Genomic DNA, 54,413 nt, shown 5'->3' with positions numbered 1-54,413 from the left:
GCCACGCAATAGGAGATGCCCCGCTGATCCAGCGCCGCAAGCAGGTCCGCGACACCCGGCACCAAAGGCACACCGGCGCGCAGGCGGTCGTAGGTTTCGGCATAGACCTGATCAATCCAATCTTCGGGCAGGTCTGCGCCCATCGCACGCGCCTTGTCGCACACCCCGACCATGGTTCCGCCCACAAACAGGGACATGCATTCGGGCAAGGTCAGGTGCAGGCCATAGCCCGCCAGATTGTCCGCCAACACCTGGTTCGAGATCACCTCGCTGTCGACCAGAACGCCATCGCAATCGAAAATGACCAGATCATGCACTCTGATCACCGTTCCGCATCAATGAGATATACGTGTCGCCATATTTGCGACTGTCGTGCAACGTGAACCCGGCCGGGGCCTGCATCCGTGAGTTTTCTTCCCAAACCAGCAGCGCATCATCCGCGATCCAGCCATTGGCCAGCGCGGCGATGGCTTTCTGTCCCATGGCCTTGCCATAGGGCGGGTCCAGAAAGATCAGATCGTAGGGCGCGTCCGGATTTTCGCCCAACCGGGTTGCATCGCGGCGGATCAGGTCGGTGCGCCCGGCACTGCGGGTCAGGTCGATATTCTTGCGGATCAAACCCTGGGCCACGCGCCCGTCATCGACGAAGGTGACATGCGCCGCACCGCGTGACAGCGCTTCGAGCCCAAGCGCCCCGGTGCCAGCAAACAGGTCCAGCACGCGCAGGCCGTCGAAATCGATCTGATGGGCCAGCACGTTGAACAGGCTTTCGCGCACCCGGTCGGTGGTCGGGCGCAGATGTGCGCCCGCATCGCCTTTGCCGACGGGGGTCAGGGCGCGACCGCGGAACTCTCCGGCGATGATCCTCATGCCTTGAGCAGCGATTTAAGGTCTGCATCAGGGTCGGCCACGACAGCCGGGTCGGCCGTTTTTCCCATTTCGATCAGGCGTTTGCCGACCATATAGGCGCGCGGATCGTTCATCGCGTCGACCGCAATCAGTTTATCCCCGTTGTAATACCAGAAGGACACGGTCTGCCCGTCGCCCTGCCGGGTCACCACGCGGTCATATCCGGTGTTCAGACCCGCGATCTGAAGCTTGACCTCGTATTGATCCGACCAGAACCACGGGGTTGCCACATAGTCCTTGGCCGCACCCAACATGTTCTGGGCCACGATCTCGGCCTGATCAATGGCATTGGGGACGCTTTCCAGACGGATGCGGCCTTCGCCATGGGGAAAGGAGGCGCAATCGCCAGCCGCCCAGATCGACGGGTCGGACGTGCGGCCATGGGCGTCGGTTCTGATGCCGTTGTCCAGGTCCAGCCCCGCCATCTCGGCCAGTTGGGTTGCGGGTGCAATGCCGACGCCAACCACAACGAAATCAACGTCCAGCTTTGTTCCGTCAGTCAGAACCGCGCCGGTGACCTTGCCGTTTTCGCCGATCAGATGATCCAACCCGACGCCTTCGCGGATGTCTGCGCCGTATGCACTGTGCAACGCGCGGAAATAGTCGCTGGTCTCGGGCGCTGCGACACGTTGCAGGATACGGTCGGCCATCTCGACCAGAGTGACCTTGACGCCGCGCTTGGCACATACGGCGGCAGCTTCGAGGCCGATATACCCGCCGCCCACGATCAGCGCGCGGGCGCCTTCGGTCACTTTGGGCTCCATCTCGTCGATATGGGCCAGATCGCGCACCACATGCACACCGTCCAGATCGCCACCAATCGCTGCGGGCAGGCGGCGCGGGTCAGACCCGGTGGTCAGCGCCAGTTCGTCGTATGAGATAACCTCATCCCCCAGGGTGACCGTTTTGGCCTTGGGGTCGATACCGGTGACGCGCTGACCCAAACGCAGGGTGATGTTGTTTTCCGTGTAAAAACTTTCGGGCCGCAGGAACAGACGCTCAAGCTCCATCTCGCCCAGCAGATAGGCTTTGGACAGGGGTGGGCGTTGATAGGGCAGATGCGGCTCGGCCCCGATCAGAGTGATCTCACCCGCAAACCCGTCCTTGCGCAGACGAGCCACCAAAGAGGCGCCTGCCTGCCCCGCGCCGATCACGACAATATGGTTCATGCTTTGCCTACCCCGTAGTTTTCAAGTGGTCACCGTGTTCAGACCACCTATATTGCGGCTAAGCACATTTCTGCAAATCCAAACGACAGGAGCTGAATAATGATTTCAACAGGAGATACCCTGCCCGAAGCAACGCTGATTCAGATGGGCGCGAACGGGCCGGAAGAGGTGCGGATTTCAGACAAGACCAAAGGCCGCAAGGTGGTGATCTTTGCCGTGCCGGGGGCTTATACCGGCACCTGCACGACCGCCCATGTGCCCAGTTTCATCCGCACGAAGAAACAGTTTGACGCCAAGGGCGTGGACGAGATCCTGTGCCTTTCGGTCAATGATCCGTTTGTGATGCAGGCGTGGGGGCAATCCACGGGCGCGACCGAGGCGGGGCTGACCATGGTGTCGGACGCAGCGGCAGAGTTCACCAAGGCCATCGGCATGGATTTCGACGCGCCGCCCGTGGGGCTTTTCGCGCGGTCCAAGCGGTATGCAATGCTGGTCGAGGATGGCACGGTCACGGTGCTAAATATGGAAGAAAACCCCGGCGCCTGCGAGATTTCCGCCGGTGAAGGCCTGTTGGATGTGATCTGATTTTGATCGGCCCCGGTCCGACCGGGGCCTTTCGCCGCCAAATTAACTTGTAGCACCGCCCCAGAGCGCGAATACTTGGCGTATTCACACGGGGAGTTTTTTCATGAAACTTAACGCGTTCTACATAGTACTGTCCGGCGCGGCCCTTTTGGCGGCCTGTGGACCGGCCCCAACTCCGCAACAGCAAGCTGCACGCCAGCACGAAATCGCCTGTCTGGGCGGAACGTTGGGCGGGGCGCTGATCGGGGGCGCAATCGGCAACCAGTTTGGTGGCGGATCAGGCAAGACGATCCTGACCGCAGCGGGCGCTGCCGCTGGCGGCATCGAAGGTCAGAGATTCGCGTGCTGAGGAGGTCGATATGAAACAGCTAAGCCTAGTGATGTTCATGGTGGCTTTGGCCGGTTCGGGTCACGCCGAAAGCGTGGCTGAACTGCACGAAAACGAGTTGAAGGCCATCGACGCCAACAATGACGGGTTCCTGTCCAAAGACGAGTTCGATGCTTTCTCGGATTACGCCTTTCAGACGATGGACGAAGACAGGAACGGCACTTTGGGTCAGGCCGAGGCCAAACCGTTCATGGACATCAAACTGTTCCGCAGCGCTGACCGAAACGGCGACAACGTGATCTCAAGACCAGAATTTGACACCCAGATGGGCGAGGATTTCCTGTCCGCCGATCAGGATGGGAATGGTCAGCTTGATTAACAGCAGGAGTTTGGGATGAACAAATGGCTTGGGGTGACGGCGCTGGGGCTGGTTGCAGCCTGTGACGTGCCGCAGGCCCCGTTGGTGACAGGCCCGGACGGGCAGGCCCGCATACAGATCAACCTGTCTGGCCTGACCTGTTATGAAAACAAGTGTCTGGATATCAACCCGGCCGCGCGCAGCGTGCGGCAGATCGGAAACAAGACCACGGGTATTCCAAGGGCGATTGATGTCAGCGACGGCACTGTCACGCCTGTCGAGTTCCGGCAGATGGGCACTGCCGCATCGCTGGCTGGCGGTGAAGGGTCAGGCCGCAACGATCGCTAGCACAGACTGTCCATCTTGCGGGCCAGCTTAGCATCCAGCGACGACAGGCCGCCCACATCATGGGTGGACAAGACGACCTCGACCGTGCGGTAGACATTGAACCATTCGGGGTGATGGTTCCACTTCTCGGCCCAGATTGCCACCTGTGTCATCCAGCCGAAGGCGTGGACAAAATTGTCGAAAATGAAGGTCTTGGTGATCGCATCGCGGCCTTCAACCATGGTCCAACCGTTTTTGAACAGCGGATCCAGAAGCGGGCCACGGGTTTCGGTCGACAAGAGTTCGGTCATTGCTGTTCCTCCGGGTTCGATTTCCTGAACGGGCCGTAATCCGCCAGAATCTCGATCTCTTCTTCCACTGCGTGGCCTTCGGCGTCCAGATATTTCTTGACCGCATCGGCAAAACCCGGATCGCCTACCCAATGCAAGCTATGCGTGCGTGTTGGCAGGTACCCTCGCGCCAGCTTGTGTTCGCCCTGTGCACCTGCCTCGACCCGGGTCAGCCCGTGGGCAATGGCAAAGTCGATTGCCCTATAATAGCACAGTTCGAAATGCAGGCAGGCATGATGTTCGATGCAACCCCAATAACGCCCAAAAAGGGTTTCACGGCCGATATAGTTCAACGCACCCGCAATGGGAAATCCATTCCGTTCGGCCAGCACAAGGGCCATGTCATCTGCCATCGTATCCTGTGCAATATCAAAGAACCGCCGCGTCAGGTAGGGTGAGCCCCATTTGCGCGATCCGGTGTCCTGGTAGAACCGCCAGAACGCGTCCCAATGTTCGGGGCGCAGCTGGTCACCGGTCAGAGTGCGGATCTCACCACCAAAACCACAGGCCTGCGCACGTTCTTTCCGGATAGTCTTGCGCTTGCGCGACGACAGCGCGCTCAGAAAGCCGTCGAAATCCGAATAGTTATCGTTCAGCCAGTGAAACTGCTGCGATCGGCGCAGCATCAGACCCATCTGTTCGCCAGCCAATGCTTCATCCTCGGTACAGAAGGTCGCGTGAAGGGACGAAACCCGGTTGTCAGCCGCAAGCTGCACCGCCCCCTGAACCAGCGCCGACATACCGATCCGTTCATAGCCCGGACGCACCAGAAACCGCCGCCCGGTTGCCGGGGTGAACGGCACCGCGACTTGCAGTTTGGGGTAATACCGCCCGCCCGCGCTTTCATAGGCATGGGCCCAGCTGTGATCGAAGATGTATTCGCCCTGGCTGTGCGACTTGGCATACATCGGGGCCGCCGCGATCAGCATCCCGTCATGATAGGCCGTCAGGTATTGCGGCTGCCAGCCGGTGCCACGCCCGACCGAGCCGCTGTCTTCCAGCGCCAGCAAAAAGCGATGTGTGGTAAAGGGATCAAGCGGCCGCCCGCCATCGGCAGCTTCGGGGCAGGCGCAGGCATCCCACTCTGCCGCTGCAATCTGCGACAGAGCGCCCAGTACCTGAACCTCGATCTGTGCCTGATCCATATGTCCTCCGCGCCTGTCCTTTATCTGTGACCGCACGGAGGGGGTTCAAGTCGAATGCGCAGCCAAATAGCCTTCGAAGGTCACATTGTCGGCAACCTTGCGGGCTTCTGCCTCTTGTTCGGGCGACCGGATTGTCCAACACAGGATCGGCACGCCCCGCGCCTTTAGTTCCGCCACGCGGGGGCGCGACAGGTCCGCGGCTTCGTGGCTGATGAAACTGGCGCCGACACGGTCGAAATCCGGGATATCGCGCAGGTGATCGCAGACGCTTTGCGGCAAAAGCTCGACACTGGGCTCATACGCGCAGGTCGTGATCCCGCGCGGCAGATGCGGGGCAAGCCGCGCCAGTTCAGCGACCGAGTTGGGATTGAAGGACATCAAGGCCACCGGGCCTTTGTAGCCCTGCAACGCGCGCGCGGTGTCGCGTTCAAGCGCGCCCACTTTCGTGCCCATCGCCCCGTCCTGATCCTTTAATTCGATCAGCAACGGCACCCGGCCCGCGACAATTTCCAGCACATCATCCAGTGTCGGAATGCCATCATCCCCATGCAGAAGCGGCGTACCAGAGGCGGCCAGTGCCGTGACCTGCTGAATGGGCCCCGACCGCCCGGTCAGGCGGGTCATGTCATAATCGTGAAAGACCATTGCCTGGTCATCCGATGTCAGTTGAAGATCGATCTCGATCCCGTAGCCAGCTTCAATCGCGGCACGAATGGCCGCCCGGCTGTTTTCCGGGCGGTTCTTGGTAATGTCGTGCAGCGCCCGATGCGCAAACGGGGCCTGCAAAAACACATCTGGTAGGGGCGGCGTCATTCGATTTCGAAAATGCCTTCGATCTCGACCGCGACACCCAGCGGAAGCGACGCCGCGCTGACGGCGGAACGCGAATGGCGACCGGCATCGCCCAGCACCTCGACCAGAAAATCGGACGCGCCGTTGATCACCTGCGGCTGTGCCGTGAATTCAGCGGTCGAGTTCACGAATCCGGTCAGCTTGATCACGCGGACCAGCTTTTCGATATCGCCGCCGCAAGCCGCCTTGACCTGTGCCAGCAGGTTGATCGCGCAGACACGCGCCGCCGCAGCCCCGGCTTCGACATCCAAGTCATCGCCCAGTTTTCCGGTGATCAGCTTATCAGTCTTCGAGATCTGGCCAGATACATAAAGGATGTTGCCGACACGCACGAAAGGCACATAGTTGGCCGCAGGCGCGGGCGCGTCTTCCAGCGTTACACCGAGGCTTTCCAGTTTTGCAGCGATGCTCATTGCGAGGGTCCTTCCCTAATTTCAACTCAGCGGGACGCTAACCGGGAAGCACGGATTGGGAAAGACGGAAACCGGCAAATTTCGGCCTTCCTGCGATCTGAGCGTATCTTTACTGAAAACTCACTGTTGATCGACGGTCACTTTACCCCACCGTGATGAACAGGTTACACGCAAGGTGTTTCATTTAAGACTTGAAACGACTATGTGACTGCAACTTGTGCCACCCCGGCACGTGGATTTTGGTGGATTATTGATTGAATGTCCGGCGGGCGCATGTGCCGGGGCCATTTAGGAGAAACAAAGATCGTGTCGAGCAGATTTCGCCTGAAACACCTTGTTTTACTGTCGGTCATGGCCCTTGTGTCCGCTTGCGCAACAACGCCGCCAGAGGGTGCCTTGCGCAGCGACGTGTTTGATCCGTACGAAAATGCGAACCGGGGAATTCACAAGTTTAATCTGGGTGTTGACCGGTTCCTGTTCCGGCCGGCCTCGAAAGGGTATGTCAAAATCGTTCCTGACCCGATGGTCACCAGTTTCAGCACTTTTGCCGAAAACATCTCGCTGCCCGGTCAGGCAGTTGACTACCTGCTTCAGGGCAATCCAAAACAGATGGGCAATGCTCTGCTGCGCTTTGTGATCAACATGACCGTCGGCGGCTTTGGCTTGTCCTCGCCCGCTGATGAGCTGAACCTGCCACCCGTTGACACTGATTTCGGTGAGACCTTGCATGTCTGGGGGGTTGGCGAAGGCGCTTATGTCGAGCTACCGTTCTATGGCCCGTCGACCCAAAGGGATGCGATCGGGGTTGTGGTCAACCTGTTCTCGAATCCGATCAATTTCAGCCCGACCCGCCCCGCCGACAATCTTGGCGTCTACGCCGAAATTGTGCGGCGCATGGGGGATCGGGGTCGGTTCTCGGATACTGTCGATTCCATTCTTTACGAAAGTGCCGACAGCTATGCGCAGGCTCGCCTGATCTATCTGCAAAACCGCCGCTTCGAACTGGCAAGAGATGACGAAGACGCCTATCTGGACTTGTATTCTGACCCCTATGCCGAAACCGGGACGGACCCGGTCAGGGACCCCTATCTTGACCCCTATGAGGACCCCTATGCTGAATAACGCGTTGAACCGTCGCCATTTTATCGCAGCCGGGCTTGCGCTGGCAGTGCTGCCCGTACCTGCCTTTGCCCAGACCGAGGCCGCCGCCAAGGCGCTTGTGACCAACGTGGTTTCCGACATCAACCGGGTGATCGAGTCGGGTAAATCCGAAAAAGCGATGCTGCGCGATTTCGAAAAGATCTTTGTTCAATATGCTGATGTGCCGATCATGGCGCGCTATGCGTTGGGTGCGGACGCCCGCACAGCCAGCCCGACCCAGCTGAAACAGTTCACCGCTGCATTTCAGGGCTATATCTCGCGTAAATACGGTCGCCGTTTTCGTGAATTTATCGGCGGTGAGGTCGATGTTCGCAATGCCCGCAAGATCAAAGCCGGGTACGAGGTTCGCACGTTGGTCAAGCTGCGCGGATCAGCCCCGTTCGACGTAACGTTCCTTGTTTCCGACAAATCAGGTCGGGACAAGTTCTACAACATGTTCATCGAAGGCGTGAATCTGTTGCTGACCGAGCGAACCGAAATCGGCGCGATGCTGGACGCCCGCAAAGGCAATCTGAATCAACTGATCTCGGACCTGAAAAAGACGGGTTAAGCCGTTTCCGGCACAAAAGTGTGCCGGACAGCTCGTGTTTTTGGAAGTTCAAGAGGGTCGGGTCTGCCTGACCCTTTCTCGTGATGCGCGTGCCTGACAGATTTACGGCATGTAGCTGCGAACCAACGCGCCTGCGATCAAAGCCCACCCGTCAGCGATTACGAAAAACGCCAGCTTGAACGGCAAAGACACGATGGCAGGTGGCACCATCATCATGCCCATCGACATCAATACCGCTGCAACCACAAGATCAATGATCAGAAAGGGCAGGAAGATCAGGAACCCGATCTGAAAGGCGCGCGCGATCTCGGACAGCATGAAAGAGGGCATCAACACCGATAACGGGGCCTGAGCTGACAGCTCGATCGCGTCACCGCCGGGGCGCAGGGCCGCCATTGCATAAAACGTATCTGAATCCAGCCGGTTCGCCATGAAGGTGCGAAACGGCTCTAACGCGCGTTCCAGCGCGGGCTCGACCGCCATGGTTTCTTCCATCATCGGGCGTATTCCCGCGGTCCAGGCCTCGGTGAACACAGGGTCCATGATGAAATAAGTCAGAAACAGCGCAAGACTGACCAAAAGCATATTCGGCGGTGATTGCTGAAGGCCAACACCCTGCCGCAGGATCGACAGCACGGTGATCAGAAACGGGAAACAGGTGATCATGATCGCCAGACCCGGAGCAACGCTGAGCACCGTGATCAACAGGATCAGCTGGATGGTGCGGGCCGAGATCGAACCGCCTTCGCCCAGCGACAGGGTCACATCCTGAGCCGCCGCCATCGACGGCAGGGACACCACTACAGCCAGACCCAGCCAGATCACATAGCGCATCAGCCGATTCCGTTTTGCAGATCCGCAATCTCGGTCAGGCGCACGGCCAGCTGCCCCGCCTGATCGCCCTCCATCTCCTCAAGCACCCCGCGCGCCACCAGCTGATCCCCGACATACAGGTCGACCGGGTCTTCGATCCGCTTGTCCAGAGTCAGAACCGCGTTTTCACCCATGTTCAGCAAATCCCGGATCAACGGGCGGGCGCGACCTACCGAAACGGTCACTTCAATCGGAACAGTTTCGAAAGGATTGGGTTTTTCGGTTTTCGGGAACTGGGTGTCATTCATTGGACAAAGCCTTTCTTGCCTCAAAGACGTATGCGTCAAATGCCTGTGCAATGGTGGACAGCAGGGTCGCGCAATCAATCTCGCGCCGGCTTGTGCCGACCTGCAATCGCGCCTGTCCGGGGGCCAGGCCAGGGTCTTCGATGACGCGCGGTGCGGAGTGCAGGGTCTGCGGCAGCAGGGATTGCACCGCTTGCGCGCACCCTTCCGGCACCATGATCTGCATCGGTTGTTCGATTTCCGTGCGCGCCATTTCGCAAAGCTGTTCGACGATCCGGGCGGCCAACCCGCGTTCGACCATGTCAGGCAATACGGTCTGAACCAGGCTTTCGAACATCGGTTCCAGAGACAATGTCATCCGGGTAAGCGCCTCGTGATAGGTGAAGGACATATCCTCGAGCGATCCCGCCAGTTCGGCCGAAACGCGGTCGCGGTTCTGTTCCTGCGCCTGCGCGGCGTCTTCCCAACCGGCGCCGTACCCGTTTTCGAACGCGGCAAGGCGTTGTTCCTCCAGCGTTTCCTCGTCCAGGTAAAGAACGGCTTCGGCGCTGGTCCGAGTGGTGAAATCCTCAAGCAGATGAGCGATGGACATCACACGCGCTCCTCACCTTCTTCAAGCCAGCTGCGCAGGATCTCGACCGTTTCTTCCTGCTTGTCGCCGATCATTGCGCGCAACCGATCAACCGGATCCCCGATGGCACTGACCCCAAGCACGGGAACGGCCCCTTGTTGGGGCAGCGGCGTGAACTCTGCCGTTCCGTCCGCCGCGATTTCACCGGTCAGGACCGACGGGGCCGGTGCCCCTCCCTCCGCGGCCGGCAACAGCGCCGGGACCATCGCGGGTTTCATCAGGATTGGACGGATCACGAACAACGCCAGCACCAGTGACACCAGCGCCAGCGCTGCCATCTGAATCAGTGACATGGCGTCCAGATGGATGTTTTGCCAAAGCGAAGAGGAAACCAGCGTGCCTTGCGGCGTGACCACTGGTAAATCCAATGATTTCAGCGTGATGACGTCCCCGCGCGCGGCGTCAAATCCCACAGCCGAGGCCACCAGTTCCTCAAGTGCGTCGAGTTCTGTTTGCGGCAGCGGCGTGAAGGATTCAGCGCCCGAAGCATCCAGCGCCCGCGTTCCGTTGACCAGAACGGCAACCGTCAGGCGTTTGATCGCACCGGGGGCGGTGTGCACTTCCAGCTCGGTTTCGGAAACCTCGTAATTCACCCGCTCACGTGTCTGGGTCGCGGTCGAATTCGATTCGTCCCCCCCCGCACCATCGCCGTCGGGCAGGTTTGAGGCCACCGTGACATCGGCTGACTGGTTGCGCGCGCTGTCGGAGCGTTCCTCGACATCCGTGCTGATAGCCACCCTGCCCTTGGGGTCAAAGCGCCGCTCACGCAGGGATTCTGTCCTGGTTTCAGTATCGACGCTGACCTCGACTACGGCATTCCCCGTGCCAACTCGCGCCTCGACCAGACGCAGAACCCGTTCCCGCAGCTGCCGCGCCTTGTCATCCGCCGTGTCGGCGGCCACGGCGGTGTCCTGCCCGCCAATCACGGACCCGTTCGAATCGATCACAGTCACACTCTCGGGTGTCAGCCCGCTGACGGCAGAGGCGACAAGAAACCGGATGGCCTTGGCCTGATCGCCTGTGATATCGCCCCCCGAGGGCACCAGATAGACCGAAGCCGTCGGTGCGACGCTGCGCTGAAACGGATTGGCAGAGCCGTTGGCGATATGAACGCGGGCCTGGCTGACATGCGGGCTGCCCACGATCGTGCGCGCCAGTTCCCCCTCTTTCGCGCGCCAGTAGGCAGCATCGAACATTTGGGATGTGGTGCCGAAGCCGTTCAGCGAATCCAGCAGTTCATAGCCCTTGTTGCCGTTGGCAGGCAGTCCTTCGCTGGCCAAAGTCATCCGCAGCTCGTCCCGTTGTGCGCCAGAGACGTAAATTGATCCGCCCCGAATCTCGTAGGTCACGCCACGCTGATCCAGCGCACGCACGATGTCCCCGGCGGCACTGCTTTCCAGACCCGCGTAAAGCAGGGTCATCGACGGTGCCGTCGCAAGGCGCGACATCCCGAGGATCCCCAGAAACACCAGCACAACAGCACCGGCAACGAAGATTTGTTTACGCCTGTCCAAACTTGCCCAGACAGTTCCGATCTGCTGCACGCTCACCTCCGACTCGCCGACATTCTGCCCGGCGCGTCCTCTGTTTGGACGATTGCCCTTAACAATCGGTTAGTCCCTGCAAGGTTATGACTGGGCGGATCACAGGAATGAGGACGTCATGACCGACGCAACGGCTGAACAGGCGGAAACCCCGGAAAAGAAGGGAAAAAAAGGGATCATCGTCGGGGTGATTCTGGCCATCTCCGGTGCCGTCGGTGGGTATTTCCTGACCTCGTCCGGGCTGCTGCCGCTGGGGAACAAGGCCGAGAAGGCGGAAAGCCATGATTTGGAAAAGGAAGAACCGGCCAAGGCATTGGCGGATGTTGCCTTTCTCGATTTGCCGCCGGTGATCGTTTCGGTGAATTCCGGCGGCGCGCGGCATCTGAAGTTTCACGCACAGCTTGAGGTTAACGCCCTGTACATGACTGACGTGGAAAAAATGCGACCGCGAATCATGGATGTCCTGAACGGGTATCTGCGGGCCATCGAATTGAAAGATCTTGAAGATTCACTGGCGTTGATGCGCATCCGGGGCCACCTGCTGCGCCGCATCGAGATTGTCGTTGGCGAAGGTCGCGTGCGCGACGTGCTGGTGATGGAATTTGTTCTGAACTAGGAGGCGAAATTGGAGCTGATTGCGGATATTTTGCTGGTCGCCGGCGCCATGGGTGCGGGTCTGTATTGTTTTGTGCTGTCGCGCCGTCTCAAGCGTTTTGCCGATCTTGAAAAGGGCGTCGGCGGCGCGGTGGCGGTGCTGTCGACCCAAGCGGAAGAGTTGCGGAAATCACTTGATGATGCGCGCAACGCCTCTGACCAGTCGGGCGACCAGCTTAGGGCGCTGACGGGGCGCGCCGAAACGGTGGCACAGCGGCTGGAACTCATGATGGCGTCAATGCACGACGTCGTGCCCGAAAAAGACGCTGATCCCCAACCCGAGGTAGAGGTTTCAGAGACAAGCACCATCACCGAAGTTCCGGAGAGCGTGAAGCACGAAGGCAAACCCGAGCCGCAGGCCAGCGAAGCCGCTGCGCCCCAAGAACTGGCACGACCACCTGAGGGGCTGATGTTCTTCCGGCATGACCGCAGGCAAGGCGAGGCGCAGGCATGAGCCGCGCGCGGACCAACAATCCCAACGCTCGACCCCGCGGAGGTGTACTTGCCGTGATCTCATTGCTGATGATCGGCTCGGCCGCCATTCGCATTGGGCTGGAAGCCGGACCCGCCTTTGCCAAACCCGCCAAACCTGAGGCGGAACACGATGAACCCGCCCCGCCGGACACCCGTGACATGCAGGTTCTGCTGACCGAGCTTCTGCGCCGCGAAGAGCGTGTCAAACAAAAGGAAGACATGCTGCGCGAGCGGGAAAACGCTCTAGAAATCGCGGGTCAGGCTATCGAGATGCGCATGGTCGCGCTTGAGGAGGCCGAGGAGGCGTTGCGAACCACTCTGGCGCTAGCGGACAGGGCGGCGGAAAACGACCTGACGCGCCTGACCGATGTCTATCAGAACATGAAGCCGAAAGACGCGGCCGCGCTGTTCGAAACCATGGACCCGACCTTTGCCGCCGGGTTTTTGTCACGCATGCCACCGGATGCAGCAGCCGGGGTTCTGGCGGGGCTCAGCCCCGAAGCGGCCTATACGATCAGCGTTGTCATGGCGGGCCGAAACGCCTCGGCCCCGCAGGAATAGCCGCCCGTGTCCCCCGCGGTTGCAACACACATAGCCGGAGATCTCAGATGATTGGAATTGTTGGAATTGTCGTCATTTTCGTGATGGTCTTCGGCGGCTATCTGGCCGCTGGCGGCAAGATGACCATCATTCTAAAGTCGCTTCCGTTTGAAATGATGATGATCGGTGGTGCCGCGATTGGTGCCTTTTTGATCAGCAACGACATCGGCGGCGTGAAACACACGATCAAGGACATGGGGAAAGTCTTCAAAGGCCCGAAATGGAAGCCCGAAGATTACCGCGACCTGTTGTGCCTGCTGTTTTCCCTCATTCGCATTGCCCGCGCCAATCCGGTAGAGGTGGAACAGCATATCGAAGACCCCGGCAGCTCTGACCTGTTTTCCTCCTACCCCAGAATTCTAGCCGACAAAGAAGCGGTTGATCTGATTTGCGACACGATGCGATCCGCGGCGATGAATTACGACGATCCGCATCAGGTCGAAGAGGTTCTGGAGAAGCGGATGGAGGCGAATTTCCACCATGCCCTGCATTCGAGCCACGCCTTGCAAACCGTGGCCGATGGCCTGCCCGCGCTTGGAATTGTCGCCGCCGTTCTGGGGGTAATCAAGACAATGGGGTCCATTGATCAGCCACCGGAAGTTCTGGGAAAACTGATCGGCGGCGCCCTTGTGGGTACGTTTCTGGGCGTCTTTCTGGCCTACGGACTGGTTGGTCCCTTTGCGGCCAAGCTGAAATCCGTGGTCGAGGAAGACAACCACTTCTATCAGCTGATCAAGGAAGTTCTGGTTGCAAACCTGCACAACCACAATGCCGCAATGTGCATTGAGGTGGGACGCCAGAACACACCAACGCATAACCGCCCCGGTTTCTCCGAGCTTGAGGATGCGTTGAAAGAGCTTAAACGGGCAGCGGCATGAGGCAAATCGGGATACTGTTAGCAGCGTTGATCACGCTTGCAACGGCCGCAACCTCTGAAGAGGTGATTGTGCGGTCCGGTGAACATGACGGCTACACCCGGCTGGTTTTCAACGTTCCACCGGATACGGGCTGGGTTCTGAGCCAGCGTAAGAACGGTGCCAAGCTGGCAATTGACCTGAAGGGTGTCACATTTCGGACGGGTTCGGTGTTTGCGCGGTTGACATCAGATCGGCTGGCCGCGCTGTCGCAGGCGCAACCCGGTGGCGCGCTTGAGCTGGAATTCGGGTGCGATTGCACGGCGTCGGCGTTCCTGTTTCGAAACTCGATGATCGTTCTGGACATTGCACCAGCAATAGCCCTGCCGCCCCTACTTGCAGATATCCCTCCGCCGACCCGAATAAATCGGGATGCTCTGAAACCTCAGCCCCCGGAACAAAAGCTTCCTTCCCAGCTCGACCTGCCGCTTCTGACCGGGCAGCCGCAATGGATCTGGGATCAATTGTCGACCCGTCTGGTGCAAGGGGCGGATCGTGAGCTGCTTGACCTGAATCTGGCACCTGTCGGACCGCGCCGTTCTGCCTCGTCCGAGGCCGTGACGCTGTTACCCGGATTGACATCGAACATCCGCGTGACCTCGGTTCTGGATGATCTGCAGGACATTCTGAACTCTGGTTTGCAGCAGATCGACGACAACCCGGTTTGTATCTCAACGGCTGAACTGGGGTTCACGACATGGTCCGGGACGCGCCCGTTTCCAGAGCAGGTGTCCGCCTTGCGCACCGCCCTATACAAAGAGTTCGACCGTCTTGACGCGGAAAGTGCGCTGAGCCTGGCAAAGCTCTATGCCTATCACGGCTTTGGGGCCGAGGCGCAAAAGGTTTTGCAGTTATTGAACACCCCATCGGATGAGGCTGGACATGTTGAAGGGATTGCACGGCTGGTGGATGAGCGGCCAGCACAGGTGCCAAATCCATTCAGGGGCCAGCAACGGTGTAACGGCGACGTCGCACTTTGGGCCGTGCTGTCCGAAGGTCAGCTGGCATCCGACGCACATCTTGAAGCCATCGAACACAGCTTTGCAAAGCTGCCAGAGCATCTTCGCCGCCATCTTGGCGCGCGGCTTTCGGATATCCTGACAGACACGCACGAACTGGAGGCCGCGCGCAGGATCATGCGTTCGGTCGACCGGGTTGAACAGAACCCGTCCCCGAACGCCACGCTGGCCCGGGCTGGCGTCGCCGAAGCCGAAGGCAACAGCGCCCTTGAAGAGGCCCTGCTGACCGAGGTCGCGACCTTAGCCGGGACCAAGACCGAAGCGCCTTTGGCTTTGGCCCGGTTGGTGAAAAAGCGATGGTCCGACCGCAAGGCCGTGTCTTCAAGGGAACTTGAACTGGCCGCGTCTTACGCGATCGAATTCCGGCGATCCGAACTGGGCCCGATGATGAACCGCGCCCATGCGATTGCCCTGGGTCTGAGTCAGGATTTCGACAGCGCATTCGATGTGATCCAGTCTTTGCCAGACGGCCCGGACAGCAACAGCGCTTTCAACCGTCACCTGCAATTGCTGGCAGAGCGATCAGACGACCTTACCTTTTTGCGTCAGGTTACGCTGGTGCAGCAGTCGGATCGCATGGCGGCGCTGTCCACGGATACCGCGATTGCACTGGCCGAACGCTTGGCCGTGCTTGGCTTTGCCGATCAGGCCGTTGCGCTGACAAACAGGCCTGAAGATCAGGCCCGGCGATCAGAGCGCGCCCGTTTGCGCGCCCGTGCGGCGTTGTTGTCGGACCGCCCGCAACAGGCCATGCTTGAGCTGGCCAATGATACCTCGGATGAGGCGCTCGTCCTGCGGGCGCAGGCGTTGGACAAGGTGCAGGACTACGCCGCAGTGGCCGAACTCATGCAGAGCCGCGGGCAACAGGACGAGGCGAACCGATACCTATGGCTGGCCGGGTTGCCGGGGAAAAGATCGGGGCCATCTGACGGAAAATACGCAAGCCTCAACCAAACTGCGGAGGCCCTTTTGGCCCCGCCGGTTCGCGTGTCAGGCATGCCGCTGGCTGATGCGGGAAGCCTACTGGAGGACAGTCAGGCAACGCGGCAGAGGATCGTCGAAATGCTGAACACGGTCAGGGTGGAGTGAGGTTTCCCAACCGACCGGACCAATTGCCCGGATCGATGCAGGCAGGACGGGGCGCGGTTCACGGTTCTGGCGGATCAAAAATCAGCGGTGTCAGGTCTGCATACCGCACGCTTTTGTCCGGCCAGCCAAGTATTACACGACGGATGCGGTCGGCACGTACTTCCCCAAGCACAGGGGCTGCAAACTGCATGTATTTGGCGATGACGTCGTCCCGTGTCATGGGGGCCTCGGGGCCGCCGCGGGCATGAATATCCCCGGATTTCAGAACACGGCCATCCGTTGTTGTGATCGTGACATCTGCCCAGCGCCCTTCAGGAAACCGGACGCTGTGGTGTTCGCTTTCCGCGACCGTGATGCGGGACATCAGATTGGCGACCGCGGGATCAGACAGGCCAGACCTTGAGATATGTTCAACGCCGATGCGCCCGTAAACGGCCTGAACTGCCACGGCAAATGGCAGGGAATACTGCGCTTGCGAAGTTGTTTCGGGCAGCCCCGCAAAAAGACAGGCCGCCTGATGAAAGCTGTTGATATGCACTGTTTCGATCTGCGCGCTGGTCAGGTCATGCGCGATCATGACAGCGCGCACGCCATCAATCGCGGCATGGGCCCAGCGACAGATCGGATAGGGTTTTACATATTGATGTTCGACCTGCCAGAAGGTGCCCAGATCATCCCAGTAGGGTTTGACCTCTTCCGCCTCGATGGTGATGGCGGGCGCGCCGGTAAAGCCGCGTTCAGCCAGAACAGCGGCGGAAAGCCCCACCATCGCGCCCCAGCCCGACCCGTCATGCAGCATTGTCGGGTTGGCAATCTCGCGCATCATCTGGCTGCGTGGCCCGTGATATTCGGCGATCCCCATCGCCTGCCGCATCTGGTCGGCAGACAATCCGCGCAGGCGCGCCGCCATCGCGACCACGCCCAGCGCGTTCCAGGCACCGGATGTGTGGTAGTCGCTGACACTGGCGTGCAGTGACAGGCCCGCGCGCCCGGCCACCTCGTACCCGGTGACGACCGCTGCCAAAGCCTCGGGTCCGGTCAGGTTCGGGCAATGTTCGGCCAGTGCGGACAGCGCTGGCAATACGACCACCCCGATATGGCCCTTGGTGGGGTTATATCCGTCGTGACCATCCAGATTGTCGGTTTGCGTAGCGGCGGCATAGGCAGCACCTGCCATGCTGACGGTACGACCATCGAACAGCATCCGTGCGCCATAAGCAGGATCGGAGCTGGCATAAAGCAACGCTGCCGTGTCCCGAGCGATCACACCTGCCTGCATCGGGCCGGATGCGATCAGGATCCCCATCGTGTCGAGCATCATCAGCGCCGCGGCCTCTAGTGCGCTTTCGGGCATGTCCGAGGCCGCGCGGGTCAGCGTGAAATCGGCAACCCTGGAAAATGTATTTGTCTGCGGGTTATGCGTCATGAGAGCTCTCCTGTCGGGCGGGGCCGGTACAGGAAAGTCAGCCACAGGTAAGGGCGGGCTTGTACTCTGTTCCCGACGCCAAATGTCGGGAACAGAGGAAAACGTATGAAGAAGAGACACTAGTAAGGGGCTTCGACGCCGTTCATGGACACGTAGACTGTTTTCATTTCCGAAAAATGGTTGATCGCAAGCTTCGAATTCTCGCGTCCGACACCCGACATTTTCGATCCCCCGAACGGGGCCTCGACCGGGGCAAGGTTATAGGTGTTGATATAACAGGTCCCCGCCTCGAACCCGGCCACAACACGGTGCGCGCGGGTCAGGTCATTGGTGAAGACGCCTGCAGCCAGACCAAATTCGGTGTCATTGGCACGGGCCATGACCTCGGATTCCGTGTCGAAATCCAGCACCGACATGACGGGGCCAAAGATTTCCTCGCGCGCGATGGTCATGTCATCGTTCACATCCGCAAAAACGGTTGGTTGCATGTAGAAACCGTCGCCTTCGATCCGGTTGCCGCCGAACACCAGCCTTGCGCCCTCGGCCCTGGCTTTGTCGACATAGCTCAGCGCGATGTTCAACTGGTTTTCGCTGACCATCGGGCCAAAGCTGACGTCCTCGTCCATCGGATCGCCGATTTTGGCATTGGCCAGACGTTCGGACAGGCGTTTCAGGAAGGCATCCTTGATCCCTTTTTGCACAAAGACGCGGGTACCGTTGGAGCAGACCTGGCCCGATGAATAGAAGTTGCCAAGGATCGCGCCGGACACCGCGTTTTCGATGTCGGCATCCTCAAAGACGATCATCGGAGATTTGCCGCCCAGCTCCATGGTGACGTGCTTCATGCCGTCAGCTGCCGCGGCATAGACCTTGCGGCCTATCGGCACCGATCCGGTCAGCGAGACCTTGGCTACACGCGGATCGGTGACCAGTGCGGCCCCCACGTCGCCATAGCCCTGAATCACGTTGTAGACACCCTTGGGTGCGCCGGCTTCGACCAGAATTTCGGCCACTTTCAATGCCGAAAGGGGCGTGGTTTCCGAAGGCTTGAAGACCATTGTGTTGCCGCAGGCCAGCGCCGGGGCACCTTTCCAGCAGGCAATCTGCGTGGGATAGTTCCACGCACCAATGCCCACGCAAACGCCCAGCGCCTGACGGATGGTGTAGACGAAATCTCCACCGCCCAGCGGAATATGCTCGCCGGTCAGAGAGGCGGCCAACCCGCCGAAATATTCCAGCGCATCTGCACCCGATGTGGCATCTGCCACCGTGGTTTCCTGAATCGGTTTGCCGGTGTCATGGGTTTCCAGAACCGACAGGTCGTAGTTGCGGTCGCGCATAATGTCGGCCGCGCGGCGCAGAATGCGGCCGCGTTCTGTTCCGGTCAGTGCGGCCCAAGCTGCCTGAGCGGTTTTCGCGCTGTTCAGAGCCTTTTCTACAATCGCCGGTGTCGCCGAATGCAGACGGGCAATCACCTCGCCGGTAGCGGGGTAGATCACGTCAATGGCCGCGCCATCGGTATCCTCGACATAGGTGCCGTCGATGAAATGGCTGGCCTTGGGCTGAAACTTCATACCGTGTCCTTTTCGCTCGACCCCGTCCGGGCGGGGCATTTGGTCATTTTGAATCGGCCCTAATGGTTATTGACTGGCCAGTCAATAAAATCATCCAAGCGGCAAGGTCACGCCTGCCACCGCGCACAAATCTTGAAATTCTTTGGTTAATGTTCTATATATGTTCCACACAGTCAGAGGACAAACCGATGACCCAGCACATGCGCCACGCGGCCCTGAACGGGCCAAACAATGACTACCACCTGCTTCCGGTAACAGACCGGCAGATGCGATATGCGCGCGCCATTGCCGAGAAATCAGCGCTTGAGATCCCGGTCGAAGTTCAACGTGACAGGCGATTGTTGTCCGACTGGATTTCGGCCCACAAATCATGTGGCACCTCGCAATTCGACAATTACCCGACGGGCAAGCAGGTGGCGTTCGCTGAACGGATTTCACGCAGCAAGCGTCGCCCGATCCCGTCCGAGTGTTTTCGAGACAAGAAAATGATGTCCCGCTGGATTGACCACAACAGATAACCCTTATTTAGGGTCTTCTGGCGCATGATTGCGGGTATATAGCGCAACCGCAGCCGCAACAAACATTCCCAGCAGAATGTAACCGGTCACAGCCTCGGACACGGCAAGCCCGCGGCACAGGCCGGTCGGGGACATGTCGCCATACCCGACCGTGGTGAAGGTGACATATGAGAAATACAGGACATCCCCCGGACCCTGCGCCCCGACCACACAATTATCGTTGTACCCAAAAGCTCCGTAGACGGCGGCGAACAGGAACGGGACGACCTGGATGAATGACACACCCATCAGGAACAAAAGCCGTCGCGGCGATGTAACCTGGGTCATGTAATACCAGGATTGCGACACCAGCCAGATCAGCAGGCCAACCGACGCGATTGTTCCGATCATGTCACCCGCAGCGGTTTCGTTAAGACGCGATAGCCCGAACCAGGCAAGAAAACTTGTCAGAACCAGCCCCAATGCAGCAATCAGGGTCGATTTCCATTCTTCCAGAGTTGTGGGTTTGCGGTGCATGAACGCCCTCTCAGCCTAGTCTGACGGTGATCATCCGACCTAAAGCAAGGGCCTGCAACCCGCTTTCAGTCCTGCCGCAAATGCGGCTCGCCCCGCTTGCGCGCAAGCACTATCTGCTTTTGCCGTTCACGAAAGCGCATCTTGTCAGCCTCGGAGGTCTGGTCGATGCATTGGTGACAGGACACGCCATGTTCATATTCGGGGCGTTTCATATCCTCGGGCAGGATCGGGCGACGGCAGCCATGGCACAGCTTGTGCGGCCCTTCAACAAGGCCGTGGCCAACCGAGACGCGGTTGTCGAACACAAAGCAGTCACCCTGCCACGAGCTGTCTTCGAATGGCATCTCTTCAAGATAGCGCAGGATACCACCTTTGAGGTGATAGACATCCTCGACCCCCTGCCCCAGCAGGTAATTGGTGGACTTCTCGCACCGGATACCGCCGGTGCAGAACATGGCAACGCGCTTGTTGTGAAAGCGATCTTTGTTCGCCTCCCACCAGGCCGGAAATTCGCGGAAACTGGCTGTTTCAGGGTCTATTGCGCCTTCAAACGTGCCGATCGCCACTTCGTAGTCATTGCGGGTGTCGATCACCACGACATCGTCCGAACGGATCAGATCGTTCCAGTCCTGCGGATCGACATAGTTGCCGACACGGGCGCGCGGATCGACATCCGGCTGACCCATGGTCACAATCTCTTTCTTCAGCCGCACTTTCATCTTGCCGAAAGGCGGATGGTCCGAGGACGCCTCTTTCCACTCCAGATCCGAGCAACCGGGCAGAGCCCGGATATGCGCAAGAACCGCATCGATCCCGGCGCGTGGGCCTGCGATGGTGCCATTGATGCCTTCTTGCGCCAGCAACAGCGTTCCCGTGACGGACTGCGCGCGGCACAGATCAAGCAACGGTTCGCGCAGCGCGACAGGGTCCGGGAATCGGGTAAAGTGATAGAGGGCAGCGATCGTGTACATATGCGCGATCTACCCTCGCAAACCCGGAGTCGCAAGGGATTGCATTGACGCCCCGCGCCCAGCCCCCTACCGATAAGGCAGTTATACGGAGGCCGCCATGACCCATGCCCTGCTTGTCATTGATGTCCAGAACGACTTTTGCCCCGGCGGTGCCTTGGCAGTGGCCGGAGGAGATGAAATCGTCGCGCCGATCAACGCCATGATGGAGGAGTTTGACACCGTGATCCTGACGCAGGACTGGCATCCGGCGGGGCATTCTTCGTTCGCCAGCACGCACAATGGCAAAAGCCCGTTGGAGTTGATCGACATGCCCTATGGCCCGCAGGTGCTGTGGCCGGACCATTGCGTTCAGGGCTCAAAAGGTGCCGCGTTTCACCCCGAGTTGCGCACCGATGGCGATTTGATCCTGCGCAAGGGGTTTCGCAGTGGCATCGACAGCTACTCGGCGTTTTTCGAAAACGACCATCAGACGCCAACAGGCCTGAAAGGCTATCTTGAAACCCGAGGCATCACCCGTTTGACACTGGTTGGATTGGCGACCGATTTCTGCGTTCACTATTCGGCTGTAGACGCTGCCCGGTTGGGATTTGATATTACAGTCCGGATGGATGCCTGCCGCGCGATTGACATGGACGGATCGCTGGCTGCCGCAAAACAGGCCATGCGCGATGCCGGTGTTACGCTGGCCTAAGGTGTCGCCCCGGCAGCTGCCAGCAGCTTGATCGTCACAAACAGAATAACGGCCAGCCCGAACGCCAGCCCGATACGCCCCGAAATAGAACGCCGACGTGCCGAAACGGGCTGCTGTGGCGGTGGCGGCGGTTTGCGCACCTGACGCGTACGCACGATCCCGGCCATGGGCTGTGCCATCCGTATGTAATGCAGAAAGTCCCACAGGTTGAACTCGCCGCAATACTCCCCCTGAACGCCGCGCGATTTTATGTTCTCAAACAGAGAACGCAGAATCCTGACCCGGTCCACCTGATCTTCGGCCGGAAACACACCGGGCACGATGCCGCTGTTCCGCGACTCGAGGCTGAACCCCGCATCCAGGAAAATCTTGCGGATTTTCGGCGATGTTCCCCGTAGCGCATCGGCTGTTCTGATGTCGCGAAACACCGCACACACCTGGCGTTCCACATCAGAGGCTGACCCCAGCTTTTCGGGGTCGAAATCGTTCAGTGCTACATTAACAATGTCAAAATCGTACTCGAGACCCATTCACAAACTCAGTTTCGTCTTACCATCCCCTTTTCTCACTAACCGGCGAAGACACTGCACAATAAGCCCGTAATGTGACGTCATGCTGGCATTGTCACCAAATCAGCGACTCTTGCCATTCCCGAAATCGATTGATCTAACTACGGAAATCGCAGGAGTTCCCCATGGTCGACATCGCGACCCGTGTCTACAATCATAAATGGAAGATTGACCCGATTGTCCGGTCTTTAATCGACACAGACTTCTACAAACTGCTGATGTGCCAGTCAGTGTTTCGAAACAAGCCCCAAACAAACGTGGTGTTTTCCCTGATCAACCGGTCGAATCACGTGCCTTTGGCCCGTTTGATTGATGAAGGCGAGTTGCGGGAACAGCTGGATCATATCCGCTCGCTTAATCTCAGCCGGGGGGAAAGCACCTGGCTGCGGGGCAACATGTTCTATGGAAAGCGCCAGATGTTCCGTTCCGATTTCATGGAATGGTTCGAGAATATGCGCCTGCCGCCTTACCACCTTGAATGCAAAGGCGATCAGTACGAACTGACCTTCGAAGGCAAATGGCACGAGGTCATGTTGTGGGAAATTCCGGCGCTGGCGGTATTGATGGAATTGCGGTCGCGCGCGGTGCTGAACGACATGCGCCGGTTTGCGCTACAGGTGCTTTATGCCCGCGCGATGACCCGCGTGTGGGAAAAGATCGAGAAGCTGAGTACGATCAACGGTTTGGGCATCGCGGATTTTGGCACGCGGCGACGGCATTCCTTCCTGTGGCAGGACTGGTGTGTGCAGGCGATGATAGAAGGGCTCGGCCCCGCGTTTACTGGGACATCGAACTGCCTGATCGCGATGCGGCGTGAGGTTGAGGCCATCGGCACCAACGCGCATGAGCTGCCGATGGTCTATTCCGCGTTGGCCGACACCGATGCCGAACTGGCGCAGGCCCCTTATGACGTTCTCAGCGATTGGCACGACGAACATGACGGCAATCTGCGCATCATCCTGCCCGATACCTACGGCACCAAGGGCTTTCTGGACAACGCGCCCGACTGGCTGGCGGGCTGGACCGGTATTCGTATCGACAGCGGCGACCCGGCTACCGCCGCCGAGGTGGCCATCGACTGGTGGAAAGCGCGCGGAGAGGACCCGACCCAAAAACGGATCATTTTCTCGGACGGGTTGGACGTAGGCAGTATTCAGGAATTGCATGCACAGTTTGCGGACCGCACCAAAGTATCTTTCGGCTGGGGTACCTTGCTGACCAACGATTTCCGCGGACTGGTCCCTCATGACGCGCTGGCACCGTTCTCACTGGTCTGCAAAGCCGTATCCGCAAACGGACGCCCGACGGTAAAGCTGTCGGACAATCCGGAAAAGGCAATGGGCCCTGCGGATCAGATCGAGCGATACAAACGGGTGTTCGGCGTGGGCGCACAGGAAGCGATCAAAGTGATTGTCTGAGCTAAGGCACAATACCAAACACTTACCCTCAATTCATATAATGTTAGGACTGAACGACCACCGACTGGCGTCGGTAGGATCGGCGATATGGTTTTCGAGGTATTGCAGCACGATGTCTTCGGTGATGGCACCGTTGGTGGTTGAGAAATACCTCCTGCCCCAGAACCGGCGACCCCAGTAGCGGCTGCGCAGGGCGGGAAGTTCCCGTTGCACCTTGTGAGACGAACGGCCCTTCATCTTGCGCACCGGACCCGAGATGGCAATCTTCGGCGGCACCGACACGAACAAATGCACGGGATTGCTCGACAACACCCCGCGCAAGATGTCGACCTCGTTCTCGTGGCAGACCCAACGGATGATGGCGCGCACCCGCAAGCGCACCGCACCGGTCAGCACCTAGTAGCGATACTTGGTCGACCAGACGATATGGTAGCAGTGATAGAAAACACAGTGCTTGCCAGTGTCATACTACATGACCTTACCCTCTGGAAAATGAGCCTTCGAACCGGCTGCGGCTCATTTTCCAGAGGGTAAGATCATAACACGATTCTCCGCGCTGAAGCAGGTCCGACTGGAGGTCGGAGGGTTTACTCCAATGAGTGGATACTGAAACTTGTGGTGCCGCTGAAGGGACTCGAACCCCCGACCCCATCATTACGAATGACGTGCTCTACCAGCTGAGCTACAGCGGCGCCTTGAGTCATCCGGAACTGGCCTCTACCGGATGAGATGGCCCATTTAAACTGTCAGCCTAAAGCCTGCAAGACCAGTTATGTCCGTTCGGGCCTTTCCCCCCTTTTCACCAGAGGTTGTCGTCGACGTATTGGGCCAATGATCAATCCAATGGGGCGAGCTTCCAGTTTGTGAAATTTTTGTAACGACGCATGAGTAGTTTTGACTCTAAGTTTATTATTCTATATTTCATGAAATATGATGGAAGAGATAACCGACCAGCTGGCCATCCTTGGCCACCCGCAACGTATCACCGTATTTCGCATGTTGATGCGACGGTATCCTGACACTGTTCCAGCGGGGGAACTGGCGTCGGAACTGGGGATCAAGTCCAGCACCTTGTCGAACTATCTCAACGCGTTGCAGCGATCCGGGCTGGTCAAGCAGGAACGATCCGGGACGTCACTGCTCTATTCGATTGAGATGAAGAACGTGCAGCACATGTTCGATTTCCTGCTCGTGGATTGCTGCCGTGGCCGACCCGATCTTTGCATGCCCTTGGCCAAAGGGCGCGAAACCATGGCTGACCGAAAGTTCAATGTGTTGTTCATTTGCGTGGGTAATTCTGCCCGGTCGATCTTTGCCGAATCCCTTTTGCGAGATATCGGCGGGGATCGGTTCAATGTGTATTCGGCCGGCATACGACCGTTTTCCGAACTCAACCCGTTTGCAATTCGGGTCCTTCAAGACAAGGGGCACGATACGTCGGCGCTCCGCTCGAAGAATGTATCCGAGTTCTCGGGGCCGGGCGCACCTGAAATGGATTTCGTCTTTACGGTCTGCAATCAGGCTGCGAACGAAGAATGCCCCGCCTGGGAAGGCCAGCCGATCAGCGGTCACTGGGGCATGGCGGATCCGGTCAAGGCAGAAGGCACCGATGCCGAGAAAAGCCTGGCCTTTCAAAACGCGTACGGCGCGCTGAAGCGTCGGGTTCAAGCCTTTACATCGCTGCCGGTTGAAAGCCTGGACCGGATCGCACTGCAATCCGCCGTTGATGAAATCGCGCGGTCGCCACTTGAGGATGCGCCATGACGACTTACGCTGTGAACGGCCTTGGCCGAATGGGGAAACTGGCCCTGAAGCCCTTATTGGAACGGGGCGCAAAGATTGCCTGGATCAACGATGCCGTCGGCGACCCCCAGATGCACGCGCATCTGTTGGAGTTCGACACGGTACACGGGCGTTGGGATGCAGAATTCAGCTTTGATGCCGACAGCATCACTGTGAATGGAGCCCACCTGCCGTTCATCGGCACGAAAGACCTGAACACCCTGCCGCTGGATGGCGTTGATGTCGTGATCGACTGTACGGGCGTGTTCAAGACCGAGGCTAAGCTGGCCCCATATTTTGATGCCGGGGTAAAGAAAGTCGTCGTCTCTGCCCCGGTCAAAGACGGCCCGACGGCAAATATCGTTGTTGGAGTGAATGAAAGCACATATGACCCCGCGACCCATAAAATTGTGACAGCGGCCTCTTGCACAACGAATTGCCTGGCGCCGGTGGTCAAGGTGATCCACGAGAATCTGGGTATCCGCCACGGGTCGATGACTACGATCCATGACGTGACCAACACGCAAACAATCGTTGATCGGCCCGCAAAGGACTTGCGGCGCGCACGGTCGGCCCTCAACTCACTGATCCCGACGACCACCGGTTCGGCCACCGCCATCACACTGATCTATCCGGAACTCAAAGGGCGTCTGAACGGTCACGCCGTCAGGGTGCCGCTTTTGAACGCCTCGCTGACCGATTGCGTATTCGAAGTTGAGCGGGCCACCACGGTTGACGAGGTCAACGCCCTCTTAAAAGCGGCGGCTGAGGGTGACCTGAAGGATATTCTGGGTTATGAAACCCGCCCTCTGGTATCTACCGATTACACCAATGACAAACGCTCCTCGATTGTCGATGCGCCCTCGACCATGGTGACAAACGGGACACAGGTGAAAGTCTATGCGTGGTACGACAATGAGATGGGCTATGCGCACCGCTTGGTGGATGTGGCGCTGATGGTCGGGTCCTCGCTGTGACCCAGCGGCCCGAAGGACTGTCGGCTTATGTCGCGGTCACGGCGGCTTATTGGGCCTTCATGCTGACTGACGGGGCGCTCAGGATGTTGGTGCTGCTGCACTTTCACACCATGGGATTCTCACCGGTTCAGCTGGCCTATCTGTTTGTGCTTTATGAGATTGCTGGGATCGTCACCAACCTGGCCGCAGGCTGGATTGCCGCCCGGTTCGGGTTGACGTCCACCCTTTATGCAGGATTGGGGCTGCAGGTGGTGGCGTTGCTTGCCATGACACAGCTTGATCCGCACTGGACCGTTACCGCCTCGGTCAGCTTTGTGATGATGGTACAGGGGGCAAGCGGAGTGGCCAAGGATCTGGCCAAGATGTCGTCGAAATCATCAGTCAAATTACTGGCCCCGGCCGAGGGCGGAGGGTTGTTTCGGTGGGTCGCTGCGCTGACCGGATCAAAAAATGCCGTCAAAGGGCTGGGTTTCCTGTTGGGCGCGGCCATGCTGGCCACGTTGGGATTCATGGCGGCAATCCTGGTCATGGCGGCGGTTCTGGCACTGATCCTGTTCGCAGTTATCCTGTTCATGCCAGCGGGCCTGCCGAAGGGGCGAAAAGGGGCGAAATTCTCGGAAGTATTGTCAAAATCCGCCAATGTGAACTGGCTGTCCGCGGCGCGGGTCTTTCTGTTCGGTGCGCGCGATGTCTGGTTCGTGGTCGGCATCCCGATCTATTTCTACGCCGTCCTGTCGGATGGCACCGAGGACGGCAACCGTTCCGCGTTCTTCATGATCGGAACATTCATGGCGGTGTGGGTCATCCTCTATGGCGCAGTGCAGGCCTACGCGCCAAAGATCCTTCGTGCGGCGGATCGAACCGAAGGCGATTTGATCCGCGCGGCGCGCAGTTGGGCGAGTGCCCTTTTCTGCGTTCCTGCGACTCTAACATTGGCCGTTTCGCTGTCACATGGGCCTGAAACCTGGCTGACCATAACGCTTGTAGCTGGGCTGCTGATCTTCGGAGCAATCTTTGCGGTGAATTCATCGCTGCATTCCTATCTGATCCTGGCTTTCACCCGGTCCGAACGTGTGACAATGGATGTCGGATTTTATTACATGGCAAATGCAATAGGCCGGCTGATCGGCACGGTTCTGTCCGGCCTGACCTACCAGATCGGAGGATTGCCACTGGTCCTCGGGACCGCGACCGTGATGGTGGCCCTTGCTGCGTTGACTTCAGGCAAACTGACGGATCAAACCTCCGAAGCACTGACGTGACCATTTCGAACGATATCTCACGGACTGGATCGCTCTTGCCATGATCGGTGGCGTTCTGATCAGAGGGGCTGCGCAAGGTTATTGAAGAACGATTAGCGAGAATTTTATATGTTTCGGCATATGACCTCGCAAAGCTTAGCAAATCATGACGGCGCCACTGGCCGCGGAAACCCGGTATCTGTTAAACAATACGGTATTTTTGGTGACCCCGGCAGGATTCGAACCTGCAACCTGCCCCTTAGGAGGGGGCTGCTCTATCCAGTTGAGCCACGGGGCCGTGCCAGGCTCTCTGTAACCGGGATTTTCCGGGTTGTCATCGCCTTTGCACAATTGTTGTACACGCCGACCTGTTCACGCTACCATCGGACAAAACAACAACGCAGGTGCCTCCCGTGAACAGTGAAACCAAACGCCCGCTTACCCTTCGTGATGTGTCCGAGGCTTCCGGAGTATCCGAGATGACGGTAAGCCGGGTTCTGCGTAACCGGGGGGATGTGTCTGACGCCACCCGCACCCGCGTTCTGGCCGCCGCCAAGGAGCTTGGCTATGTCCCCAACAAGATCGCGGGCGCATTGGCGTCCAGCCGGGTTAATCTGATCGCGGTGATCATCCCTTCGCTTTCGAATATGGTCTTCCCCGAGGTGATGACAGGAATCAATCAGGTGTTGGAAGACACCGAATTGCAACCGGTGGTCGGGGTAACCGATTATCTGCCCGAAAAAGAGGAGAAAGTGCTGTACGAGATGCTCTCGTGGCGGCCTTCCGGCGTGATCATTGCGGGGCTTGAACATACCGAGGCCGCGCGAGCCATGCTAGATTCGGCAGGTATTCCGGTGGTCGAGATCATGGACACGGATGGCAAGCCGGTGGATGCGATGGTGGGGATCTCACACCGCCGCGCGGGGCGCGAAATGGCACAGGCAATCCTGAAGGCCGGGTATCAGCATATCGGTTTCATGGGCACCAAGATGCCGCTGGATCACCGCGCACGGAAGCGGTTCGAGGGCTTTACCGAAGTTCTTGGCAAGCACGGGATCGAGATCGAGGATCGCGAGTTCTATTCCGGTGGATCGGCCCTGGCCAAAGGGCGCGAGATGACCCAGGCCATGCTGGAACGCTCACCCGAGCTGGATTTCCTGTATTACTCGAACGATATGATCGGGGCCGGTGGCCTGCTGTACCTGCTGGAACAGGGTATCGATATTCCGGGACAGATCGGCTTGGCCGGGTTCAACAATGTCGAGCTTTTGCAGGGCTTGCCGCGAAAACTCGCGACGATGGACGCCTGTCGTCTGGAAATCGGCCGCCAAGCTGCCCAGATTATCGCCGAACGTCTGGAAAATCCTGATACTGAGATCGAGACACGCGTTACTCTGACCCCCACGATCAGTTATGGTGACACGCTGAAACGGCGATGAACACATCCCTGAAAAGGCTCGACAACCGGACGGCCCGGGCGATCTTCATGGACCGGCACGTATTGGGTGAACAACCCTCAGGCTCGGCCAAAGGTTCCGCGCTTCTGGATCTGATCCACCGGCTTGGATTTGTTCAGCTTGATAGCATCAACACCGTTGCCCGTGCCCATGACATGATCCTGTTCTCGCGCAGGCCCGCCTATCGCGGCGCCGACCTAAAAAGGCTCTATGAAAGGGATAACGCGCTTTTCGAGCATTGGACGCACGATGCGGCGGTGATTCCGATGAAATTCTATCAGCATTGGCATCTGCGCTTTCAGCGGGATGCGGATATGTTGAAGGCGCGGTGGAAGAACTGGCGGCGGGATGGGTTCGAACAGCAGTTTGACACAGTCCTGCAACACATCCGCGACCATGGGGCGGTGTCGTCCTCGGATGTTGGCAAGGATGAAAAGAAGGGCTCGGGCGGGTGGTGGGACTGGCACCCATCGAAAACCGCGTTGGAGTATCTGTGGCGCTCGGGTGCCCTGACCGTCGTCGGTCGGGATGGGTTCCAGAAACGCTATGATCTGACAGAGCGCGTGATTGAAACACAGCTCTGCCCCGGAAACACGCCCTGTGATGCCGAAGCGACCGTGGATTGGCTGTGCAACGCCGCATTGGACCGGCTTGGATTTGCAACATCCGGAGAGTTGGCGGCTTTCTGGGACACCGTCAGCGCGGCTGAGGCAAAAGACTGGTGCGCGGCGTCGCTGGAAAGTGGCGATATTGAAGAAATCGAGGTCAACTGTGCCGATGGGCGCTTGCGCAAGGCATTCGCACGCCCAAATCTGACGACCGAAGTACCGCAGCCGCCAGGCCGCATTCGCGTGCTCAGCCCGTTTGACCCCATGCTGCGCGACCGCCGCCGGGCCGAGCGGCTGTTCGGCTTTCACTACCGCATCGAGGTTTTCGTCCCCGAGGCCAAACGAACCTATGGATACTACGTTTTTCCTTTGCTCGAGGGCGACCGTATGATTGGCCGTATCGATATGAAAGCCCACCGCGATCGTGACCTGCTGCATGTCAAAGCGCTCTGGCCCGAGCGCGGGGTGCGCTGGTCAGATGCCCGTACCCGACGCCTGAACGCCGAGCTGGACCGGGTGCGGCGACTGGCCGGTGTGGAACATGTGACTTTCGCCAAGGACTGGCTGAAAGACCCTAAATAGGGTCTATTCTGCGTCTGACAGGGACAATTTGATCGGTTCCAGCCCATCAATCTTACCCGTCAGAACATCCCCCGCAACAACTGGACCAACGCCAGCCGGCGTACCGGTCAGGATTAGGTCACCGGGGCGCAGGTGGTAAAAGCCGGACAGGTGCATGACAATCTCGTCGATCTTCCAAATCAGCTCCTCCAGGGTCGCGTTCTGGCGCAGCTCTCCGTTTACGCTTAGCTGAATGCGTTTGTCATCCTCCGGGGTCCAGTCGGCAGCTGGTGTCAACGGCGCAAAGACCGCTCCGTTTTCGACGTCCTTTCCCAGATCCCAGGGCCGCTGCTTGTTGCGCTCGCGGATTTGCAGATCACGGCGCGTCATATCCAGGGCGCAGCCATAGGCAAAAATGGCATCCCACGCCTGCGCACTGGTGGCGCGAAACACGGGTTTTCCAATGGCCAATGCCAATTCCATCTCATGGTGGTAATTCTCGGTCCCGGCAGGATAAGGAACCGTCGCACCTGAGAGTACGGCGTTCGGGGCGGATTTAGTGAAATAGAAAGGTGCCTCGCGATCCACCTCATTCCCCATTTCTGCGGCATGGGCAGCATAATTTCGACCGACACAGAAGATCCGTCCAATGGGATATCCGGCCGCCGCGCCGACAACGGGGATGGTGTTCGGGTCCGGAAGCGAAAACAGGCTGTTTGGCATGATAATCCCTGAAGGTTGCGTAACTTCCATATTACGTCTGCCAAACCCGCCAGCAAGCCCGGAAAACACGCTGTATTTCGCCAATCTCGAGGAGGTGTTTCAGCGTGAAACGGCTCAATTCTGACCTGAATGACTGACGCCGTGTCAAAAATTGGTTTCATCAGTTTTTATGGTCTCACCAGTACACAAACAGATCGAAACAACTCTTGGCTCAGTCAAAAGCCGGGCTAAATCCTCAGGTAGTCAGGCCCGTGCCGATTTCGGTGCGGCGTCAAAATTCAGAACAGCAGCTTTGGTAAAGCATTCCACCAAAGTGACGTCGACAAACCATACGCTGACCCATTTACCGATCGGCAACTGCCTAAACCAGTTTCGGAGAGTATAGGTGCTAGGCCCCTCCCCCATGGGCCAAAAAGACCCTGTTTAGAGCCACATTTCAGGCTTTTCGTATACTCCGAAGCACAGGCCGGACCGTCAGGTTTGACGTAACCGGTCTTGGGCCAGGCACCAACGACCAGTCCGGGTCTGGCCGCCCCGTCGGAGACTCCCCCTACAGTTTCCGGCGGGGTCACTACCAACGACATCGGATACAGTGCCAATAATCAGGAGTCGAGGTCCTTCAACTCGTTCAGCAGATCCAGCAGTAACTCATGCTTGTCCGGTCCAAGCTGAGATCGAATACGTTCCCCCTGGGCCGTGCTTGCAGCCAGATTGGCACGAATGATCTGAACCCCTTTTGTATTGATCTCAACAACCTGACGCCGTCGGTCAGCCGGATGGCTGCGCCGCGTGATCAGTCCACGGTTCTCCAACTTCTGAAGAATGCGCGTCAGGCTTGGCAGCAACAGGCAGGCGCGATCGGCGATGTGGGTCGGCTCTTGTGGGCCTTCTTCGTTCAACACCCGCAACACCCGCCACTGCTGTTCCGTGACGCCAGCGTCAGCCAGCATTGCTCGAATGGGTCCCATAACCTTTTCCCGCGCCCGCAAAAGCGCAATGGGCAAAGATCGCGACGTCAGAGGGAGATCGTCGGTCATAAGAAAATTATCACCGAAATCCGGGATATAAGCAAGCAACCCGACACGCAGCAGCAGCGCCCGCACCCGAATTTGCACTGTCATGCGGGCCGATTTCGGGCTGGACAATTCAAAACGACCGTTGAAGATGCCATCGACATCCGCTTCTTGTCCTTCTCACCCCCTGCGGTCGAAATATGAGGTTTCAGCATGGCAGCCCCACAAAACGCATTCAAACAGGCTCTAATACAGGGCAAACTGCAGGTTGGCTGCTGGATGAGCTTTGCTGAATCCGTCACCGCCGAGATCATGGGAACCGCGGGTTTCGATTGGCTGGTGATCGATGGTGAACACGCACCAAATGATATCCGCTCGATCCGGGATCAGCTGACAGCTTTGGCCAGCAGCGCATCTCATCCCGTTGTGCGGGTTCCTGTCGGAGAGACCTGGCTGATCAAGATGGTTCTGGATGCTGGCGCCCAAACAGTACTGGTTCCGATTGTCGAAAGCGCCGCTCAGGCGCAGGACTTGGTCCGTGCCTGCCGTTATCCGCCGGACGGGGTGCGGGGTGTTGGTGCAGCGGCATCGCGCGCCACGATGTATGGGTCGACAAGCGACTATATCCAGACCGCAGATCAGGAAATCTGCCTGTTGTTGCAGGTGGAAACCCGCGCCGGATTGGCCGCGTTGGATGACATTCTTCAAGTCGAAGGTGTGGATGGCGTTTTCATCGGTCCCGCTGATCTGTCAACCGACATGGGGTACAAGGGCAACAGCGCCGCACCCGAGGTGCGGGAGGTTATCGCGGACGCCCTGGCCCGGATCAAGGCCGCAGGCAGAGCGCCGGGCATCCTTGCCACCAATGACGAAGCACGTCAGACCTATCTGGACATGGGCGCACAATTTCTGGCGGTCGGCATAGATGTGATGCTGCTGGCGCAAGCGGCTCGTGCGCTGGCCGCGCAATGGAAACCATCCTAAACAGTCAACCGCGCATGGCCGCAGCGGCCTGCGCATAGCCGCCCGAGGCTCCATCAACAAAATGCACATGGTCATCCCGCATGGCCGAGGGGACGATACATGTCATCATCGCCTCGTCCTGTGCGTGCAAACCGTATCTGATCTTCCCCCGGCGACGCGCCTCTTCAAGCAGGTGTTCGATTTGGCGCAACGTGTCCGGATCGCAGTCGAGCGTCATTTTCAGCCCGTCATCAAACTTTCGGTAATCGGCATTACTGCTGACCATATGTCTGTAATGGTCCGGCTCAAAGCGTCCCATCCGCAGGCCAGTTTTGAACAATACTGCGATCAACAGGTTCTGAACCAGCAGGACGAGTTTGTGCAAAATCACATGACGCCCGTTGCGCGACACATGAGCGTCGATGTCAAGGCCGGGTGGAGGCCACGCTATGGGCGGACCCTTTTCCGACACCGGATGGCCTGCGCGATCCAGTGTTTCAGACGCGGACAGAACGGATTGCGCAAGATCGGCAAAGTCCCGTTCGGTTGCTGACGGTGTGGGCTGTACGACCAGCGAAACGATCTGACCGTGACGGGCCGGGCTGTTGGACCACCTGCAAGACAGGCCTGTCAGATCCGGCTGCGCACCTGGCCCGGCGGGTGTGACCATATTTTTCCCGGCTTTCATCCCGGCCTCGGCCCAGGCCAGACCACCGCCGGAAAACATGGCGTAATCCACTCCGGTAGAGGGTGCATAGCGCGCAACGCGCAGATCCTTACCCGCTTTGCGAATATCAGCCACCGACACCAGCGCTGCCCGCAAAGGCATGGAGAATTCTTCATCTGCCCAGCGCCGCAAATCCGCCAGCGTAGTCCGGGCGGTTTCAGCTTTTCCGGGCGGGACAGCAAACCCCGCCCCATCGCCGCCAAAGACATATGGAAACAACGCGCCGTCCATTGCGTTGATCATGGCCGAAATTACCGCAGCGCCCACAGTATTGACAGTCTTGTACCGGCCCCGCGCGATTTCGCCCGTTGAATCGACAATATCAGCAACACCCAGAACCCAATCATCGGGCAGTTTTGAAAACTGCGCGGGGTCTGCCAGACGGGTAAAATCGCGCTGCAAGGGAAGGTTTTCGTAAAATGCGGACTGGAGGTCTTTCATGCTCCCCCTCGGAATCAGTGTTTTGACAAAGATAGCCGTAAGGCGAGCCATGTCCTAACTTTGAAACAATATACACAGGCTTGTGCGTTGCATCACGGCGTGCCAAGCATTTCCCTCGGACGAGCAGGAAAGGGCTGAATATGCAGGCAGGTTTGGTGGTTTTATGCCTGGGCTATGTGCTCAGCCAGTTTTTCCGTGCTTTCCTTGCGGTTCTCAGCCTGGATCTGGAGCGTGACATTAGTGCCGCGCCCGAAGATCTGGCCTTTGCTTCCGGTCTTTGGTTTATCGTGTTCGCCGTCATGCAGATTCCGGTCGGATGGGCGCTGGACAGGATTGGGCCCCGCCTCACGTCCGCCGCGCTGCTTCTGGTGGGCGGGGCAGGTGGGGCGGCGGTTTTCGCAGCCGCAACAACGCCCCTGCACATCAGCATAGCCATGGGCCTGATCGGTGTCGGGTGCTCTCCGGTCCTTATGGCCTCCTACTATATCTTTGCACGCGAATACCCTCCGGCGCGGTTTGCTACATTAGCGGCCGTGATGCTGGGCGCAGGGTCCGTTGGAAATCTGGTGGCTTCTTATCCAACCGCGCTTGCCGTGGAATGGATGGGGTGGCGCGGTACGATGGTCGGGCTTGCCGCGGTGTCCGCCGCAATCGCATTGGGCCTTTGGCTGACTGTTCACGACCCTGCGAAGGTCGAAACAGAACACAAGGGATCGCTGCTGGATCTGCTGAAGGAGCCTGCCTTGTGGCTGATCCTGCCCCTGATGCTGGTTGCTTACGCCCCCGCTGCAGCGCTGCGCGGGCTGTGGGCCGGGCCGTACCTGAATGACGTTTTCGACCTCAGTTCCACTCAGATCGGCACCGCAACGCTGATCATGGGCTCGGCCATGATTGCGGGCACTTTTGTCTACGGACCACTGGACCGTATTTTTGGCACCCGGAAATGGGTGGTTTTCGCTGGCAACGCTTTGGGTTCAGTTGCGCTGGGCCTGCTCTGCCTGTGGATTGATAATGCAATATGGCTGTCCGTCCTGCTGATGGCCGTGATCGGCTTTACCGGTGCCAGCTTTCCGGTCATCATGGCTCATGGCCGGGCCTTCGTGCCTGCGCATCTGGTGGGGCGTGGTGTGACATTGCTGAATCTTTTCGGCATCGGCGGCGTTGGCATTGCTCAATTCGTCACCGGGCGTATTCACGCAGCCACCGTGCAAGACGGATCAACCGTGCCGTACACAGCAATATTCGGGTTTTTTGCGGTTACCCTTGCCATTGGTTGCGTGATCTATCTATTCAGCCGGGATAGTGTGGATTGACGCAGCCATCAGGAGAGTCCGTTGAACGACCCCGTTGTCATAGCCCCAAATCTGAAACGCAGACTTTCGGGCGTAACGGCGACCATAGCAAGGCTGGTTCCGCTGCAAGCGCAATGGATCGATATCGCCGCCACTGGTCCGGGTCTGCCCGCCGACACTCCGCACATCCCGCTGGGTCGACTGCCTTTCCTGTCGCGTCGTAAAAGGCGGGTCTGGCACGCACGCCGCAACACCGAGATGTTGCTGGGGCTCATCCTGCGCAATGTGTTCCGGTTGAAACTCAAAATGCTGTTCACAAGCGCGTCCCAAAGGCCGCACACAGGCTATACCAAATGGCTGATCGGCAAGATGGATGCTGTCGTTGCAACCTCGCGCAAAACCGCAGGGTATCTTGAGCGAGACTCACAGGTGGTAATGCATGGCATTAACCTCCAGGACTTTGTTCCACCTTCAGACAAGGCCACTGTCCGTGCCCGACTGGGGCTGCCGGATGGGGTACTGTTGGGGTGTTATGGCCGTATCCGACACCAAAAAGGCACGGATGCCTTTGTCGACGCCATGATTGACGTGTGCGGACGGTTCGACACGGTGTCAGGCATCGTCATGGGCCGGGCAACCGAGAAACACACCGCTTTTCTGGCCGAACTGAAGACTAAAGTCGCCAAAGCTGGCTTGTCTGATCGCATCCTTTTCAAGCCCGAGGTGACCGTAGATCAGATTGCTGAATGGTATCAGGTCCTGGACCTGTTTGTTGCGCCACAAAGGTGGGAGGGATTTGGTTTGACCCCTCTCGAAGCAATGGCCTGCGGTGTTCCGGTCGTGGCCACAGATGTCGGCGCGTTTTCCGAAATCATTACTGATCCATCCTTTGGCAAGGTGGTGACCCCCGATGATGTTCCTGCCTTGGTCGAGGCGATTGCCCTAATGCTGAAAAGCAATGATTCCCTGTCACAAGCGGGCCAGGCATCCCGCGCCCATGTCGAGCAGAATTTTGACATTCAGGGCGAGGCAAAGACGCTGGTTGCGCTTTATGAACGACTTTTGAACGATTGAACCGTTTGAATTCGGCATCAGTCGTTGAAAACCCCGCTGATAGACCTTTTTTCTTCGCCGCAACGCGGCTATGAACGCGCGTCCTTAACTTTGGAGACATGAAATGGGCTATCGCGTCGTAGTCGTCGGCGCCACGGGTAATGTGGGCCGCGAAATGCTGAACATTCTGGCTGAACGCCAGTTCCCGGTTGATGAACTTGCCGCCCTGGCAAGCCGTCGCTCGCTGGGTACCGAAGTAAGCTTTGGCGACAAGACCCTTACGACCAAAGATCTGGACACGTTCGATTTCACCGGCTGGGACATGGCGCTGTTTGCCGTGGGTTCCGAGGCGACCAAAGTCTACGCTCCAAAAGCGGCGGCAGCGGGTTGCGTGGTGATTGATAACTCGTCGCTCTATCGCTATGACCCGGAGATTCCGCTGATCGTGCCGGAATGTAACCCGCAGGCGATCCACGACTACAAAAACAAGAACATAATCGCCAACCCCAACTGCTCGACCGCGCAGATGGTTGTCGCGCTGAAGCCGCTGCATGACCGCGCCAAGATCAAGCGCGTTGTTGTGTCGACCTATCAGTCGGTTTCGGGTGCCGGCAAGGAAGGTATGGATGAGCTTTGGGATCAGACCAAGGCCGTCTACAACCCAACCACCGAAGTCGCTCCGAAGAAGTTCCAGAAACAGATCGCCTTCAACGTCATTCCGCAGATCGACGTCTTCATGGAAGACGGCTCGACCAAGGAAGAGTGGAAGATGGTTGTCGAGACCAAGAAGATCGTCGATCCGTCGATCAAGGTCACCGCAACCTGCGTCCGCGTTCCGGTCTTCGTCGGCCATTCCGAGGCCGTGAATATCGAGTTCGAGGAATTTCTGGACGAAGACGAAGCCCGCGATATCCTGCGCGAAGCGCCGGGCATCATGGTGATCGACAAGCGCGAAGCCGGTGGCTACGTCTCGCCCATCGAGTGCGCAGGCGACTTTGCCACATTCATCAGCCGCATCCGCCAGGATTCGACCATCGAAAACGGTCTGAACCTGTGGTGCGTCAGCGACAACCTGCGCAAGGGTGCCGCCCTGAACGCGGTTCAGATCGCCGAACTGCTGGGCCGGGAAGTCCTGAAAAAGGGCTGAGGGCTCGCGAAGCTGAAAACCCCCAAGGGTCGCCCTTTGCAGGCGGCCCTTTTTTGTGCTTGCAGTCGTCCATCCGGGCTGCAACCTTTGCGGGCATATAACACCTGATTTCCGCGAGTGATTATGAGACCCCTGATTTACCTTCTGGCCCTTGCGCCCACCGTCCTGCATGCTGAAACATTTTTGATCGACACCAAAGTCAGTGAGGTCACGGTTTACCCCAGAGGAGCCGACATAATCCGCACAGGGGTCTACGAAATTCCTGCTGGCAACCATCGTCTGATCTTGCAGGGCATTCCCGCACGTGACGAAAATCAGTTGTTTTCAATTCGGATTCTGACCGAAGGCCTGACACAAACCGCGTTGCTCCGGCGCTTTGAAAACCTTCCGGTACAGGACCGCAAAAGCGAAGCTGTAATGCAGGCCGAGGACCGGATCGAAGCAATAGAAGATCAGATCACTGCTGTCACTGACAAGGCGAAAGCCACCCGTCTTCGCGCCGAGGCTGCACGCCAATCCTTATTGTTTCTTAGTCAATTGGGACAGAATGAAGGTCTGCCTTCCGACCCAAACACGCTGCGTGAGATCACCCGCATGATCGCCGAGGAATCTCTGCGCGCCGAGCAAGAAGCCCAATCGGCGGAAATCGAAGCCCGAGGTGTCGAACGGCAACTGGAACAGCTGGAAGAAGATTTGTTGATTGCTCAAGCTGATCTGGCAGCACTGATCCCCGAAGCTGATGACCATGTATTCGTTGCCATCGACGTGACCGCCGAAACAGCAACAAAAGGTGCTTTGACCGTGTCGTACATCGACTCCTATGCCGCAGAATGGTCGCCGGGATACGAGTTTCATTTGGCAACCGGCGACGCGCCCACAGTTCGGATCGACCGCAACCTCCTGATCGCGCAGGACACCGGTGAAAACTGGCGCGATGTTACGATGCATGTGTCGACCATTGCCCCAACTGGACAGAACGCTGCATCGTGGCTGCCTTCATTTCGACATTGGATACGCGAAACACCGCCACCGCAACCAGAACAGGGAAATTTCGGGAAATTGGCAGAAGCGGTTGTCGAGGCACCTGTTGTGGTGGAAGAGACATCCATTGGCACGATATTGACCTCGTCAGTAGAAGGCACCGGCATCACTTACACTTTGCCAAATCTCATCTCGGTTTCCACTGGTTATGAGATTACCGAGGTCGCATTGGACGCAATCACCCAATCTGCCGAGGTTTTTGCGCTTGGCGTGCCCTGGCGCGATGACACGGCGTATCGGACCGCTCGGTTCACCAACCCAATGGATCAGAGGCTTCTGGAGTCTGCTGCCGCACGGTGGTTTGTAGATGATGTTCTGGTTGCTGCCGGAGACTCGCAGGAAATTGGCCCTCGGGAAGAAATCGAGATGGGGTTTGGCTCAATCCATGGTCTGACACTTTCCCGACAGATCCTGAACCGCAGCAGCGGTGACACCGGGATTATTTCGCGGGCCAATCAACGGATCGAACAGGCTGAAATCAGCATTGAAAACCTGACGGACCAAACCTGGCCAACGCGCCTCTTGGACCGGGTTCCATATTCCGAGCAGGACGATCTGGAAATCACGTGGAACGCCAATCCACGCCCGAATGAAGAGAATGTGGACAACCAACGCGGAATTCTGGCTTGGGAGATGGATATTGCCCCCGATCAAAAGGCAAACATCACCTTGAACCTTGAATTGAATTGGCCTGAGGGGATGGACCTGAGGTAGTTTCCAAAGACGCTCGGCTTTTGCCGTCTATTTCATCAGCCGCACCCATCAAGGCACCGACCGGACCCCAAGCTTCGGCAGAGCGCTGACGGCAATCCAAATTGCCGACCTGTTGACAAATTCAGGCTTGCTTGCCAGCTAAACACGGACCTGAACGCGACGGATGGGCCAGAACAGACAACAGGTGGTGCCCTGCACAGAGCATCAGAGGCAGAGCATGGGAAAATCGACCAAACGCAGAATTGGAAGATACCTGATCATAGGATGTACAGGCATTCTGGTTGGGCTTATCCTCATCGGCTTTTCTGGGCAATTCCTGGCGGTGGGAGATTCCTTTGCGCTTTTCCGCCCGCAAGCCGGCGTTTTGCTTTTGCCGTGTGCGGCGATCCTGCTGTATATGCGCGCCAGATACCTTGCATTGGTGACCCTGGCCTTTGCCGCTGTTGCTGTCGGATCAATCGCAACCAGTTTCGCTGCCCCGCCCAAGGCCTGCGACGGCCCGTGTCTGACGCTATATCAAAAGAACCTCATGAGCCGGGCATGGCCGCGGTATTCGCTGGCCGACGACATCATTGCATCCGATGCTCAGATCGTGACGTTGCAGGAAGTCTCAAGTCACAACCGCGAATACATGAGCAACCTGTTCGAGCATTACCCCGAAAAGGTGATCTGTGAGTTTCGTCCCGAACAAAACGTTGCCATCCTGACAACTTTGCCGATTGTCGAAGGTTCCGGGTTCTGCCTGAAAGGCCATGGTCTTGTCGGATTACAAGTCGAAGCCCCGGATGGGTCTTTGGTCTGGATCGTATCGATCCACCTGAACTGGCCTTTTCCTTACGACCAATCGACCCAAAGCCGGATTATTGCAGAACGCATCGCAAAATTGGATGGCCCGGTTCTGATTGCCGGAGATTTCAACATGGTTCCCTGGGGTGCAAGCGTCCGGCGGATCGCAGCGGCAGCCGAAAACCAGAGTTTTGGAGCCGTCCTGAATACGCATAGTCTTGGCAGCTGGCACCTACCCTTGCCGATCGACAACCTTTTGTTCCCAAAAGGAACAACCGGAACAGTCGAACTGCGCCCGTTCATGGGGTCCGACCATTTCGGCAAATTCGCGCGGTTCCGATTGGATTGATCCGCGAGGTCCCCGCCGCTTTAGTGGGCGTACCAGAACGCATGTTGCGATCCCAAGAAGGGTCTAGGTGTTGTTTTCGATCAGAACTTTCAGATTATTCAACCCGCGCTCGTAATCGCCGCCAACCCATTTATCCATCATCAACCCCATCCAGCGGGACATGGGATTGAGCCCCAGATCGGATTCGAACCCCCAAGTCACGTTGGTTGCGTCACCATCGGGTTTCAGTGTGAACGAAGCCGAGGCCGTGCCCATCTGCCCAAAGTCCAGATCTGTTTTGACCAGTTGATTTTCCACGCTTTCGACGATTTCCTGCGTACCGCTGCCAACCTGTGCGTGATCAGAGCTCCAGTTCAACTTGTTGCCGACACCTTCATCGGGGCCACTGTAGCTTAGTTTCGTCTCCGGATCGCGTGACAGCCAGGGGGACCATTTCTCAGTTGCTTGCATGGAATTCACAAACGGAAAGATTACTGCGGCCGGGGCGTCGATGGTGATGCTGCGGGACACTTCCGCCTTGCCGGGCAACACGTAAGAGACTGCGATGAACAGTAAAACAAGGAGGCACAACCCTGCGAGAAATTGCTTAAGCATCTTCATAGCAAGCTCCAAATTCAAACGTCATGAATGGAGTATACGAAATAACGGCTCTGAATCAGAGCCGTATTCCTCATCATTTATTCACTATGAACTGTCGTCAGACCGGAACGAATTTCTTCTGTATGGGATCGTAACTCTCTAACCCGCCAGCGCCGATATCGGTCCACAACCCGTGCAGGCTCAGAGTGCCCTGTTCGACCGCTGACGAGATAAACGGGAACGTCATCAGGTTTTCAAGCGACGCGACAACCGATTGGCGTTCCAGCTGTCGGGCTTGTTCGAGGCTGTCTTCGATATCAGCGACAAGTTCGAATTTTGGTTTCAGAATGTCCATCCAGCGGCCGACAAAGCTTTCTTTTGCATCCAGTTGCGGCGCCTGACCCTTGCACATGTCGATACAGCCCTGAACGCCACCGCATTGCGAATGGCCAAGAACCATCAGATGCGCAACCTTGAGAGAAGTGACGGCATACTCGATTGCTGCGCTGGTACCGTGATGATCGCCGTCCGGCGCATAGGGAGGCACCAGATTGGCGATATTGCGGTGGATAAAGAAATCGCCCTGATCCGCACCGAACATCGAAGTCACATGGACCCGGCTGTCGCAGCAGGAGATCACCATCGCCCGGGGCCGCTGCCCTTCATCTGCCAGCCGCTTGAACCAGACCTGGTTTTCCGAATACGTGGTCGCTTTCCAGCCGTGATACCGCGTGACCAGATAGCTCGGCAAAGGTTTGGCAAATTCCATTACGGTGTCCCCGTTCTTGTCGCTGATCGATCCTCTAAACCGAATTCTAGGAAAATTCGAGCAATTATCCGATTTCTCTGCAAGGTTTTGCAAAGGAATTTGCCACCAGTATCAAACCTGCGCTGTGGGGGCGTCAGAATTAGGGTGAATGTGGTGGAAAAAATAATCACGCTTGAACACAAGGAATCCGTCCGTCTGGATTCGGATCAATTAAGTGGCCTTTACCGTCAACTGGGCGACAAGAACGCGCTGGATGTGCTGTGCCGCACCATCGAAGAACTGGCAGTGCGCCTGTCGAACTGCGAACGCTTTTGGCGTCAGCGCAAGTGGGCCGACCTGCGCAAATGCGCAAGGTCGCTGGTCGCGATTTCCGAACAGGTCGGGATGACGGTTCTGGCCAGGGTTGCAGGTGACGTAGCGCAGGCCGTCGATGCCGGTGACGCGGTAGCAGCGGGCGCGACGCTGGGACGTCTGATCCGCGTTGGTGAGCGGTCGTTGACAGCCGTCTGGGACCAACAGAACCTTTCCGTCTGACAGGGGTTGCGGGCAGATTATGCGCGGCTAGTCTGTGCACAGAAACAATCTGCCGAGGCGCCCATGACTCTGTCCTTCGCCCCATCCTCTGACCCTTCCGTACCGCTTCATGTGATCGCGCAGCCGGATTTGGACGGCTGGCTTCTGGATCAGCCTGAGCGCGTGCAGTCCTGGGTCGCAGCAAACGGGTTTTCCGGCGCTCTGGGGCAGTCCCTGCTTGTGCCGGCAACGAACGGCGCAATTGAATTCGCGCTGGCTGGTTACGGAACCGAAGAAAAACGTGCGCGCAAACGGTTCCCCCTTGCCGCAGCGGCCATGGCGCTGCCGGAAGGCACTTACGGCATTGCTTCGGGCATTCCTGCGGATCTTTTGGAGATGGAGTGTCTTGGCTGGCTGATGACTGGCTATGTCTTCGATCGATACGCGTCCCAGACCGGAGGGTCAGCGGCATTGATTGCACCTGATGGCATCAACGCCGCCCGTATCGAGGCCATGGCAAATGCCGAGGCTCTGACGCGCGATCTGGTCAACACGCCCACTTCGGACATGGGACCGGATCAGTTGCAGCAAGCGGTCGAGGTTCTGGCGAATGAGTTCGGCGCGTCTTGCAAGGTGATCACCGGCCATGCGCTGCTGGATCAGAATTTTCCCATGATTCACACAGTAGGACGGGCCGCGGCGCAGGCCCCCCGGCTGATCGAGTTGAACTGGGGCACCAGTGGCCCCAGACTGACACTAGTGGGCAAAGGTGTATGTTTCGACACCGGCGGGCTGAATTTGAAACCGGGCGCTTCCATGGGCCTGATGAAAAAAGACATGGGCGGCGCGGCCAATGTGCTGGGACTGGCCCGGATGATCATGGCGCTGGACCTTCCCCTGCAACTGCGGATTCTGATCCCGGCCGTTGAAAACGCAGTCTCAGGCAATGCCTTTCGCCCCGGTGATATCCTGACGTCACGCAAGGGCCTGACCGTTGAAATCAACAACACCGATGCCGAAGGGCGTCTGGTTCTGGCTGATGCGCTGACTTTGGCGGATGAAGGGAATCCCGATCTGGTGATCTCGATGGCGACGCTGACCGGTGCGGCGCGCGTGGCCGTGGGCCCTGATCTGGCACCGTTCTACACCGACGACGAAAGCTGCGCGCTGGCCTTGGCACAAGCGGCCAAAACTTCTGCCGATCCGGTCTGGAGAATGCCGTTTCACACACCCTACGAGGCGATGATCGAACCCGGCATTGCCGATCTGGACAATGCCCCCTCGGGCGGGTTTGCCGGGTCTATCACCGCCGCGCTGTTTCTGCGCCGGTTCGTAGGGTCTAGCCGCTATATCCATTTTGACATTTACGCATGGCAACCCAGCAATGAACCCGGCCGCACAAAAGGCGGTCTGGGTCAGGGATCACGCGCGGTGCTGTCGGCCTTACCGGAGGTATTGGGATTATGACCAAGCGCCGCGTATCCAAACCGGTCGTCGACCTGTTGCGTGCTCCTGACGGGCCGCGTGATCGTCAATTGCTGCTGGGGGACACGGTTCACGTCAAAGAAAACCACGGCGGGTGGAGCAGGATCGTCGCAGAAAAAGACGGATATGCTGGTTGGCTGGAAACAGACCACCTGTCCGAGGAAATACCTGCAACGCATTGGATCAATGCGCCCGCAACACATGCATACTTGACCCCTGATATCAAAAGCCGCGATCTCGTGTCTCTGAGTTTCGGAAGTAAAATCCACGCGACTGCCGAAACGGATCGGTTTGTGCAGACCGAATTGGGTTTTGTCCCAAAGGTTCACATGGCCCCTATTGCAGAAAAACCGCACGATCCGGTTGCCGTGGCCGAGTTGTTCCTGGGTACGCCCTATCTGTGGGGCGGCAACAGCCGGTTCGGCATCGATTGTTCAGGGCTTGTTCAGGCCGCGTTGCTGGCCTGCGGTATTCCCTGCCCCGGCGATAGCGGCGATCAGGAACAAGCCTTGGGCGCTGCCCTGTCAGCTGGAACACCTGCGCAGCGCGGGGATTTGCTGTTCTGGAAAGGTCACGTGGCCTGGGTTTCGGGCGACAACATGATTTTGCATGCGAACGCCAGCCATATGGCGGTTGTGTACGAGCCGATGGACCGGGCGATCCAGCGCATTCAGGATCAGGGCGACGGGCCTGTTACAGCGCGAAAAAGGCTCTAATCCGGGTTTACGGCCCGGATGAGCTTGCGTTCCAGCACCCGCAGGACGGCTCGCAGATCGTGGCCGCGTTTCAGGATGCGGCCATCCATACCGATGACAGAGTACATCCCCTGCCGGGATTTCAGGCGCGGGTGCTTTTCGACGCGGTAGATCGGGTGCTCAGCAGTGCGCCGGAAGATCGAGAACACCGCCATGTCGCGCAGGTTTGAGATACCATAGTCCCGCCACTCTCCGGCGGCGACCATCCGTCCATAAACGGACAGGATTTGCGACATCTCGTGCCGGTCAAAGGCCACGGGCATCTGCGCTGCGCTTGCCGAAAACCGGTTGGGAGGCTGCATGTTCATACCGCCAGCCTTGCCGGAAATTATGTTTGAATCAAGCCTGATGCGCGGTTGTCCGGCATTTACAACACAAGTGTTACCGCCGACCAACCTGACGGCAGATCAGGATTACCGGCAGCAGGCCGACTGCCAGAATGACCAGTGAGGGCACGGCGGCACCCTCAAGCCTCTCATCCGAGGCAAGCCTGTATGCCTGTACGGCCAGTGTGTCGAAGTTGAACGGGCGCATGATCAGGGTGGCAGGCAATTCCTTCATTACGTCCACAAAGACGATCAACAGCGCAGTCAGCAGCGACGGTGTCAGAATGGGCAGGTGAACGCGCCGCAATGTTCCCAGCGGTGTTTGCCCCAACGACCGGGCCGCGGCATCCATATTGGCATGAACCGTGCTTTGCCCCCCTTCATATGCGCTGAGCGCGGCAGCAAGGAATCGCACCATGTAAGCGGCAACCAGCAACCAAATCGAGCCTGTAACCAACAACCCAGTCGATACATCGAAGGTCTGCCGCATCCAGGCATCCAGCGCGTTGTCAAAGCTGGCGAAAGGTACAATCAAGCCGACTGCGATGACGCCACCGGGCACGGCATATCCCAGCCGCGCCATGTAGGCCGTCGCAGACGACGCGCGCCCGGGTCTCAGACGTTGAAAGAACCCGACACAGATCGCCGCAAAGACAGTGACGACCGCGGCCGTGCCGGCAAGGGTCAGCGAGTTCTGGATGAAACCGATATAGCGCCGCGACAGCAGGTTCTGTTCCGATTCCAAACCCATCTCGACCAGTATGATAACGGGCAGCAGAAACCCGAAGATAACGGGTATCGTACATAACAAGAATGCCGCGACGGCGCGAAGACCGGTCAGATCTTCCGCCGGTTGGGCAGCATGTTTCTTTCCTGCCTGATAGTATTTTGCCTTACCGCGTTGGGTGCGCTCGGCCACAGCCATGATCAGTGCAAAGACAAGCAGGCACCACGCCAGCTGCGCCGCCGCCGCTCGGTCGGCCATGGAAAACCAGCTGGTGTAGATCCCGGTCGCAAAGGTCTGCACACCGAAATACGACACGGTTCCGAAATCGGCGATGGTTTCCATGATGGCCAGAAGCACGCCACCGGCGATTGCCGGGCGCGCCATCGGCAGCGAGACGCGCCGAAACGCCAGCCATGGGTTGTTGCCCAGCGCCCGCGCCGCCAGAAACGCCGTAGCACTTTGTTGCAGGAACGCAGCCCGTGCCAGCAGGTAGACATAGGGGTAAAGCACCAGAATCAGCATCACCGCCGCGCCCCCGGTCGAGCGGATTTCAGGGAACCAGTAGTCGCGCGGCCCCCAGCCCGTTACATCTCGCAGGGTGCTTTGAACAATACCCGGATGATCCAGAATAAAGGTGTACGCATAGGCGAGCACATACGCCGGAAAGGCCAACGGCAAGACCAGCGCGATCTCAAGGATCCTGACACCGGGAAAGCGGGTCATCGTCACCAACCAGGCAGCGCCCGTGCCGATACTGAACGTACCCGACGCAACCAGAACCACAAGGATCAGGGTCGTCACGGTATAGCCGGGCAACACCGTGTCCATCAGGTGCGAGATCGTATCTGTTCCGCCGGTCACCGCTGCCAAGACCACGGCCACCATGGGCAGCAGGCACGCGGCAGCCACAAGATAGGCGACAGCGGCCAACAGCCGTGTGCCGCGTACACCGCGATTGCGTGATCCGTTTTCTGAATAGTCGATCTGGGCCATCATCCCGGCTTTTGATTGGCAAAGGCTTAGGGTCTGCCTTTAATCGACCAAAATGCTCGGAAACACCAGTGCGTCGGTCAACAAATCTGCGACACAAACTGCCGCAGACCTGATTTTCACTGCTATTCGTAGACGCGCTGATCCTCAATCACCAGCCCGTCTTTGGGCAGCGAGCCGGGAGCGACGACTTCGATTGCGCCTTTCAGTTTCAGCACTTCGGCCACCGATCTAGCATATGCCGTATCATCCCCGCCTGTGCTTTCGATCTGGACAGTCATCGAATCCATCTCGCCCTGACGGGTGGCAATGACTCGAGCCTTGACGATCTCTTCATGCTTGTCGACCAAAGCGGCAACCTGTTCCGGACGCACGAACATACCTTTGATCTTGGTTGTCTGATCTGCACGCCCCATCCAACCCTTGATCCGGGTGTTCGTGCGACCGCAAGGAGAAATTCCCGGCATCACGGCGGACAGGTCGCCCGTCGCAAAGCGGATCAGCGGGTAATCGGGGTTGAGTGAGGTTACCACGACCTCACCCACCTCACCCGGCGCCACCGGAGTTCCGGTTCCCGGTGTAACAATCTCGACAATCACGTGCTCGTCGATGATCATCCCGTCGATCGCGGCGCTTTCATAAGCAATATTGCCCAGATCCGCTGTCGCGTAACATTGCAGGCACGAGATACCCCGATCGGAATATTCCTGTCGCAAAGACGGGAACAAAGCGCCTCCGCCAACGGCGGCTTTCGAGAAATGCAGTGAAACGCCCATCTCGTCGGCTTTGTCCAGAATGACTTTCAGGTAATCCGGCGTGCCTGCATAGGCCGTACAGCCAACGTCGCGGGCGGCAGTCACCTGCAACTCGGTTTGTCCGGTTCCTGCGGGCAGAACAGCCGCGCCAACAGCGCGTGCGCCGTTTTCAAAAATCATACCGGCCGGGGTCAGGTGATACCCAAAACAGTTCTGGACGATGTCCCCTGCGCCAACACCCGCAGCATTCAGGAAACGGCCCATGCGCCACCAGTCGTGATCAGTGCTGCCCGGCTCATAGATCGGTCCGGGTGACTGGAACACATGATGGAAATGCCGCGCCGGTTTTACCGTAAATCCGCCAAACGGGGGGCGTTTGGCTTGTGCTCGGGTCAGATCCGATTTCCGCAGAACGGGCAATGTTGGCAAATCATCTGCTGACATTACATTATTAGTGTCTGATTCTGACAAATGCGACGCAAATCCAGGGGCTGACATCGCGCGTTTAATCTGCTCCACTAGTGCCCTGGCCTGATCCGAGGCGCGTTCGTCTGTCGAGCGTGTTTCGAGTGCGTCGAAATAGGTCATCGCCATATCCTCCATCCGCTCACAGCCACCTTTTGCGACGACGATAGGACCGCACATCGCGAAAGCTTTTGCGGCCCTCATCGGACATACCCAGGTAGAACTCTTTCACATCCGGGTTTTCGCGCAGGTCGGCTGCCGGGCCATCCATCACGACACGCCCGGATTCAAGAATGTAACCATAATGTGCAAAGCGCAGGGCGACGTTGGTGTTCTGCTCTGCCAGCAGAAAGGACACGCCCTCTTTTTCGTTGAGGTCCTTCACGATACTGAAAATCTCTTCGACCAGCTGCGGAGCAAGCCCCATTGAGGGTTCGTCCAGCAAAATCGTCTCGGGCCGCGACATCAACGCCCGCCCCATGGCAACCATCTGCTGTTCCCCACCCGATGTATAGCCTGCCTGCGACCGGCGGCGTTCCTTGAGCCGGGGAAAATATGCGTAAACCATCTCAAGATCCCGCTGGACCGCAGCAGCCCCGTCTTTTCGAGTATATGCGCCGGTCAGCAAGTTTTCCTCGACGGTCAAGTGCTCGAAACAGTGGCGGCCCTCCATCACCTGAATGACACCCTTTTCAACCAGATCGGCCGGATCGCTTTCATGCACGTTCTGGCCGCGATACTTGATCGAACCTTTGGTGACTTCTCCGCGTTCGGAATGCAGCAGGTTCGAAACGGCCTTGAGCGTGGTTGTCTTGCCCGCGCCATTGCCGCCCAGCAGTGCTGTGATGCCGCCCTTTGGAACGTTCAGGCTGACGCCTTTCAACACGAGGATCACGTGGTTGTAGATCACCTCGATATTATTGACCTCAAGCAGGGTTTCCGCCTGCACGTCAGTGGTTTGTGCCGCATCCAGCATCAGCGCGTTTCCTCATGCCTGCCCGTTCCGGGGCTGTTCGTGAGGAGCGGCAGGCGACCCGCCGCTCCGGTTGTCTGAACGCCCCGGATCACATCCGTGGCGCAACATGCCTTACTCGCAACGTGGCGAGATGCTGTTTTCGGTTGCGTAGGCACCGGAATCTTCATCGATCAACGCGCCGATAACTTCGGCATCTGTCGGTTTGAAGTCCTGTACCGGGTTCCAGGCGCCAGTCGCCGCATCCCACTGAACAACACCGACAAGGCCTGGGCCGCCGTGGTTCTCGCAGGAGACCGAGAATTCAGGGCCGAACCCGGACATGCCAAGAGCTTCCATCTTGGCGTTGGTCATTTCCAATGCTTCCATGCCATCGCGCATCATCGATGCGTCGATATCAGCGGTTCCGTGCATCGCCTGCGCCGTTTTCACAGCCTCGGCTGCCAGCATGGCGGCATAAAGACCACGGTTGTACTGAACTGTACCCAGCTGATCGCCGGCACCTGCAGCCTTGCCCGAGTCAACGACGTACTTTTTCAGGTCGTCATAGACAGGATAGTCCATGCCAAGGCCAGTAAAGGTCAGCGCCTTGTAACCGGTCGCTTTTTCCCCAGCAGGCTGAACGTCGAATTCCGCGCCCGACCACCAGACACCGATGAAGTTTTCCATCGGGAAACGGATGTTGGCCGCTTCCTGAACCGCAACCTGGTTCATGACGCCCCAGCCCCACATGATGACATAGTCAGGCTTTTCGCGGCGAATTTGCAGCCATTGCGACTTCTGCTCCTGGCCCGGGTGATCAACCGGCAGCAAGGACAGCTCATACCCATGCTTTTCAGCCAGAGTTTCCAGCGTCCGGATCGGTTCCTTGCCATAGGCCGAGTTGTGATAGACCAGCGCAATCTTCTTGCCGCTCAGGTCACCGCCATTTTCATCCAACAGATAGTTGATCGCACCGGACGCACCGTTCCAGTAGTTGGCCGGATAGTTGAACACATGGCTGAACACTTTGCCATTCGCAGCCGAGGTCCGGCCATACCCCATTGTGTGCAACGGAATGCCGTCGGCGGTTACTTTGGGGATCAGCTGATAGGTGATTCCGGTCGACAGCGGCTGATACACCAGTGCGCCTTCACCTTTGGTGGACTCATAACATTCCACGCCTTTTTCGGTGTTATACCCGGTTTCACATTCGATCACGTTTGCAGGTACACCGCCAATGCCACCGTCCCGCTCGTTCAGAAGCGTGAAATAGTCGGCGTAACCGTCCGCGAACGGAATACCACCGGCCGCATAGGGCCCGGTTCGATAGCTGAGCGACGGGAACACAAGATCCGCCATCGCAGGTCCTGCCGCCATCAGGGCGCTCAGCGCCACAGTTGCCAGTTTCTTGTTCATCGGGTGTCTCCTCCCTTGATTGATCCGATATTGAGTTCGGGCTTGATCACCCGTCTTTATGATTGGGCCAGCCCTCAGTGCGGGAACGGCCAGAGTCTGAGTTTCTCTTTCGCCACGCGCCACAACTGGGCCAGACCGTGGGGCTCGAGGATCAGGAACATGATGATCAGCGCGCCCACGATCACGAGCTGAAGATGGGCAACGATATCGGTCGGCCAACCCAGAAGATCGACGCCAACCAGTTTGAGCAGAACCGGCAGCAGCACCAGGAATGCCGCCCCGGCAAAAGACCCGAAAATCGAGCCTAATCCACCGATAATCACCATAAACAGCACCAGAAACGACTTCTGGATGCCGAATGCTTCGCCCACCTCGACCGCGCCAAGATAGACGGCAAAGAACAACGCCCCGGCGATGCCCACAAAGAACGAGCTGACAGCGAAAGCGCTGATCTTGGCTTTCAGCGGGTTCACCCCGATGATTTCGGCGGCGATATCCATGTCGCGGATCGCCATCCATGTCCGCCCGGTCGTGCCACGGGTCAGGTTGCGCGCAATGATGGCGCTGAAGGTCAGGAAGATCAGGCAGAACAGGTATGTCGCCCAGGCCGGGGCGTTCGGGCCCGAGATGATAATGCCGAACACGTCACGTTCCGGTGCGTTGATCTGGCCCGAGGCCGAGTAGTTGTAGAACCACGGCACCCGGTTGAAGAGCCAGACCAGAAAGAACTGTGCCGCAAGCGTGGCCACCGCCAGATAGAACCCCTTGATCCGCAGGGAAGGCAGGCCAAACAAAACGCCTACAATCGCGGTAATGCCACCAGCCAGCAGGACATGAATGAACATGCTGACGTCTGGAAATGCGGTCATCAACTTGTAGCAGGCATAAGCACCCACCGCCATGAAACCGCCTGTACCAAGGCTGACCTGCCCGCAATAGCCCACAAGTATGTTCAATCCGATCGCCGCGATGGCATAGATCAGAAAGGGCAGCAGCAGGGCGTTTGCCCAATAGTCGTTGATGATGAACGGAATGATCCCAAACGCCACCGCCAGAACGACATAGTACCGGTACCGGTCGAACTTGATCGGGAAAGTCTGGCTGTCATCCACGTAGGAGGTTTTGAAATCTCCGGCCTCACGATAGAACATCTGTTACTTTCCCCATTCTTCCTGCGCCCGGTTACGGGTCGCGGCGTCCAGCTGGCTGGACCCTTTGGCATATCCGCTCGCCTCAGAGGCGCGCACGAGTTTCAGGTAGGCCAGAACGCCCATGATCAGCCCGGCAAAGGCCAGGATCGCGGCAATCGTCAACTGGCTGTCTGTCAGGTCATTCGAGGTCAGCGCGATGTAGCCAAAGGCCCAGAACCCCGCCCATGCGATTACGTTGATGATGGCGATCACCTTGGTCATGCCGGGGCACCTCTGGTTCTAACGTTCAGCCAATGAACCACTCCGGCCAAAGCTGCGTAGAAGAACAATGAATCCATCGCCCGCAAATATCCTGCGTAAACAAGCATCCTCATCTGCCATTCCGTATCGCCTGTCATTGCAATACTTGAACCCGCCAGGTTGATCTCAAAGCACTCAACCAGCGAACGGGTCAGCCCATAAATCAGCAAGGCAATCGGCAGGGCTTTGAAAAGGGGGTTCAGGTTATCCATCTATACTCTCTCGATAATTTTTTCACCGAAGAGACCCTGTGGTCGGAACACCAGAAAGATCAACGCCAGCACATAGGCGAACCAGTTCTCGGTCGCGCCGCCGACCAGCGGGCCAATCGAGAATTCGAACAGCTTCTCGCCCACACCGATGATCAGACCGCCGACGATGGCACCGGGGATCGAGGTGAACCCGCCCAGCATCAACACCGGCAGCGCCTTGAGCGCGATCAGCGACAGCGAGAACTGCACGCCCGATTTGGTGCCCCACATGATCCCCGCGACCAGCGCCACGAACCCGGCCACCGACCAAACCATGACCCAGATAAAGTTGAGCGAGATCCCGACCGAAAGTGCCGCCTGATGGTCATCCGCCACAGCGCGCATGGCCCGCCCCTGCTTTGTGTACTGGCTAAAGGCCACCAGCGCCGCCACCAGAAGCGCCGCGATCACGGTTGCCACGATGTCGAGGTTGTCGATGAAGAAACCATAGCCGAAGATGTTAAAGGTGACCTCGTCGATCCACAGGTTGATGCCCTGGGGCAGACCCACATCCAGCGTCTTGATCTCGGATCCCCACATCAGGTCGGCCACGCCTTCAAGGAAATAGGCCAGACCGATCGTGGCCATGAACAGGATGATCGGCTCCTGCCCAACCAGATGCCGCATGACAAAGCGCTGCACACACCAGGCCAACAGAACCATCACGCCCATTGTCAGGATGATCGCCAACAGGGCGGGGATGGTCCAGCCGAAGTTATAGACATGTGTGCCGAAGGTCGCGTTGATCAAATGCGCGAAAGGCACTTGCCCGTTCATGATCCCGACCAGTGTCATCGCCGCAAACAGGGCCATAACCCCTTGCGCGTAATTGAAAATTCCCGACGCCTTGTAGATCAGCACAAAGCCCAGCGCGACCAGCGCATAAAGCACCCCGGCCATCAGACCGTTAAGGATGACCTCCGTGGCAAAGATTAACTGCTCAGGCATATGTGCCTCCCCGGATATCTGCTTTGGTCTCAGTCATGGCTGACTCCCAGATAGGCGTCGATGACTTCCTGATTGTTGCGCACCTCGTCGGGCGTGCCGTCACCAATCTTCTTGCCGTAATCCATCACGACCACGCGGTCGCTCAGGTCCATCACCACGCCCATATCGTGTTCGATCAGGGCGATGGTGGTGCCGAATTCGTCATTCACGTCGAGGATAAAGCGGCTCATGTCCTCTTTCTCTTCAACGTTCATGCCCGCCATCGGTTCATCCAGCAGCAAGAGCTTTGGTTCTGCCGCCAGAGCACGCGCAAGTTCCACCCGCTTTTTCAACCCGTATGGAAGGCGCGACACGGGCGTTTTTCGGATGTGCTGGATTTCAAGGAAATCGATAATCTTCTCGACCGCCTCACGGTTTTCAACCTCTTCCGCCTCGGCCTTTCCCTTCCACCAGGCCTGCTGGAGGATGTTGGTCTGCATGAAATTCAAACGCCCTGTCATGACGTTGTCCAAAACGCTCATCCCCTCGAACAGGGCGATGTTCTGGAACGTCCGCGCGATCCCCTGCTGCGCCACCTCAAAGGGCCGCATCGCTGGGCGTTTTGATCCGTGGAACCAGACCTCGCCCTCCTGCGGGACATAGAACCCCGAGATGACGTTCAGCATCGATGATTTTCCGGCCCCGTTCGGCCCGATGATGGCGCGAATCTCACCCTCGCGAATATCGAACGAGATATCCTTGATCGCCACGACGCCGCCAAAGCGCAGAGTGATGTTCTTCATCTCCATCACCACGCCACCGATCTTGCGACCGTCTTCGGTGACATATCCTTCGGCGTTATCCAGCATCAGTCACTCCCTGACTTGCGCAAAAACGGGATGGCGGACAGGGCGATGGCCGCAGGTCGCGCGGTGCTGTGGCGGCCCTCATTCCGCTGCCACCTTGTGCTGCGCAACCGGTACAACCGGCGCGTCCACGATTTTCAGCGTCGCGCTAATCGATCCCTTGCGCCCATCCTCATAGGTCACTTCGGTCGTGGTCGAGACGCTTTCGGACCCGTCGTAAAGCGCCGCAATGATGTCGTGGAACTTCTCTTCGACAAACCCGCGCCGAACTTTCCGGGTGCGGGTCATCTCACCATCATCAGCATCCAGTTCCTTGTGCAGCACCACAAAGCGATGCACCTGGCAACCGGACAGCATTTCATCAGCCGCTACCGATTTGTTGACCTCTTCCACATGCGCCTTGATCGTCTCTAACACACGCGGATGGCCCGCCAG

Annotated in this window: 59 protein-coding genes, 2 tRNA genes and 2 pseudogenes (1 of these 63 running past the window's edge); 28 read left to right on the top strand and 35 right to left on the bottom strand. The window is 58.2% G+C overall.

The genetic code is table 11. The annotated features are described in order from the left end of the window. The 3 genes in view from AC2FNC_RS09600 to AC2FNC_RS09590 are tightly spaced (each overlapping or abutting the next) and all read right to left on the bottom strand, a layout consistent with a single transcriptional unit that may run on beyond the window. Window positions 1–317, bottom strand: partial view of an HAD family hydrolase gene (locus AC2FNC_RS09600; protein ID WP_480493967.1) — the beginning only. Its footprint begins 319 nt before the window's first position; 317 of the gene's 636 nt are visible here — the first part of the coding sequence; the start codon lies at window positions 315–317; the stop codon falls past the left edge of the window. Beyond that, window positions 310–870, bottom strand: a complete 561-nt coding sequence (gene rsmD / locus AC2FNC_RS09595) for a 16S rRNA (guanine(966)-N(2))-methyltransferase RsmD (protein WP_480474291.1) — start codon at window positions 868–870, stop codon at window positions 310–312. Before rsmD ends, AC2FNC_RS09600 begins: the two co-directional genes overlap by 8 nt. Continuing rightward, window positions 867–2,078, bottom strand: a complete 1,212-nt coding sequence (locus tag AC2FNC_RS09590; RefSeq protein ID WP_480622612.1) for an NAD(P)/FAD-dependent oxidoreductase — start codon at window positions 2,076–2,078, stop codon at window positions 867–869. The genes rsmD and AC2FNC_RS09590 overlap by 4 nt, the downstream gene beginning before the upstream one ends. Window positions 2,079–2,177: 99 nt before the next feature. Here AC2FNC_RS09590 and AC2FNC_RS09585 point away from each other — a divergent pair, with 99 nt between their 5' ends. The 4 genes from AC2FNC_RS09585 to AC2FNC_RS09570 all read left to right on the top strand — a co-directional run bounded on the left by AC2FNC_RS09585 (window position 2,178) and on the right by AC2FNC_RS09570 (window position 3,697). After that, entirely contained in the window at window positions 2,178–2,663 is a 486-nt protein-coding gene (locus AC2FNC_RS09585; protein ID WP_480474293.1) for a peroxiredoxin, read from the top strand. A gap of 103 nt (window positions 2,664–2,766) precedes the next feature. Beyond that, window positions 2,767–3,012 carry a YMGG-like glycine zipper-containing protein gene (locus tag AC2FNC_RS09580; RefSeq protein ID WP_480518023.1) on the top strand — a complete coding sequence of 82 codons (246 nt, stop codon included), beginning with the start codon at window positions 2,767–2,769 and terminating at the stop codon, window positions 3,010–3,012. A gap of 10 nt (window positions 3,013–3,022) precedes the next feature. Beyond that, window positions 3,023–3,370: an EF-hand domain-containing protein gene (locus tag AC2FNC_RS09575; RefSeq protein WP_480518025.1), complete on the top strand. Its 348-nt coding sequence runs from the start codon at window positions 3,023–3,025 to the stop codon at window positions 3,368–3,370. A 15-nt stretch (window positions 3,371–3,385) separates the two neighbouring features. Continuing rightward, complete coding sequence (locus AC2FNC_RS09570) at window positions 3,386–3,697, top strand: hypothetical protein (RefSeq protein WP_480518027.1); 312 nt, start codon at window positions 3,386–3,388, stop codon at window positions 3,695–3,697. Here the strand turns inward: AC2FNC_RS09570 and AC2FNC_RS09565 are convergent. Genes AC2FNC_RS09565 through AC2FNC_RS09550 form a run of 4 tightly spaced genes read right to left on the bottom strand, consistent with a single transcriptional unit; the run spans window position 3,694 to window position 6,436 of the window. Further along, on the bottom strand, window positions 3,694–3,987 hold the full coding sequence (locus AC2FNC_RS09565) for a 4a-hydroxytetrahydrobiopterin dehydratase (protein WP_209505128.1): 294 nt from the start codon (window positions 3,985–3,987) through the stop codon (window positions 3,694–3,696). The genes AC2FNC_RS09570 and AC2FNC_RS09565 overlap by 4 nt on opposite strands. Further along, window positions 3,984–5,171 carry a GNAT family N-acetyltransferase gene (locus AC2FNC_RS09560; protein ID WP_496715161.1) on the bottom strand — a complete coding sequence of 396 codons (1,188 nt, stop codon included), beginning with the start codon at window positions 5,169–5,171 and terminating at the stop codon, window positions 3,984–3,986. Before AC2FNC_RS09560 ends, AC2FNC_RS09565 begins: the two co-directional genes overlap by 4 nt. Window positions 5,172–5,216: 45 nt before the next feature. After that, a complete protein-coding gene (locus AC2FNC_RS09555; RefSeq protein WP_480554373.1) occupies window positions 5,217–5,984 on the bottom strand; it encodes a glycerophosphodiester phosphodiesterase family protein in 768 nt (255 codons plus the stop codon). Next, entirely contained in the window at window positions 5,981–6,436 is a 456-nt protein-coding gene (locus AC2FNC_RS09550; RefSeq protein ID WP_480474299.1) for a RidA family protein, read from the bottom strand. Before AC2FNC_RS09550 ends, AC2FNC_RS09555 begins: the two co-directional genes overlap by 4 nt. A gap of 351 nt (window positions 6,437–6,787) precedes the next feature. Between AC2FNC_RS09550 and AC2FNC_RS09545 the strand changes: the two genes are divergently transcribed. Further along, window positions 6,788–7,558, top strand: coding sequence for an MlaA family lipoprotein (locus AC2FNC_RS09545; protein ID WP_480476848.1), 771 nt, complete (start codon window positions 6,788–6,790; stop codon window positions 7,556–7,558). After that, on the top strand, window positions 7,548–8,147 hold the full coding sequence (locus tag AC2FNC_RS09540) for an MlaC/ttg2D family ABC transporter substrate-binding protein (RefSeq protein WP_480554371.1): 600 nt from the start codon (window positions 7,548–7,550) through the stop codon (window positions 8,145–8,147). Before AC2FNC_RS09545 ends, AC2FNC_RS09540 begins: the two co-directional genes overlap by 11 nt. A 102-nt stretch (window positions 8,148–8,249) precedes the next feature. Here AC2FNC_RS09540 and fliP read toward each other — a convergent pair whose 3' ends face one another. From fliP to fliF, 4 genes are read right to left on the bottom strand one after another with little or no spacing between them, the layout of a single operon-like run. Then, window positions 8,250–8,981 carry a flagellar type III secretion system pore protein FliP gene (fliP, locus tag AC2FNC_RS09535; RefSeq protein WP_480474301.1) on the bottom strand — a complete coding sequence of 244 codons (732 nt, stop codon included), beginning with the start codon at window positions 8,979–8,981 and terminating at the stop codon, window positions 8,250–8,252. After that, window positions 8,981–9,268, bottom strand: a complete 288-nt coding sequence (locus tag AC2FNC_RS09530) for a FliM/FliN family flagellar motor switch protein (RefSeq protein WP_267364617.1) — start codon at window positions 9,266–9,268, stop codon at window positions 8,981–8,983. Before AC2FNC_RS09530 ends, fliP begins: the two co-directional genes overlap by 1 nt. Beyond that, a complete protein-coding gene (locus AC2FNC_RS09525; protein ID WP_480518033.1) occupies window positions 9,261–9,857 on the bottom strand; it encodes a FliH/SctL family protein in 597 nt (198 codons plus the stop codon). The genes AC2FNC_RS09530 and AC2FNC_RS09525 overlap by 8 nt, the downstream gene beginning before the upstream one ends. Then, entirely contained in the window at window positions 9,857–11,440 is a 1,584-nt protein-coding gene (gene fliF / locus AC2FNC_RS09520) for a flagellar basal-body MS-ring/collar protein FliF (protein ID WP_480554368.1), read from the bottom strand. Before fliF ends, AC2FNC_RS09525 begins: the two co-directional genes overlap by 1 nt. A gap of 118 nt (window positions 11,441–11,558) precedes the next feature. On the opposite strand from fliF, the gene AC2FNC_RS09515 reads away from it, so the two are divergent. The 5 genes from AC2FNC_RS09515 to AC2FNC_RS09495 are packed head-to-tail and all read left to right on the top strand — an operon-like array spanning window position 11,559 to window position 16,190. Next, the gene (locus AC2FNC_RS09515; protein WP_496715159.1) at window positions 11,559–12,056 is read left to right on the top strand and encodes a flagellar basal body-associated FliL family protein; all 498 of its coding nucleotides are present in this window, start codon (window positions 11,559–11,561) and stop codon (window positions 12,054–12,056) included. Between the two features lie 9 nt (window positions 12,057–12,065). Next, window positions 12,066–12,548, top strand: coding sequence for a hypothetical protein (locus AC2FNC_RS09510; RefSeq protein ID WP_496715158.1), 483 nt, complete (start codon window positions 12,066–12,068; stop codon window positions 12,546–12,548). After that, the gene (locus AC2FNC_RS09505; RefSeq protein ID WP_496715157.1) at window positions 12,545–13,129 is read left to right on the top strand and encodes a MotE family protein; all 585 of its coding nucleotides are present in this window, start codon (window positions 12,545–12,547) and stop codon (window positions 13,127–13,129) included. The genes AC2FNC_RS09510 and AC2FNC_RS09505 overlap by 4 nt, the downstream gene beginning before the upstream one ends. 47 nt (window positions 13,130–13,176) lie before the next feature. Further along, window positions 13,177–14,046, top strand: a complete 870-nt coding sequence (motA, locus tag AC2FNC_RS09500; protein WP_496715156.1) for a flagellar motor stator protein MotA — start codon at window positions 13,177–13,179, stop codon at window positions 14,044–14,046. Then, complete coding sequence (locus AC2FNC_RS09495) at window positions 14,043–16,190, top strand: hypothetical protein (RefSeq protein ID WP_496715154.1); 2,148 nt, start codon at window positions 14,043–14,045, stop codon at window positions 16,188–16,190. The genes motA and AC2FNC_RS09495 overlap by 4 nt, the downstream gene beginning before the upstream one ends. 58 nt (window positions 16,191–16,248) lie before the next feature. On the opposite strand, the gene AC2FNC_RS09490 is transcribed toward AC2FNC_RS09495, so the two are convergent. Together AC2FNC_RS09490 and betB are read right to left on the bottom strand one after the other, a co-directional pair. After that, entirely contained in the window at window positions 16,249–17,616 is a 1,368-nt protein-coding gene (locus tag AC2FNC_RS09490) for an MmgE/PrpD family protein (RefSeq protein ID WP_496715153.1), read from the bottom strand. A gap of 119 nt (window positions 17,617–17,735) precedes the next feature. Then, window positions 17,736–19,190, bottom strand: coding sequence for a betaine-aldehyde dehydrogenase (gene betB / locus AC2FNC_RS09485; protein WP_496715151.1), 1,455 nt, complete (start codon window positions 19,188–19,190; stop codon window positions 17,736–17,738). Between the two features lie 188 nt (window positions 19,191–19,378). Between betB and AC2FNC_RS09480 the strand changes: the two genes are divergently transcribed. After that, window positions 19,379–19,708, top strand: coding sequence for a hypothetical protein (locus AC2FNC_RS09480; RefSeq protein WP_480518051.1), 330 nt, complete (start codon window positions 19,379–19,381; stop codon window positions 19,706–19,708). A 3-nt stretch (window positions 19,709–19,711) separates the two neighbouring features. Here AC2FNC_RS09480 and AC2FNC_RS09475 read toward each other — a convergent pair whose 3' ends face one another. Further along, the gene (locus tag AC2FNC_RS09475) at window positions 19,712–20,224 is read right to left on the bottom strand and encodes a potassium channel family protein (protein ID WP_209505145.1); all 513 of its coding nucleotides are present in this window, start codon (window positions 20,222–20,224) and stop codon (window positions 19,712–19,714) included. 65 nt (window positions 20,225–20,289) lie between these two features. Further along, window positions 20,290–21,195, bottom strand: a complete 906-nt coding sequence (gene trhO, locus AC2FNC_RS09470; protein WP_480518053.1) for an oxygen-dependent tRNA uridine(34) hydroxylase TrhO — start codon at window positions 21,193–21,195, stop codon at window positions 20,290–20,292. Window positions 21,196–21,292: 97 nt separating this feature from the next. Between trhO and pncA the strand changes: the two genes are divergently transcribed. Then, window positions 21,293–21,886, top strand: a complete 594-nt coding sequence (gene pncA, locus AC2FNC_RS09465; protein WP_496715150.1) for a bifunctional nicotinamidase/pyrazinamidase — start codon at window positions 21,293–21,295, stop codon at window positions 21,884–21,886. Here pncA and AC2FNC_RS09460 read toward each other — a convergent pair. Beyond that, entirely contained in the window at window positions 21,883–22,416 is a 534-nt protein-coding gene (locus tag AC2FNC_RS09460) for a hypothetical protein (RefSeq protein WP_480518057.1), read from the bottom strand. The genes pncA and AC2FNC_RS09460 overlap by 4 nt on opposite strands. A gap of 164 nt (window positions 22,417–22,580) precedes the next feature. Between AC2FNC_RS09460 and pncB the strand changes: the two genes are divergently transcribed. Beyond that, window positions 22,581–23,873: a nicotinate phosphoribosyltransferase gene (gene pncB / locus AC2FNC_RS09455; protein WP_480554357.1), complete on the top strand. Its 1,293-nt coding sequence runs from the start codon at window positions 22,581–22,583 to the stop codon at window positions 23,871–23,873. Window positions 23,874–23,906: 33 nt separating this feature from the next. Here the strand turns inward: pncB and tnpA are convergent. Continuing rightward, a pseudogene (gene tnpA / locus AC2FNC_RS09450) lies at window positions 23,907–24,299 on the bottom strand (IS200/IS605 family transposase). Window positions 24,300–24,489: 190 nt separating this feature from the next. Continuing rightward, window positions 24,490–24,565, bottom strand: a tRNA-Thr gene (locus tag AC2FNC_RS09445). Between the two features lie 238 nt (window positions 24,566–24,803). Between AC2FNC_RS09445 and AC2FNC_RS09440 the strand changes: the two genes are divergently transcribed. Genes AC2FNC_RS09440 through arsJ form a run of 3 tightly spaced genes read left to right on the top strand, consistent with a single transcriptional unit; the run spans window position 24,804 to window position 27,894 of the window. Then, window positions 24,804–25,637, top strand: a complete 834-nt coding sequence (locus AC2FNC_RS09440) for an arsenate reductase/protein-tyrosine-phosphatase family protein (RefSeq protein ID WP_480773082.1) — start codon at window positions 24,804–24,806, stop codon at window positions 25,635–25,637. After that, window positions 25,634–26,632, top strand: coding sequence for an ArsJ-associated glyceraldehyde-3-phosphate dehydrogenase (locus AC2FNC_RS09435; protein WP_480773081.1), 999 nt, complete (start codon window positions 25,634–25,636; stop codon window positions 26,630–26,632). The genes AC2FNC_RS09440 and AC2FNC_RS09435 overlap by 4 nt, the downstream gene beginning before the upstream one ends. After that, a complete protein-coding gene (arsJ, locus tag AC2FNC_RS09430; protein ID WP_496715149.1) occupies window positions 26,629–27,894 on the top strand; it encodes an organoarsenical effux MFS transporter ArsJ in 1,266 nt (421 codons plus the stop codon). Before AC2FNC_RS09435 ends, arsJ begins: the two co-directional genes overlap by 4 nt. Window positions 27,895–28,094: 200 nt before the next feature. Here arsJ and AC2FNC_RS09425 read toward each other — a convergent pair. Then, window positions 28,095–28,171, bottom strand: a tRNA-Arg gene (locus AC2FNC_RS09425). A 115-nt stretch (window positions 28,172–28,286) separates the two neighbouring features. Here AC2FNC_RS09425 and AC2FNC_RS09420 point away from each other — a divergent pair. Together AC2FNC_RS09420 and AC2FNC_RS09415 are read left to right on the top strand one after the other, a co-directional pair. Beyond that, on the top strand, window positions 28,287–29,312 hold the full coding sequence (locus tag AC2FNC_RS09420) for a LacI family DNA-binding transcriptional regulator (protein WP_267366879.1): 1,026 nt from the start codon (window positions 28,287–28,289) through the stop codon (window positions 29,310–29,312). After that, a complete protein-coding gene (locus AC2FNC_RS09415; protein WP_496715147.1) occupies window positions 29,309–30,520 on the top strand; it encodes a winged helix-turn-helix domain-containing protein in 1,212 nt (403 codons plus the stop codon). The genes AC2FNC_RS09420 and AC2FNC_RS09415 overlap by 4 nt, the downstream gene beginning before the upstream one ends. A 3-nt stretch (window positions 30,521–30,523) precedes the next feature. On the opposite strand, the gene AC2FNC_RS09410 is transcribed toward AC2FNC_RS09415, so the two are convergent. Beyond that, a complete protein-coding gene (locus AC2FNC_RS09410; RefSeq protein WP_496715146.1) occupies window positions 30,524–31,222 on the bottom strand; it encodes a fumarylacetoacetate hydrolase family protein in 699 nt (232 codons plus the stop codon). A gap of 602 nt (window positions 31,223–31,824) precedes the next feature. Next, window positions 31,825–32,259, bottom strand: a complete 435-nt coding sequence (hpaR, locus tag AC2FNC_RS09405; RefSeq protein ID WP_496715180.1) for a homoprotocatechuate degradation operon regulator HpaR — start codon at window positions 32,257–32,259, stop codon at window positions 31,825–31,827. A 189-nt stretch (window positions 32,260–32,448) separates the two neighbouring features. Between hpaR and AC2FNC_RS09400 the strand changes: the two genes are divergently transcribed. After that, window positions 32,449–33,219: an HpcH/HpaI aldolase family protein gene (locus AC2FNC_RS09400; RefSeq protein ID WP_480518138.1), complete on the top strand. Its 771-nt coding sequence runs from the start codon at window positions 32,449–32,451 to the stop codon at window positions 33,217–33,219. A gap of 4 nt (window positions 33,220–33,223) precedes the next feature. Here AC2FNC_RS09400 and AC2FNC_RS09395 read toward each other — a convergent pair whose 3' ends face one another. Further along, entirely contained in the window at window positions 33,224–34,366 is a 1,143-nt protein-coding gene (locus tag AC2FNC_RS09395) for a DUF3095 domain-containing protein (RefSeq protein WP_496715145.1), read from the bottom strand. Window positions 34,367–34,506: 140 nt separating this feature from the next. Between AC2FNC_RS09395 and AC2FNC_RS09390 the strand changes: the two genes are divergently transcribed. The 5 genes from AC2FNC_RS09390 to AC2FNC_RS09370 all read left to right on the top strand — a co-directional run bounded on the left by AC2FNC_RS09390 (window position 34,507) and on the right by AC2FNC_RS09370 (window position 40,748). Beyond that, the gene (locus AC2FNC_RS09390; protein ID WP_480474323.1) at window positions 34,507–35,679 is read left to right on the top strand and encodes an MFS transporter; all 1,173 of its coding nucleotides are present in this window, start codon (window positions 34,507–34,509) and stop codon (window positions 35,677–35,679) included. Window positions 35,680–35,700: 21 nt separating this feature from the next. Next, complete coding sequence (locus tag AC2FNC_RS09385; RefSeq protein WP_496715143.1) at window positions 35,701–36,732, top strand: glycosyltransferase family 4 protein; 1,032 nt, start codon at window positions 35,701–35,703, stop codon at window positions 36,730–36,732. A 103-nt stretch (window positions 36,733–36,835) separates the two neighbouring features. Beyond that, window positions 36,836–37,858 (top strand): aspartate-semialdehyde dehydrogenase, encoded by a 1,023-nt coding sequence (locus AC2FNC_RS09380; protein WP_480474325.1) that lies wholly within the window; start codon window positions 36,836–36,838, stop codon window positions 37,856–37,858. Window positions 37,859–37,981: 123 nt separating this feature from the next. Further along, the gene (locus AC2FNC_RS09375) at window positions 37,982–39,613 is read left to right on the top strand and encodes a DUF4139 domain-containing protein (RefSeq protein WP_496715142.1); all 1,632 of its coding nucleotides are present in this window, start codon (window positions 37,982–37,984) and stop codon (window positions 39,611–39,613) included. A gap of 217 nt (window positions 39,614–39,830) precedes the next feature. Continuing rightward, the gene (locus tag AC2FNC_RS09370; RefSeq protein ID WP_496715141.1) at window positions 39,831–40,748 is read left to right on the top strand and encodes an endonuclease/exonuclease/phosphatase family protein; all 918 of its coding nucleotides are present in this window, start codon (window positions 39,831–39,833) and stop codon (window positions 40,746–40,748) included. Window positions 40,749–40,811: 63 nt separating this feature from the next. Here AC2FNC_RS09370 and AC2FNC_RS09365 read toward each other — a convergent pair whose 3' ends face one another. Both AC2FNC_RS09365 and AC2FNC_RS09360 read right to left on the bottom strand, forming a co-directional pair. Further along, window positions 40,812–41,348 carry an SRPBCC family protein gene (locus AC2FNC_RS09365; protein ID WP_480518150.1) on the bottom strand — a complete coding sequence of 179 codons (537 nt, stop codon included), beginning with the start codon at window positions 41,346–41,348 and terminating at the stop codon, window positions 40,812–40,814. A gap of 97 nt (window positions 41,349–41,445) precedes the next feature. Further along, a complete protein-coding gene (locus AC2FNC_RS09360) occupies window positions 41,446–42,096 on the bottom strand; it encodes a carbonic anhydrase (RefSeq protein ID WP_480474329.1) in 651 nt (216 codons plus the stop codon). 144 nt (window positions 42,097–42,240) lie between these two features. On the opposite strand from AC2FNC_RS09360, the gene AC2FNC_RS09355 reads away from it, so the two are divergent. The 3 genes from AC2FNC_RS09355 (at window position 42,241) to AC2FNC_RS09345 (ending at window position 44,810) form a co-directional block, all read left to right on the top strand. Continuing rightward, the gene (locus AC2FNC_RS09355; protein ID WP_480554433.1) at window positions 42,241–42,630 is read left to right on the top strand and encodes a hypothetical protein; all 390 of its coding nucleotides are present in this window, start codon (window positions 42,241–42,243) and stop codon (window positions 42,628–42,630) included. Between the two features lie 63 nt (window positions 42,631–42,693). Continuing rightward, on the top strand, window positions 42,694–44,076 hold the full coding sequence (locus tag AC2FNC_RS09350) for a leucyl aminopeptidase family protein (RefSeq protein ID WP_496715140.1): 1,383 nt from the start codon (window positions 42,694–42,696) through the stop codon (window positions 44,074–44,076). Continuing rightward, on the top strand, window positions 44,073–44,810 hold the full coding sequence (locus AC2FNC_RS09345; protein WP_480624819.1) for a C40 family peptidase: 738 nt from the start codon (window positions 44,073–44,075) through the stop codon (window positions 44,808–44,810). Before AC2FNC_RS09350 ends, AC2FNC_RS09345 begins: the two co-directional genes overlap by 4 nt. Here the strand turns inward: AC2FNC_RS09345 and AC2FNC_RS09340 are convergent. From AC2FNC_RS09340 to AC2FNC_RS09290, 11 genes and pseudogenes are all read right to left on the bottom strand, one after another. Continuing rightward, the gene (locus tag AC2FNC_RS09340) at window positions 44,807–45,157 is read right to left on the bottom strand and encodes a DUF2794 domain-containing protein (protein WP_480474332.1); all 351 of its coding nucleotides are present in this window, start codon (window positions 45,155–45,157) and stop codon (window positions 44,807–44,809) included. The two genes, AC2FNC_RS09345 and AC2FNC_RS09340, sit on opposite strands and share 4 nt — an antisense overlap. A 73-nt stretch (window positions 45,158–45,230) precedes the next feature. Beyond that, entirely contained in the window at window positions 45,231–46,895 is a 1,665-nt protein-coding gene (locus AC2FNC_RS09335) for an ABC transporter permease (RefSeq protein WP_480554339.1), read from the bottom strand. A 122-nt stretch (window positions 46,896–47,017) separates the two neighbouring features. Then, on the bottom strand, window positions 47,018–48,235 hold the full coding sequence (locus tag AC2FNC_RS09330) for a phenylacetate--CoA ligase family protein (protein WP_496715179.1): 1,218 nt from the start codon (window positions 48,233–48,235) through the stop codon (window positions 47,018–47,020). Between the two features lie 19 nt (window positions 48,236–48,254). Continuing rightward, window positions 48,255–49,088 carry an ABC transporter ATP-binding protein gene (locus tag AC2FNC_RS09325; RefSeq protein ID WP_480474334.1) on the bottom strand — a complete coding sequence of 278 codons (834 nt, stop codon included), beginning with the start codon at window positions 49,086–49,088 and terminating at the stop codon, window positions 48,255–48,257. Window positions 49,089–49,199: 111 nt separating this feature from the next. Then, a complete protein-coding gene (locus AC2FNC_RS09320; RefSeq protein WP_480474335.1) occupies window positions 49,200–50,483 on the bottom strand; it encodes an ABC transporter substrate-binding protein in 1,284 nt (427 codons plus the stop codon). 74 nt (window positions 50,484–50,557) lie between these two features. Beyond that, window positions 50,558–51,634: a branched-chain amino acid ABC transporter permease gene (locus tag AC2FNC_RS09315; RefSeq protein ID WP_480482437.1), complete on the bottom strand. Its 1,077-nt coding sequence runs from the start codon at window positions 51,632–51,634 to the stop codon at window positions 50,558–50,560. A gap of 3 nt (window positions 51,635–51,637) precedes the next feature. Then, the gene (locus AC2FNC_RS09310; protein ID WP_480474337.1) at window positions 51,638–51,895 is read right to left on the bottom strand and encodes a hypothetical protein; all 258 of its coding nucleotides are present in this window, start codon (window positions 51,893–51,895) and stop codon (window positions 51,638–51,640) included. Next, window positions 51,892–52,146 (bottom strand): hypothetical protein, encoded by a 255-nt coding sequence (locus AC2FNC_RS09305; RefSeq protein ID WP_480474338.1) that lies wholly within the window; start codon window positions 52,144–52,146, stop codon window positions 51,892–51,894. Before AC2FNC_RS09305 ends, AC2FNC_RS09310 begins: the two co-directional genes overlap by 4 nt. Then, complete coding sequence (locus AC2FNC_RS09300) at window positions 52,147–53,133, bottom strand: branched-chain amino acid ABC transporter permease (RefSeq protein WP_480474339.1); 987 nt, start codon at window positions 53,131–53,133, stop codon at window positions 52,147–52,149. A 29-nt stretch (window positions 53,134–53,162) separates the two neighbouring features. Beyond that, window positions 53,163–53,981, bottom strand: coding sequence for an ABC transporter ATP-binding protein (locus tag AC2FNC_RS09295; RefSeq protein ID WP_480474340.1), 819 nt, complete (start codon window positions 53,979–53,981; stop codon window positions 53,163–53,165). A 78-nt stretch (window positions 53,982–54,059) separates the two neighbouring features. Continuing rightward, a pseudogene (locus AC2FNC_RS09290) lies at window positions 54,060–54,413 on the bottom strand (long-chain fatty acid--CoA ligase); the annotation flags it as partial.

This window comes from Ruegeria sp. BHSA123 (genome assembly GCF_059613425.1).
This window is presented reverse-complemented; position numbering and strand designations above follow the sequence as displayed.

Excerpts from the sequence above, each read along its gene's own strand:
- AC2FNC_RS09340 (WP_480474332.1), bottom strand. The coding sequence starts at position 45,157 with ATGAACATGCAGCCTCCCAACCGGTTTTCGGCAAGCGCAGCGCAGATG.
- AC2FNC_RS09370 (WP_496715141.1), top strand. The coding sequence starts at position 39,831 with ATGGGAAAATCGACCAAACGCAGAATTGGAAGATACCTGATCATAGGA.
- AC2FNC_RS09525 (WP_480518033.1), bottom strand. The coding sequence starts at position 9,857 with ATGTCCATCGCTCATCTGCTTGAGGATTTCACCACTCGGACCAGCGCC.
- AC2FNC_RS09435 (WP_480773081.1), top strand. The coding sequence starts at position 25,634 with ATGACGACTTACGCTGTGAACGGCCTTGGCCGAATGGGGAAACTGGCC.
- AC2FNC_RS09555 (WP_480554373.1), bottom strand. The coding sequence starts at position 5,984 with ATGACGCCGCCCCTACCAGATGTGTTTTTGCAGGCCCCGTTTGCGCAT.
- AC2FNC_RS09570 (WP_480518027.1), top strand. The coding sequence starts at position 3,386 with ATGAACAAATGGCTTGGGGTGACGGCGCTGGGGCTGGTTGCAGCCTGT.
- AC2FNC_RS09530 (WP_267364617.1), bottom strand. The coding sequence starts at position 9,268 with ATGAATGACACCCAGTTCCCGAAAACCGAAAAACCCAATCCTTTCGAA.
- AC2FNC_RS09305 (WP_480474338.1), bottom strand. The coding sequence starts at position 52,146 with ATGGATAACCTGAACCCCCTTTTCAAAGCCCTGCCGATTGCCTTGCTG.
- AC2FNC_RS09300 (WP_480474339.1), bottom strand. The coding sequence starts at position 53,133 with ATGCCTGAGCAGTTAATCTTTGCCACGGAGGTCATCCTTAACGGTCTG.
- AC2FNC_RS09575 (WP_480518025.1), top strand. The coding sequence starts at position 3,023 with ATGAAACAGCTAAGCCTAGTGATGTTCATGGTGGCTTTGGCCGGTTCG.
- AC2FNC_RS09440 (WP_480773082.1), top strand. The coding sequence starts at position 24,804 with ATGATGGAAGAGATAACCGACCAGCTGGCCATCCTTGGCCACCCGCAA.
- AC2FNC_RS09335 (WP_480554339.1), bottom strand. The coding sequence starts at position 46,895 with ATGGCCCAGATCGACTATTCAGAAAACGGATCACGCAATCGCGGTGTA.
- AC2FNC_RS09390 (WP_480474323.1), top strand. The coding sequence starts at position 34,507 with ATGCAGGCAGGTTTGGTGGTTTTATGCCTGGGCTATGTGCTCAGCCAG.
- AC2FNC_RS09565 (WP_209505128.1), bottom strand. The coding sequence starts at position 3,987 with ATGACCGAACTCTTGTCGACCGAAACCCGTGGCCCGCTTCTGGATCCG.
- AC2FNC_RS09550 (WP_480474299.1), bottom strand. The coding sequence starts at position 6,436 with ATGAGCATCGCTGCAAAACTGGAAAGCCTCGGTGTAACGCTGGAAGAC.
- motA (WP_496715156.1), top strand. The coding sequence starts at position 13,177 with ATGATTGGAATTGTTGGAATTGTCGTCATTTTCGTGATGGTCTTCGGC.
- AC2FNC_RS09410 (WP_496715146.1), bottom strand. The coding sequence starts at position 31,222 with ATGCCAAACAGCCTGTTTTCGCTTCCGGACCCGAACACCATCCCCGTT.
- AC2FNC_RS09545 (WP_480476848.1), top strand. The coding sequence starts at position 6,788 with ATGGCCCTTGTGTCCGCTTGCGCAACAACGCCGCCAGAGGGTGCCTTG.
- AC2FNC_RS09325 (WP_480474334.1), bottom strand. The coding sequence starts at position 49,088 with ATGCTGGATGCGGCACAAACCACTGACGTGCAGGCGGAAACCCTGCTT.
- rsmD (WP_480474291.1), bottom strand. The coding sequence starts at position 870 with ATGAGGATCATCGCCGGAGAGTTCCGCGGTCGCGCCCTGACCCCCGTC.
- trhO (WP_480518053.1), bottom strand. The coding sequence starts at position 21,195 with ATGTACACGATCGCTGCCCTCTATCACTTTACCCGATTCCCGGACCCT.
- AC2FNC_RS09560 (WP_496715161.1), bottom strand. The coding sequence starts at position 5,171 with ATGGATCAGGCACAGATCGAGGTTCAGGTACTGGGCGCTCTGTCGCAG.
- AC2FNC_RS09380 (WP_480474325.1), top strand. The coding sequence starts at position 36,836 with ATGGGCTATCGCGTCGTAGTCGTCGGCGCCACGGGTAATGTGGGCCGC.
- AC2FNC_RS09345 (WP_480624819.1), top strand. The coding sequence starts at position 44,073 with ATGACCAAGCGCCGCGTATCCAAACCGGTCGTCGACCTGTTGCGTGCT.
- pncA (WP_496715150.1), top strand. The coding sequence starts at position 21,293 with ATGACCCATGCCCTGCTTGTCATTGATGTCCAGAACGACTTTTGCCCC.
- AC2FNC_RS09365 (WP_480518150.1), bottom strand. The coding sequence starts at position 41,348 with ATGAAGATGCTTAAGCAATTTCTCGCAGGGTTGTGCCTCCTTGTTTTA.
- AC2FNC_RS09295 (WP_480474340.1), bottom strand. The coding sequence starts at position 53,981 with ATGCTGGATAACGCCGAAGGATATGTCACCGAAGACGGTCGCAAGATC.
- AC2FNC_RS09375 (WP_496715142.1), top strand. The coding sequence starts at position 37,982 with ATGAGACCCCTGATTTACCTTCTGGCCCTTGCGCCCACCGTCCTGCAT.
- AC2FNC_RS09480 (WP_480518051.1), top strand. The coding sequence starts at position 19,379 with ATGACCCAGCACATGCGCCACGCGGCCCTGAACGGGCCAAACAATGAC.
- AC2FNC_RS09540 (WP_480554371.1), top strand. The coding sequence starts at position 7,548 with ATGCTGAATAACGCGTTGAACCGTCGCCATTTTATCGCAGCCGGGCTT.
- AC2FNC_RS09580 (WP_480518023.1), top strand. The coding sequence starts at position 2,767 with ATGAAACTTAACGCGTTCTACATAGTACTGTCCGGCGCGGCCCTTTTG.
- AC2FNC_RS09310 (WP_480474337.1), bottom strand. The coding sequence starts at position 51,895 with ATGACCAAGGTGATCGCCATCATCAACGTAATCGCATGGGCGGGGTTC.
- AC2FNC_RS09590 (WP_480622612.1), bottom strand. The coding sequence starts at position 2,078 with ATGAACCATATTGTCGTGATCGGCGCGGGGCAGGCAGGCGCCTCTTTG.
- AC2FNC_RS09320 (WP_480474335.1), bottom strand. The coding sequence starts at position 50,483 with ATGAACAAGAAACTGGCAACTGTGGCGCTGAGCGCCCTGATGGCGGCA.
- AC2FNC_RS09400 (WP_480518138.1), top strand. The coding sequence starts at position 32,449 with ATGGCAGCCCCACAAAACGCATTCAAACAGGCTCTAATACAGGGCAAA.
- AC2FNC_RS09350 (WP_496715140.1), top strand. The coding sequence starts at position 42,694 with ATGACTCTGTCCTTCGCCCCATCCTCTGACCCTTCCGTACCGCTTCAT.
- AC2FNC_RS09490 (WP_496715153.1), bottom strand. The coding sequence starts at position 17,616 with ATGACGCATAACCCGCAGACAAATACATTTTCCAGGGTTGCCGATTTC.
- AC2FNC_RS09460 (WP_480518057.1), bottom strand. The coding sequence starts at position 22,416 with ATGGGTCTCGAGTACGATTTTGACATTGTTAATGTAGCACTGAACGAT.
- pncB (WP_480554357.1), top strand. The coding sequence starts at position 22,581 with ATGGTCGACATCGCGACCCGTGTCTACAATCATAAATGGAAGATTGAC.
- AC2FNC_RS09395 (WP_496715145.1), bottom strand. The coding sequence starts at position 34,366 with ATGAAAGACCTCCAGTCCGCATTTTACGAAAACCTTCCCTTGCAGCGC.
- AC2FNC_RS09315 (WP_480482437.1), bottom strand. The coding sequence starts at position 51,634 with ATGTTCTATCGTGAGGCCGGAGATTTCAAAACCTCCTACGTGGATGAC.
- hpaR (WP_496715180.1), bottom strand. The coding sequence starts at position 32,259 with ATGACCGACGATCTCCCTCTGACGTCGCGATCTTTGCCCATTGCGCTT.
- AC2FNC_RS09330 (WP_496715179.1), bottom strand. The coding sequence starts at position 48,235 with ATGACCTATTTCGACGCACTCGAAACACGCTCGACAGACGAACGCGCC.
- AC2FNC_RS09415 (WP_496715147.1), top strand. The coding sequence starts at position 29,309 with ATGAACACATCCCTGAAAAGGCTCGACAACCGGACGGCCCGGGCGATC.
- AC2FNC_RS09360 (WP_480474329.1), bottom strand. The coding sequence starts at position 42,096 with ATGGAATTTGCCAAACCTTTGCCGAGCTATCTGGTCACGCGGTATCAC.
- AC2FNC_RS09585 (WP_480474293.1), top strand. The coding sequence starts at position 2,178 with ATGATTTCAACAGGAGATACCCTGCCCGAAGCAACGCTGATTCAGATG.
- betB (WP_496715151.1), bottom strand. The coding sequence starts at position 19,190 with ATGAAGTTTCAGCCCAAGGCCAGCCATTTCATCGACGGCACCTATGTC.
- AC2FNC_RS09515 (WP_496715159.1), top strand. The coding sequence starts at position 11,559 with ATGACCGACGCAACGGCTGAACAGGCGGAAACCCCGGAAAAGAAGGGA.
- AC2FNC_RS09475 (WP_209505145.1), bottom strand. The coding sequence starts at position 20,224 with ATGCACCGCAAACCCACAACTCTGGAAGAATGGAAATCGACCCTGATT.
- AC2FNC_RS09505 (WP_496715157.1), top strand. The coding sequence starts at position 12,545 with ATGAGCCGCGCGCGGACCAACAATCCCAACGCTCGACCCCGCGGAGGT.
- AC2FNC_RS09495 (WP_496715154.1), top strand. The coding sequence starts at position 14,043 with ATGAGGCAAATCGGGATACTGTTAGCAGCGTTGATCACGCTTGCAACG.
- fliP (WP_480474301.1), bottom strand. The coding sequence starts at position 8,981 with ATGCGCTATGTGATCTGGCTGGGTCTGGCTGTAGTGGTGTCCCTGCCG.